The following is a 55,171-nucleotide window of genomic DNA, read 5'->3' as shown; positions in this document are numbered from 1 at the left end:
CCCGGCGGCGCGCTTCGGGGTCGCGCCGTCGACGCCCGCTCTCCGCCATCCCACACCTCCCGCACACCCGTACATGTACGTTTGTACATTCGCTCCGGTGTGAGGAGCCTGGGAGCCGCGGCTCCGCGTCGGCTCAGGCCGCGGCGGTCTCGACCTGTCCGCGCTCGAAGTAGGCCACGAGGTCGGGGTCGAGCGGCGGCACCGCGATCGCCGAGCCGTCTCCGCGCAGCGACGCGGTCGCGAGGATCCCGGCCGCCACGGCCTCGCGCGCTGCGACCGGCGAGGTCGCGGTGAGCCCGCCGTGTCGCACGAACCGGAGGAACTCGGCGACGAGCAGGGCGTCCGCCCCGTCGTGACCCGCGTCCGGCACCTCCGGCACGATGAAGGTCTCGTCGGCCGGGGCCGCTCCCGCGTGCCGCCGGTTCCACAGCCGCACCTCGCTGCCGGCCACGTCGCCGAGGTTCTCGATGCGGCCCTCGGTGCCGATCACCGTGTAGTTGCGCCAGTAGTCCGGCGTGAAGTGGCACTGCTGGTACGACGCGAGGATCCCGCCCTCGAGCTGCAGGTTCACCATCGAGATGTCCTCCACGTCGACCACGGGGTGCAGCCCGGTGAGCGCCGTGGGCGGCCAGTTGTCCATGCTGAACCAGTCGGGCATCCGCTCCCCCGTGCGGTCGCGGCGGTCGGTGATGTCGCCGTACACGCTCAGCCCGCCCATCGCCGCGACCCGCTCCGTGTAGGCGCCGGCGAGCCAGTGGATGATGTCGAGGTCGTGGGCGCCTTTCTGCAGCAGCAGCCCGGTGGTGCGGCTGCGGTCGGCGTGCCAGTCCTTGAAGTAGAAGTCGCCGCCGTGGCCGACGAAGTGCCGCACCCACACGGCCTTGACCTGGCCGATGCGCCCCTGCCGGATCAGGTCGCGCATCAGGGTGATCACGGGCATGTGACGCATGTTGTGCCCGATGTAGAGACGGGTGCCGGTGCGCCGCGCGGTGGCGAGCATGCGGTCGGCGTCGGCGAGGTCGATCGCGAGCGGCTTCTCGCAGAACACGGGCACCCCGGCCTCCAGCGCCCGGATCGTCAGGGCGGCGTGGGTGTCGTCCGGCGTGAGCACCATGACCGCGTCGACGCCCGAGGCGAGCAGGTCGTCGAGCGAGTCGGTGATGAGGGCGTCGGGCACGAGCGCGCGGGCGTCGTCCCTGGCGCGGGGCGAGAGGTCGCACACCGCCGTGATGCGGGAGCCGTGACCCGGGCGGTGCACCTCCTCGTGGAGGGTGGAGCGCGCGCCGAAGCCGATGATGCCGATGTGGAGGTCCAACAGAAGTCCTTCGTGAAAGTCGATGCAGAGAGGGGTCGCGGCTCAGCGGGCGCGCGGGGCGGGGGCGTCGAGGTCGGTCGAGCCGCCGGGGACGAGCGACCACGGGAACTCGTGCAGGGTTCCCGGCGACGGATCGCTCTCGAGGGCGCGGTCGACGATGATGCGCGCCTGCCGCTCGTAGAAGTCGGTGGGGCCGACCGTGGTCAGCGTCGGGGCGATGAGCCGGGCGTCGGGGGTGTTGCCGACGCCGATCACCGCGACGTCGTGCGGCACCCGCAGCCCGAGCATGTGGGCGGCGTTGATGGCGGCGATCGCGGCGAAGTCGGTCGTGGCGTAGACGGCGTCAGGGCGATCGTCCCGCGACAGCAGCTCGATGGCCGCGGTGAACGCGCTCGCCTGGGTCTCCGCGTAGGTCACGGTCCACTCCGGCGTGCGCTCGATCCCGGCCGCCGCGAGCTTCTCGACGTAGGGCGTGTACCGCGTCACCTGCGTCCCCGCGAGGCGCACGGCCCCCTCCGCGGCGATGCAGCCGATGGCGGTGTGCCGTTCCAGGAGGTGGTCCATCGCGAGCTCGCACCCGGGGATCGCGTCGGAGCGGATCACGTCGAAGCCGTCCGGCTCCAGGTGCTCCGAGAACACGACGAGCCGCTGTCCGCGCTTGACGAGGTCGCCCAGCCGCCGGGCGTCCTCCTCGTCCAGGCCCACCCCGTCGAGGTAGGCCACGTCGCTCTCCACGCGGTCGAGCGCGGCGTGCCAGTCGCCGTCCGCGAGGATCAGCGTCGTCAGGCCGTGCTTGTTGGCCTCGGCGTTCACGGCGTCGGCCACCGCGAGCGACCACGGGTCGCTGAGCATGTGCAGGGAGAGCTGCACCATGCCGCTGCGCCCGGTGCGGATGGCCCGCGCCGCGGTGTTCGGGCGGTAGTTCAGCTCCTCCGCCGCGGCGAGCACCCGGGCGGCCGTGGCCTCGGCGACCCCGGCGCCGCTGGCACCCGCGCGTCCGGAGAACACGTACGACACGGTCGCGGTCGACACCCCGGCGCGCTCGGCGACCATCCGCAGGGTCGGGCGGCGGGCCGGGACGTGTTCACGCTGTGCCATGACTCAGCCCTTCGTCCCGCTGAACGCGATGCCCTGGATGAACTGCCGCTGCAGGATCATGAAGGTCACCAGCATGGGCAGCGTCGCGAGCAGGGCGCCCGCCATCAGCACCGGGTAGTCGGTGCCGTGGATGCCGACGAGCTGGGAGAGCCCCACCGACAGCGGCATCTTCGCGGGGTCGGTGGTCACGATCAGCGGCCACAGCAGATCGTTCCAGGACCACAGCACGGTGAACACCACAAGTGCGATGATGCCAGGCTTCGCGAGCGGAACCATGATCCGCCAGAAGGTCTGCCACGGATTCGCGCCGTCGATGCGCGCCGCCTCCTCCAGCTCGGCGGGCATCGACAGGAAGAACTGCCGCATCAGGAAGGTGCCGAAGGCGCTGAAGATGCCGGGCACGATGAGCGCCTGGAGCGTGTTGAGCCAGCCGAGCGACTGGATGATCTCGTACTGCGGCAGCAGGTAGAGCTGCGACGGCACCATCAGCACCGACAGGAACACGACGAACAGCGCATTGCGGCCGGGGAACGGGATACGCGCGAAGGCGTAGCCGGCCATGGTGCACAGCGCGACCTGCCCCACGGTGCGGCCGACCGTCAGCAGCACCGAGTTGAGGAACATCTGGCCGAACGGCATCGAGTCGAACACCTCGGCGAAGTTCGTGAAGACCCACTCGCGCGGCAGGAACGAGGGCGGCACCTGCACCGAGTCGGACAGCGTCTTGAACGAGGTCAGCAGCTGCCAGACGAACGGGAACACCATGAGCACGGCGCCGAGGATCAGCACCACGTGCACGATCCACAGCCCGCGGTTGCGGGGGCGTCCGGCGACGCGCGAGCGCGTGGACGCGGCGCCGACCACGGCCCGGGTGTCGAGGGAGACGTCACTCATAGTGCACCCACTTCTTCTGGAGCCGGAACTGCACGATGGTCAGCACGAGGATGATGAGCAGCAGCAGGAACGCGACGGCGGCCGCGTAGCCGCGGTCGTTGTCGAGGAATCCCGCTTCGTAGAACAGGTAGACGACCGTGCGGGTGTTCGGCATCGCGGGGTTGCTGCGGCCGAGCATCATGTAGACGAGGTCGAACACCTGGAGCGCGCCGATCACGCTGATCACGCTCACGAAGAAGATCGACGGCGACAGCAGCGGGATGGTGATCGAGAAGAACTTCCGCACGGGTCCGGCGCCGTCGAGATCGGCCGCCTCCATGATCGTGTCGGGGATGCCCTGCAGCCCGGCGAGGAAGATGACGATGTTGGTTCCGAGTCCGGCCCAGATGCCGACCACGGCGATCGCGACGAGCGCGGTGTTCGGGTCGGTCAGCCAGCTGCGTCCCTCGATGCCCACCGCGGCGAGCGCGGCGTTGAGCACGCCGTAGTCGCCGTTGTAGATCATGCGCCACACCAGCGCGATGGCGGCGGGCATGGTCACGACGGGGATGAAGTAGAGCGTGCGGTAGGCGCTGCGCCCCTTCAGGCCGGTGGTGTTGAGCAGGGCGGCGATGCCGACGGCGATCGGGATGCCGATCAGGGCGATCACGGTGTAGACGGCGGTGTTGCGCAGCGCGCCGAGCAGCTCGGGGTCCTGGAGGAGTCGCGCGTAGTTGTCGAAGCCGATCCACTCGGAGCCGCCGAACGGGCCCGATTTGGTGAACGAGATGATGAGCGTGCGCACGGTCGGCCACAGGTAGAACACGGCCAGGCCGAGGGCGGTGGGGCCGAGGAACACCAGGGCCCACCAGGGCGAGGCGCCGGGGGTGCGGCGCCGGCGGCGGACACCGGAGGGGCGGGCCTCCGGTGTCCGCTCGGCCGTCGGCGCGACCGCGCGGGGCGCGATGACGGTCATGCGCTCACTCCTCCTCGGCGTCCAGCGCGGTCTGCATCTGGGCGGCGAGGTCCTTCAGGCCGTCCTTCGGGGTGACGGCACCCGACCACACCTGCGACAGCACCTCGCTCTCGATGCTGGTCCACGCCGAGGTGTTCTTCGACACGGGGTAGGGCACGGCGGTGTCGAGCGCGTCGATGTACACCTGGAGGTCGTACTGCGGGAGGGCGTCGACCCAGGCCTGCTGGGTGCCGTTGAACGCGGGGATCACGGTGCCGGTCTCGGCCTGGATCTTCGCGGCCTGCTCCCCGCTGGCGAAGGCGGCGAAGTCCTGGGCGGCGTCGAGGTGCGGGCTCTTGGCGTTGGCGACGTTGCCGACGCCGTGGATCACGCTCTGGTTGCCCTCGGGCCCGGCCGGCAGCGGGGCGACGTCGACCGTGCCGCCGATGTCGGCGTTGTCGGCGTAGGCGATGGCGGCCCAGGAGCCGTTCTGGAACATCGCGACCTTGCCGGAGAGGAAGAAGTCCTCCGGGTTGGTGTCGGTCATCTGCTGCGCGGTGGGTGAGGACCCGTCCGCGATGAGGTTCGTCCACAGCTCGATGCCCTCCAGCGCCTCGGGCGAGCCGTAGCCGCTCTCTGTCCCGTCGGCGGAGATGACCTCGCCGCCGGCCTGGGCGATCGAGTTGTAGAAGTTCTCCTGGCCGTACTGGCTGGCGGCGATGCCGTACTGGCCCGTGGCGGGGTCGGTGAGCTTCGCGGCCGCGGCGGTGAAGTCGTCCCACGTCCAGCCGGCGCTCGGGTACTCCACGCCCGCGGCGTCGAACAGCGCCTTGTTGTACCAGAGGGCGACGGTGTCGAAGTCCTTCGGGGCGCCGTAGAGCTTTCCGTCGTAGGTGTACAGGTCGACGAGACCCTGCGGGTAGTCGGAGGCGTCGACCCCGTCGAGCGGGGCGAGCTGGCCGTTGGAGGCGTAGAGCTGGAAGTTGGGGCCGTTCATCCAGAAGACGTCGGCGGCGGATCCTCCGGTGACGGCGGTCTGGAGCTTGGTGAAGTATTCCTTGTAGGGCGTGACCTGGATCTCGATCGTGACGTTCGGGTGCTCCTCGGTGTAGGCGGCGGCGATGTCCTCCATGGCCGGCTTCTGGTTCTCGTCCCAGATGGCGTAACTGAGGGTGATGTCGCCGTCGGACGACTCCCCGGTGGCGGAGGAGGAGCAGGCCGACAGCGCGAGGACGGCGGCCGCCGAGGCGGCGATGGCGCCGAGGGCGCGACGGGTGGTGCGGGGCATCGAGGTCTCCTTTGACGGGTGCACGAGCGGGTGGAAAGCAGTGTTAACCGTTTAGCGTTAAACGATTAGCATGAGAGTAGCGGCGCCCACCGGCACTGCGCAAGGGCGGATCAGAGAAGCGCGCCGAGGCCCAGGCCGAGCACGGCCGCGAGCAGCCCGAGCAGCAGCATGCCGACCGCGTCGAACACCGCCGCGGGCTTCGCGCCGTCGCGCCACAGGGCCACCGCGTCGAGCATGGCCGTGCTGAACGTGGTGTAGCCGCCCAGCAGCCCCGCCCCCAGCACGAACGCCTGCTCGGGCAGCGCGGACGTCACGAGGCCGAGCGCGAACGACCCGCTCAGGTTCACCGCCAGGATGCCCCACGGGAAGCGGCGCCCCGCGAGCCGTGCCACCCCGAGGTCGAGCAGGTAGCGCAGCACCGCACCGACGCCGCCCGCGAGCGCCGCCGCGAGGAACAGCAGCGGGCTCACGACGCCCCTCCCCGCCGGGGTCGTCCGAGCCGCAGGCCGAGCGCGGCGGCAGCGAGCCCGAGCACCAGGCTCCCGGCGGCGTAGGCGGCCGCGAGCAGCGGGGCCGTGTCCCACAGCGCGACCGTCCCGGTCATGAAGGCACTGTAGGTCGTGAAGCCGCCCAGCACCCCGGTGCCGAGCAGCAGCCGCAGGTCGGCCGAGGCGGGGAGCCGTGCCGCCACCACCCCGATCAGCAGCGCCCCGAGGAGGTTGGCGAGCAGCACCGCGAGCGGGAATCCCCCGGGGTCGGGCAGCGCGAGGCCGAGCGCCAGCCGCGCCGCCGTGCCGACCGTGCCGCCCAGGGCGACGAGCAGCACGCGGCGGAGGTTCACGTTGGCCACTGTACTGCCGCATGACAGCGCGACCGTCCGTTGTCAAGCCGCTGGGAGCCCGGCCGCCGCCGTCGTTCACTGGTCGCATGATGCCTCTCTGGAAGGTCGACCAGGCCGCGCCCCTCGGCACCCCCTTCGACCCGGGTGCACGGCACGACGTGATCATCGTCGGCGCGGGACTCACCGGGCTCTCCACCGCGGTCATGCTCACGCGCGCCGGTCTCGATGTCGCGGTGCTCGAGTCGGGCGCGATCGCCGAGCTGGCGTCCGGCGGGAACACCGGCAAGCTGTCGCTGCTGCAGGGGAAACAGCTCGCCACGATCCGGCAGCACCACGGCGCCTCGCTCGTGCAGGCCTACGTCGACGCGAACCGCGCCGGCATGGACTGGCTCACGGGCTTCGCCGACAGCGCCGGGGTGTCGTACACGCAGCGCACCGACCACACGTACGCGCAGAGCGCCGAGGGCATGGAGTCGGTACGCGACCAGCACGCCGCAGCGCGCGAGGCCGGACTGCCGACGCGGCTGCTCACACCGCACGAGCTGTCGACGCCGTTCCCGGTCGCGGGCGCGGTCGCTCTCGATCACCAGGTCACGATCGACCCGGTCGCCGTGGCCGACGCCCTGGCGAAGGAGTTCGTGGCGAACGGCGGCACCCTCCACACGGGCGTCCGGGTCACCGGGGCGCATGCCCTCCCCGACCCGCGGGTCGAGACCGCCGCCGGGCCGATGTTCGCGGAGCACATCGTCCTCGCCACCGGAACCCCGATCCTGGACCGCGGTCTGTACTTCTCCAAGGTGGCCGGGATGCGCTCCTACTGCGTATCGTTCCGGGTGTCCGGGGGCGTGCCGGAGGGCACGTTCATCTCGGCGGACAGTCCCACGCGGTCGATCCGGCCGGTGTCGCACGCCGACGGCCCCGGGGGCACGGCGCAGCTCGTCGTGGGCGGCAACGGCCACCCGGTGGGGCGCTCGGACGGCGAGACCGCGGCCATCGACGACCTCGTGTCGTGGACGCGGCTGCACTTCCCCGACGCGGAGGAGACGCATCGCTGGTCGGCGCAGGACTACCAGTCGCACAACCTCATCCCGTTCGTGGGGGCGCTGCCCCGCGGACTCGGCCGCATCCGGTTCGCGACGGGGTACGCCAAGTGGGGGCTGTCGAACGCCCCGGCCGCGGCGCTGCGGCTCACCGAGGAGGTCATCGGCACGAAGCGCAGCGAGCGCCCGTCGTGGATGATCCGCATCGGCACGCGGCTGACCGTTCCCGCCGATCTGGCCCGGGGCGCGGTCGAGGGTGTCAAGGTGGCCGCGGCGGCGACCAAGGGCTGGGTGGATGCGGAGGCCACGCCCGTGCCGGTGCCGCAGCCGGCGGAGGGCGAGGGCGTCGTGGCGAACCGGGGCGGGCGACCCGTGGCGATCTCGACGGTCGACGGCGTCACCCGTGCAGTGAGCGCCGTGTGCACGCACCTCGGCGGGGTGCTCGACTGGAACGACGCGGAGTGCACGTGGGACTGCCCGCTGCACGCCTCCCGCTTCGCCGCGGACGGCACGCGCATCGAGGGGCCGGCGCTGGAGGACCTGCGGTCGTTCCCGCGCACGACCGAGCCCTGAGCCTCAGCGGGTAGAACCTCACGAGGTCTCTCCCGCGGTGCTACCCGGCCCCGTCCAGGGTGCGGCATTCGCGGCCCGGGGTGGTATCGTCTCGCCTCGTAAGGTGCAGCGGCTTCCAGCCGTGTCGGGACTTCCGGCCAGCACGGCGCTCCACCCCGGAGCGTCTGAACCTCTCATCAGAGAGCTGTTTGCTGTGCGTGAAAACACTTACCCTTCCCCTCTCGCTCGTTGGCTGATCTTCGCCGTCGTGCTCGTTGCAGACGTCATCGACCTTCTGAGCTCAACCGTCACGAACATCGCCACGCCTTCGATCCTGGAAGCGTTCGGCGCTCCGGACTGGCTGGCTCCCTGGCTGGGCGCGTCCTATGCGCTCGCCCTCGGCTCCATGCTGGTTCTCGGCGCCCGTCTGGGCGACCGGCACGGAGCTCGTCGGGTGTTCCTGATCGGCCTGTGCGGCTTCGGGGCGGCATCCGCCCTGTGCGCGTTCGCCCCCACCGCCGGCACGCTCGTGTTGTTCCGCGTCATCCAAGGCGCGTTCGGTGCACTGATGATCCCGCAGGGCTTCACGCTCCTGCTGCGCTCCTTCCCGCGAGACAAACTCGGTCCCGTCTTCGGACTGTTCGGCCCGCTCATGGCTGTCAGCTCGATCAGTGGTCCCGTCCTCGCCGGACTCGTCATCTCAGCCGACCCCCTCGGCCTTGGCTGGCGTGCCGTGTTCGTCGTGAACGTTCTCGTCGCGGCCGCCCTGCTCGTGCTTGCCATCCGCACGTTGCCCCGAATCGAGGCCGATGCGGCGGTCACGCTCGATCCTCTGGCGGTGATCCTCCTCAGCGTCGGGCTGCTCGGCGTCCTCGGCGCGCTGACCCTGCTCCAGGCGCCGCTCACGCCGTGGTGGCCTGTTCTCCTGGGCGCGCTCGGGATCGCCGCACTGGCCGCGTTCGTGGCCCAACAGCGTCGAGCACGGCACCCGCTGCTCGCGCCGTCACTCTTCCGCAAGCGATCCTTCACCGCGGGGGTCGTCGTGGGCGTCGGGTTCTTCGCCGTCACCGCGGGAGTGCTGTTCGCCACGACGCTCTATCTGCAAATCGGACTCGGCCTGGCCGTGCTTCCCGCAGCAGCTATCGTCGCGGCCGCGTCAGTCGGGATCATCGCCGCGTCCTTCTCCACGCGTGCGCTCATCCCCAAGCTCGGTCGACGTCTCCTGCTCATCGGCCTGGTGCTGCTCCTCGTCGGAGTCAGCGGCTACCTCGCGGTCATCGCCCTCGCCAGCGGCTCGCCGTGGCTGGTGGCGATCCCGCTGTTCATCTGCGGTCTGGGGATGGGATGCGGGTTCGGAACCGTGTTCGCCGTCGCACTGGGCGACGTCGACGACTCCGAAACCGGGAGTGCCAGCGGAGCGCTGAATGCCGCGCAGCAGATCGCGACCGCGATCGGTGCTGCCGTCATCTCGATCAGCTACCTCGGCGCAGCCGGGGGCACCTCACCACAAGCCGGGCTCTTGGTCTGCTTGTTCATCGTGCTCGTCTGCACCGCGCTTTCGCTGCTCACCCTCCCCCTGCTGCCACGCCGTGCAGCTGGCACCCACTGAAAGCACCAGCTGGCCGGCCGCGGCGAACAGCGCGGCCGGCCAGCGTCCCGAAACCATCACGCACCGAGACAGGCCCGAAAGCACTCCCCGACTTTCGCCGCCACCCGATCCGGCCCGCGCGAACGCGTCAGCGCAGCGGCTCGTCCCACCCCTGCTGCGGGGTGTCGCAGCTCTCGCGGAACACGTACTGCGACGCGAGCTTGCGCTGGCTGCTCGACCAGTCGATCGCCGGGCGCCGCTGCTCGGGCGGCAGGTACCCCAGCCGGTACACGGCCATGAGCTCCAGGTCGTCGGGCACGCGCAGCAGTGACACGATCTCGTCCCAGCGCCCCGGCACCTCCATCGGGAAGGAGATGAACTGGATGCCCATCCCGAGCTCGACCGTGGTGAGCCACACGTTCTCCATCGCGGCCCCCATGCTGAACACGGAGTAGAACGACGACAGCTGTCCCGGCCGGTATTCGCTGCGGTCGAGCATCACCCCGAGAAGCAGCGGCGACCCTGCCACGAGCTTGCGGTTCTCCGAGCCCAGCGTCTTCGGCACCCCGAACGTGTTCATGAGCGTCTGGCCCCGCTTCGTGAACACCTGCGAGGTGAACGGCCGCAGCGGAGCGGGGAGCTTGTCGAACAGCATCCCGCTGCGCTTCTGCTCCATCTCCTCCTCGCTGAACCGGAAGTACGGCTTGTAGCGCTCGAAGAAGGTGCCGTTCGACATCGCCTCGGTCATGCTCTCGCCCGAGATGCGCGCGATCTGCTCGATGGTGTCGCGGTTCTCGATCACCACGAAGCGCCACGGCTGGCTGTTCAGCTGCGACGGCGCCCGCCCTGCCGCCTCCAGCAGGATGCGCTGGTGCTCCTCCGACACGGGGTCGGGCAGGAACGGGCCGTTGGTGGTCTTGCGGCGGCGGATGGCGTCGAGGAGTTCCATGCGTTCACTTCCGGTCGGCGGAGCGGGAGAGCAGCAGTCCCGCGAGGACGAAGGGCGCGGCGGCCAGCGCCACGAGCGGGTGGCGGCGCGTGTGCGTGCCGAGGTACGGGATCGCGGCGAGCGGCGCGGCCGCGGGGAGCAGGGCGAGGGCGGCGCGGCGGCTGGGGCGACGCGGCTCGCCCCACAGCCCGGCGCTGGCGGCGAGCGCCGCGGTCGCGCAGGTGGCGATGTAGAGCGCGTGGTGCAGCCACCGGAAGTTCCGGGTGTCGACCAGGCGGAGGGCGACCGAGGCGCCGAGGGCGCAGTTCGCCGTGTAAGCGGCGGCCGCGGCGACGAACAGCGGCGCGGCGTTCGAGCGCCGACGTCGGTGGACCATGACCCGACCCTACGCCCGGGCGTCGCCGCGGAGCGCCCCCTTGCGCGCCGCCGTCCGGATTCGGTACGGCGTCCGCCCTCGACCGCGCGGTAGCCTGGGAGCCCGTGCCCGAGGCGAGGAGGTGGTGTCGGCCGAAAGGTACGACCATGACCATGCACTTCACCTCGGCGCCGCGTCTCAGCGACGGCGTCATCGAACGCGAGTTCGTCCTCGGGGGCGTCCCCGGCGTGCTCTGGACCCCCGTCACCGCCTCCCCCGACACCCCCGTTCCGCTCGTCCTGCTGGGGCAGCCCGGCGGCTTCGGCCTGCAGCGCATGCGCGCTCGTCTCGCCGGCCGGGCGCGGGCGTGTGCGGCCCAGGGGTTCGCCGCCGTCGCGATCGAGCTTCCCGGCGCCGGCGAGCGTCCCCCGCTGCCCGGCGCCGCCGAGGCCCGCACCGACCTGGTCCGCGCTCTCGCGGCGGGTGAGAAGCCCGGGGAGGACGTGATCGATCGGCTGATCCTGCCGCTCGTCGACGCGGCGGTGCCCGAGTGGCAGCGGACCATGGACGCGGTGCTCGCACTGCCGGAGATCGGCGAGCGCGTCGGGATCTCGGGCGGGGTGATCGCGGTCGCGACGCGCCTGGCCGCTGTCGACCCGCGGATCGTCGCCGCGGGCCTGTTCGCCGGGAGCTACGTGCCGCGCGCGACCTTCGCCGAGGCCCGACGGATCACGATCCCCGTGCACGTGCTCCTGCAATGGGACGACGAGGGCAACGACCGCGCGATGGCGCTCGAGCTGTTCGATGCGTTCGCCTCGGCGGAGAAGACTCTCCAGGCGAACCTCGGCGGCCACACCGGTGTTCCGGCCTTCGCCGCGGAGGACGCCGCTCGCTTCTTCGCCCGTCACCTCGGCTCGGCGTCCGGCTGAGCCTGTGCCTGTCGCCCCGCTCCCGGTGACAGGAGCGGGGCGACGGGCCGGACCCGTTAGAGGTTGCCGTCCGCGTAGATGCGGAGGGCGTCGCGCACGAACTCGGCGCCGCGGGTACCGCCGTCCGAGGTCGCGTAGTTCGCGCCGAAGCGCGGGTCGGCGACGTACATCTCGCCGAGCCCGGTCACGTACGCCTTCACGTCGCCGCCGGGCGCCGCGGCGGGTGTGCCGGGGATGCCCGTGAGCCACTCGACGTGACGTCGCGCGAGCTCCTGCGCCTCGGGGGACGCGGGGTCGGCACCGCTCTCGGCCGTGGCGACCCAGTCGCGTCCGAGGTCGGACACGCGCTGCTGCCAGTCGGCGCGCTCGGCGTCGGTCATCCCGCGCCACCAGCGGTCGCTGTCGGCGTAGGCCTGACGACCCCAGCGCTCCTCGACCTCCTCCTTGTATTGGGTGTGGTCGAAGCCGTCGAACATGTTCTCTGCCATGAGGTTCTCACCTCCTCTCAATGCCGTGATGGTGGATTCGACCGACGCGATCTGCCGCGCCAGCCGGTTCTGCTCCGCGCGCAGCAGCGCGAGGTGGGTCTCGAGGGCTGCGGCCCCGGTCGGTGCGGCGTCGGCGCGCAGCACGTCGGCGATCTGCGGCAGTCCGAGTCCGAGCTCGCGCAGCAGCAGGATGCGCTGCAGTCGCACGAGCGCCTCGCCGTCGTAGTGCCGGTAGCCGTTCGCGGCGATGCGCGAGGGCGGGAGCAGGCCGATGTCGTCGTAGTGACGCAGCGTCCTGCTCGTGGTGCCCGCGAGCCGTGCGATCTCCTGGATCGACCAGTCCGCCTTCGTCATGTCTCCTCCTCTCGGTGTGATGTCTCCACGGTAGAAGTTGACGCAACGTCAATGTCAAGCGGTCTTGGCGGTCACCCTTGACACATCGAGATATATCGTGTTCACTGAGGAACACACGATATATCGTGATTCCGAGTCAAGGAGAAGCACATGACCGAGAAGTGGCTCATCGACCCCGGCGAGGAACGCATCATCGACATCGAGTCGGCCACCCGGCTCAAGATCGGCCTGGTCGGCGGACAGGTCGACGTCATCGCCCACGACGAACCGGGCATCCGCATCGAGGTGCACGGCGTCACCACGAAGGACCTCCGCATCGAGTCCCACGACGGCGAGGTCGAGATCGACCACCCGCAGCTCGGCTGGGACAACTTCCTCGAGGTGTTCCGCAACTTCGGCTCGGGCGGCCCGCGCGCCGAGGTCAGCGTCGCCGTCCCCCGGTCGATCGCCCTCACCCTCGGCGTCGTCAGCGCCGGCGCCCTCGTCTCCGGCATCCGCAACGACGCCCGCCTCAACACCGTCTCGGGCGACATCATCGTCGACACCCTCATCGGCGACCTCAGCGTCAACTCCGTCTCCGGCGACGTGCAGGTGCGCGGCCTCACCGGCTCCATCAACGCCAATAGCGTCTCGGGCGACGTCGCGGTGACCGGCACCGTGCGCAAGGCGGTCGTCGACATCGTCTCCGGCTCCACGACGATCGACGCCGCGGGCGACGTGAACACCATCACCGTCAACTCGGTGTCGGGCGGCACCACCGTGCGCCTCGACGAGTCGCTCGCCGCGAACTACGTGATCCGCTCGCTCAGCGGCCGCCTCCTGATCGACGGCGTCGAGCGCAGCTCGTCCGGTCCGAGCAACTACACCGGCACCACGGGCGAGCTCGCCGGGCGCTTCGTCGACCTGCGCGCCAACTCCGTCTCCGGCGGGGTCACGGTGCTGCGCCGCACTCCGGCCTCGATCGCCGACGACCCCGAATGGGAGGAAGCATGACTCCCGCGGTCTTCTCGCACGGCGACCTGCGGCTGTATCTGCTGTCGCTGCTGGCCGAGTCGCCGCAGCACGGCTACGGCATCATCCAGTCGCTCACCGATCGCACGGGCGGCACCTACACGCCCAGCGCCGGGACCATCTACCCGCGCCTCGCGAAGCTGGAAGAGGAGGGCCTCGTGACCAAGACCGTCGACGGCCGCACCACGATCTACGCGATCACCGAGGCCGGACGCGCCGAGCTCGCCTCGCGCGAGGCCGACCTCGCGGGTATCGAGGCGGGCATCACCGACTCGGTGCGCCTGATCGCGAACGAGGTGCGCCAGAGCGTGCAGGAGGCGATGAAGAGCCTGCGGGCCGACCTCGCGACCGCGGCGAAGGACGACAGGGCCGCGGCGAAGAGCCGCCCCCGGACGGAGACCGACGACGCGCGCCTCACGAGCCGCGACGAGCTCCACCGCGCGGACGCGATCATCAACGCGTTCCGGGCACGCGTCCGCACCGACCTGCGCACGCACGTGGCGAAGGGCGGGCTGCTCCCCGCGACGATCGTCACCGAGCTCGAGAACGCCCTCGACGAGGCCGCGCGCGGCGTCACCGCGGGCCTGAGCCGGTCGGGATCGTGAACACCCCGCCGCCGGTGGACCCGCCCGCGCGTCCGACACCGGCGGCGGATCGGTCCGCTCCGCAGCTCCCGGCGCCCACGACCGCGGCAACGGCATCCCCGCCGGAGCGCCCCCTCGCACCGGCACGCGGCATCGTCATCCACACGGGCTGACGCGAGAGGGCCCCGTCGACAACGGTCGACGGGGCCCTCTCGCGTCTGTCCGGCTACTCGGGCCAGATCTCCTTCTGGTCGTCGGGCACGAGCTCGCCCAGCGGCACCACGAGCACCGAGCGATGCTGGCGATGCGTGAGACGTGCCGCCACCGAGCCGGTGAAGAACTCCCGGATGGACTCGCCGAGGCCGCGCTTGCGCGTGCCGACCACGATCAACTGCGCATCGAGCTTGTTCGCGAGCTGCTTGATCGCCAGCGCCGGATCGCCGACGAGCTGACGGGCGGTCCAGGTGATGCCGCGGTCGCGCAGCTGGGTGGCAGCGGCGGCCTCGACCGCTTCGAACTCCGCCGCTCCCGCGTCGAAGTTGATGTCGATCGGCGCCGAGTGCACGTAGCCGTCGGGGTCCTCGTAGGTCACGAAGCGGGTGACGTCGACGTGCGCGACCACCAGCGGCGCGTTCAGCAGGCGGGCGAAGCGGACGGCCTCGTCGAGCACGCGCGGATCCTGATCCACCTGGATGCCGACGATCACCGCCTTCTGCAGCGCTGCGTTCTGCGTGGCCTCATCGGAGGGGTTCGAGGTGCTGTCGGTCATGAAGATCGCTCCCTTCGGCGGCCCGGCATCGGCCAGGGCGTGTTCCCCGCATGCTATTCTGAATGCTACTCTTACCGGCCGCGAGCCGGTGTCGTGAATGACTCGGGCGCCCGTCTGCCCGCAGCTTAACTCGTGAGGGGGTCTCAGGCATGGGCCGTGGCCGTCAGAAGGCGAAACACACAAAGATCGCCCGCGAACTCAAGGCGTACAGTCCGTCGGTGAACTACTCGGCGCTGGAGCGCGAGCTCGGGCATTCGAGCGACTCCGACGAAGACGCCTACGTCGACAAGTGGGCCGATGAGTACGCGGACGAAGACGAAGACGAACTAGAGAAGGCCTAGCCTCCCGGTTCGAAACACCCGCACCTCGTGCGGGTGTTTCGTCGTGTCCGGGCCGTTACGGATGCAGAAGCGCGGTCAGGGTGCCGGTGAGCACGAGCACCGCCAGCAGCACCACCCAGCCGAGCAGGACCACGAGGTTGAGCGCGATGCCCCACGCCGCGATCGCATGTCCGCGCGGCTCGCGCTGCCGACCGAGGAGCCCGGCGATCACCCCGACCAGCGGCGGGAACAGGGCGAAGCCGCACACGAGGGAGACGACCGCGATGACGACGCTGGAGATGCTGAGGAAGCGCTCACCGGGTTCGTCCGGCTGCGGGGTCGCCGCACCGGTCCTGACTCGGGATGGTGATGTCATGTCCATCGGGCACACCGCTTTCCGGCGGTGCAGACCGCCACGCAAAGAGAGGTAACACGTTAGATTACCGCCTCGCGGCCCTCGTCACCAGCGGCCGTGCCGGCGCTCCCACTCGTCTTCGATCGTGCGGCGGCGACCGGCGACGATACCCGCGGGGATCGACACCACGAGCACCGCGGCGACGACCAGCAGCGGCACCTGCCACCCGCCGGTCGTCTCATGCAGCAACCCCACCAGCAGCGGGAAGACAGCCGCGATCGCATAGCCGATGCTCTGCACGAAGCCGCTCAGCGCGACGGCGCTCTCGGGCGTGCGGGCACGGATGCTCAGCAGCACCAGGCTCAGCGGGAACATGATGGCCGTGAGGCCGAAGATCGCCACCCACAGCGGCAGCGCCACGGTCGGCAGGAGCAGCAGCCCGAGCAGCCCCACCAGTCCGGCCGCGACCGCCACCAGGAACAGCGGCCGCGTCGCCTGGAACCGCACCACGAGCACGGGCACCAGCATCGAGCAGGGCAGCCCGACCAGAGCGAACAGCGACAGCAGGAAGCCCCCGGTCGCCGGGCTGACGCCACCCAGGTCGACCAGGATCGTCGGCAGCCACGCGAACGCCACGTACGCCATGGTCGACGAGGTGCCGAACACGAGCGCGAGGGCCCACGCCAGCGGCAGCCGCCAGAGCCGCCCGAACACGCGCGGGCTCGCCGACTGGGTCGTGATCGGTCCGGTCGAGGCGGCGACCGCGTCGCGCACATCGTCCACGCCGTCGGTCGGGTCGGGCGTCAGGAGCTCGGTGGGCATCGGACGATCGCGCTCCCCGCGCGTGCGCACCAGCAGCGTGACCCAGGGCACGAGCGCCAGCGCCGCCACCACGCCCCACATGCCGAGGGAGATGCGCCAGCCGAGCGAGTCGGCCACGGGCACCGCGACCAGCGGCGGCAGGAACGTGGAGACCGCGAGCGTGGTCGAGTACGCGGTCATCATGACGCCGAGACGGTCGGCGAAGTACTTCTTCACCAGCGGCGGCAGCAGCACGTTGCCCGAACCGACCCCCGCGAACACCACGGCCGTCGCCGCGAGCAGGCTCCACGAGTCCGGGGCCAGACCGCGCAGCAGCATCCCGGCCGCCATCAGCACGATCGCCACGACGGCCATCCGCTCCAGGCCGAACCGACGCTCGAACAGCGGCGTCAGCAGGCCGAACAGCGCGAAGCACACCGGCGGCGCCGCCCCGATCAGCCCCACGATCACGGACGAGACCGGGAAGTCCTCCGCGACGTGGTCGAGCACGGGAGACAGCGAGGCGACCGCGGACCGCAGCGAGAACGCGACCAGCACGATCCCGACCAGCGCGAGAGCCCGACCCTTCCAGAGCGGTCGCGCGCTCGGCGCCGTCATGAGGTCTGCGACCCCTCCACCCAGGCGAGGTATTCGTCGGTGACGGTGCCGGTGACGTACCGGCCGTCGAAGCAGCTCATGTCGAGATCCTCCAGCACGGAGCCCTCGGTGATCGCGGCCTTCAGGTCGTCGACCTCCTGGTACACCAGGTGGTCGCAGCCCAGCTCCTCCGCGATCTCGGGGATCGTGCGGCCGTGCGCGATCAGCTCGTGCCGCGACGGCATGTTGATGCCGTACACGTGCGGGTGCCGCACGGGCGGGGCCGCCGAGGCGAAGGTCACCGAGGAGGCGCCGGCGTCGCGGGCCATCTGGATGATCTCCTTCGACGTGGTGCCGCGCACGATCGAGTCGTCGATCAGCAGCACGTTCTTGCCCTGGAACTCGGCCGACATCGCGTTGAGCTTCTGGCGCACGCTCTTCTTGCGCACCGCCTGCCCCGGCATGATGAACGTGCGGCCCACATAGCGGTTCTTGTAGAAGCCCTCGCGGTACTCGATGCCGAGCTTGCGGGCCACCTCCATCGCGGCCGGGCGCGAGGAGTCGGGGATGGGCATGACCACGTCGATCTTGTCCATCGGCACGTGCTTGGCGATCGTGTCGGCCAGCTTGTCGCCCATGCGCAGGCGCGACTCGTAGACCGAGATGCCGTTCATGATCGAGTCGGGGCGGGCGAGGTACACGTACTCGAACGCGCACGGCGCGAGGTGCGTCTCCGTGGCGCACTGCCGCGTGAACAGCTCGCCGTCGTTCGTGATGAACACGGCCTCGCCGGGCTCGACCTCGCGCACGACCTCGTAGTCGCCGTTCTCCAGCACCAGCGACTCGCTCGCCACGACCCACTCGTCGCGTCCCTCGGCGCCGGGCACGGTCGACGGACGGCGGCCCAGGATCAGCGGCCGGATGCCGAACGGGTCGCGGAACGCCAGCAGACCGTAGCCCGCGATCACCGCGATCACCGCGTAGGCGCCCTCGATGCGCTCGTGGGTGCGGGCGACCGCCTCGAAGATGCGCTCCGGGTCGAGGTCGACCGTCGACGTGGTGGCCTGCAGCTCGCCCGCGAGCACATTGAGCAGCAGCTCGGTGTCGCTCGACGAGTTCAGGTGGCGGCGGTCGCGCTTCGCCATCTCGGCCGTGAGCTCGCGGGTGTTCGTGAGGTTGCCGTTGTGGATGAGGATGATGCCGTACGGCGCGTTCACGTAGAACGGCTGCATCTCCTCCTCGCTCGACGCGGTGCCCTTGGTGGCGTAGCGCACGTGGCCGAGGCCGACGTTGCCGAGCAGCGCGCGCATGTCGCGGGTGCGGAACGCCTCGCGCACCATGCCCTGCGCCTTCGCGTTGTGCATCACGCCGTTGGCCTCCGCCGTGGCGATGCCCGTCGCGTCCTGCCCGCGATGCTGCAGCAGCAGGAGCGCGTCGTAGATGTCCTGATTGACCGGGGCTGTCCCCACCATTCCGACGATGCCGCACATGGGGTGTTACTTCGCTCCGTCCGCGTAGGCGCCAACCAGGCGCACCGCTCCACCGTCGACGCCCTTGGCGCCCTGCTCGAACTCGCCGGTCGGCCGCGGGCCGAAGCCGACGGTGCCGACCTGCCACGCGGGCATGCCCTCGGCGTCCAGCGCCGCGATCGCCGCGTCTTTCTTGTCGCCGGCGACCACCGCGAGGAAGCCGACGCCCAGGTTCCAGGTGCCCTCGGCCGACTCCAGCGTCGACCCGGCGATGTCGCTCAGCACGCGGAACACCGGGCTGGGCGACCACGTGCCGCGGTCGACCTCGGCCCAGCTGCCCTGCGGGAGCACGCGCGCGAGGTTCGCCGCGATGCCGCCGCCGGTCACGTGGCTCAGGGCGTGCACGCCACCCGCGAGCTGCTCGATCAGGCGCAGCAGCGGCAGCGTGTACAGGCGGGTGGGCTCCAGCAGGGCCTCGCCCCACGTGGTGCCGAAGTCGGCGGCGGTGTCGGCGTACGAGATGCCGGCGCCCGTGATGATGTGACGCACGAGCGAGTAGCCGTTGGAGTGCAGGCCGCTGGAGGCGACCGCGATCACCGCATCACCGTCCTGCACGCGCTCGGCGCCGAGGATCGCATCCGCCTCGACCACGCCGGTCGCTGCTCCCGCCACGTCGTAGTCGCGCGGTCCGAGCAGTCCGGGGTGCTCGGCCGTCTCGCCACCGACCAGCGCGGTGCCGGTGGCCGCGCACGCCCCGGCGATGCCGCGGACGATGTCGGCGATGCGCTCGGGCACGACCTTGCCGCACGCGATGTAGTCGGTCATGAAGAGGGGCTTCGCACCCACCACGACGATGTCGTCGACGACCATCCCGACCAGGTCCTGCCCGATCGTGTCGTGCTTGTCGATGGCCTGCGCGATCGCGACCTTGGTGCCGACGCCGTCGGTGCTGGTCGCCAGCAGCGGACGCCGGAAGTCGCGCAGCGCGCTCGCGTCGAAGAGGCCGGCGAAACCGCCGACGCCGCCGAGCACTTCGGGTCCGTGCGTCGCGCGCACGGACGACTTCATCAGCTCGACCGCGAGATCGCCGGCAGCGGTATCGACACCGGCTTCGGAATAGGGGTTGGTGGGGGAGGCAGCCACTCGAACAGCCTACCGCCCGCAGCCCTACCGGATCTCCAGAGCCTCGGCCCGCTGCGCGGCCTGCCGCACGCGGAACCACATCGTGAGCTCCATGAGCGCCCGGCCGATCATGTCGTGGTCGCCGACGCGCAGATCGTCGAACGAGTCGCGGTACCCCTCGGCCAGGCGCGGCTCGGCGGCCACCATCGGCTGATACCCCATCGTCCAGTCCGCGAACCGGCGCTCGTGCAGCGGTTCGCGCAGGAGCACCCGAACGTCGTGGTGACGCGGATCCTCGGAGATGCGGGTCATGAGCGCCTCGACCACGCCCTCCTCGCCCTCGAGGATCTGCACGAACTCGCCCTCGCGGTACAGGAGGAGACCGGTGATCTCCCGCGCCTGGTTCGCCGCGCGGCTCGAGGCGAGCAGGGCCTCGAGCTCGTCGTCGTCGAACGCGCGGGTGGCGGTGCTGCAGTAGACGAGCGAGAGCAGCGCGTGGTCGATCGTCATCCGAGGTGTCCCCCTGCAGCGGTGTCGTCCGTCATGGCCTCGGTCACCGCGGCGATGGCCGTGTGATGGTCGGTGAAGTCGCCGATGATCTGCGAGGCGGAGTCGAAGGCGCGCCACAGGCCCCCGGGCTGGCGGTCGACGTAGCCGAGGAAGGTTCCGGCGTGGCTGCCCACGTAGAACCCGTCCGCGACCGACGCCCACAGCGCCTTCGACGGTGTGTGCGCGGCGCCCTCCTCGGGCACGTCGAGCGTCTGCGGATGCGACACGTCAGACTCCGCGGTCCAGGTCGAGGTCGATCGCCGGCAGTCCGTCGTCGTCGACATCCCCGTCCTCGGCCGTCGGCTTCGGGTAGAAACGGTGCTCGCGCAGGGCTGCCGCGTCCGCGGAGAAGTCCGGGTCGTCGCCGTTCGACGACTGCGGACCGACCAGGAGGTCGTTCCCGACGCCGACGATCAGGTCGGCGCTGTCCTTCTCCCCGTCCACGTGGATCGGGATCTGCACGGCCGCGGACTCGCCCTCGCTGGCGAGGGAGGCGGCCAGGGTGACCAGGGCGTCCGCCACGTCGTCCGTCGTGACGACCTGCTGCCCGGCGTAGGAGACGAGTTTCATGATCATGACCCTGTCATGACGGAGCCGGTCGGAGAACGGGCTTGCGCCCGGAGCCCCCGACCGGCTAGAGAGCCGGGGAGCCCGGTGTCGTGGTCCGGCACCGGACCCGTGCGAGGACGCCGAGGCCGGCGCACCGCCCCCTACGATGGGCGCATGGCCGACAAGCCGCAGTGGCTCATCCGCGAGGACGCGAGCGTCCCCGTGCTGGTCGCGCTCGCCCTGCGGCAGCTGCTGGGCATCCGCGCGCCGGAGGACCTGCCCACCCTCCGGGAGCTCCCCGTGCGAGCGCCGGATGCCGTGGACGCCTCGCCCGCCATCGAGGCGCAGTGGCGCGACTACTGGGACATGACGGTCGAGCCGCGGGCGCATCACTCCGGGGTGCCGCTCGAGCTCATCGACGGGTTCGAGACGCTCGTCGCGCTGCCCGCGACCGGGGCCGACGAGCTCGCCGCGGCGATCCGGCCGCACGCCGCGACCGCCCTGCGCTTCGCCCACGCGGCGCACGACCGCTACGTCGGCGCCATGACCAGCCACACCGGCGGCGACGCCTACCGCGCCTATGCGAGCGCGATCGCGGAGTTCGAGCGGGAGATCGGTCGGCGCGCCCACTCGTTCGAGCTGAACGTGCAGGTGCTCCCGCTGTCACAGCGGGGCATCTGGTGGATCGGGGCACTGTCGGTCGCGGTGACCGACGGCCTGCGGCGTGACGTGGTGGCGTTCGACGCGGCCATCCGGCCCGTGATCGCCGAGCTGGCCTGAGCTCAGTCCTCGCCGTCGACGACGGTCTCGCGGTCGACCTTCACGACGCGGTCGTGGCGACGCGCGACCCGCTCCAGCACGAGGCCGGCGACCCCGCCGAGCGCGAGACCGATCGGCACGGTCCACAGCAGCAGGAACCCGAACACCTGACCGGGGGGATACACCACGTCGAGCGCCTGCGACTCGTCGTAGCTGCCCATCATGGTGAGGACGCCCGCGACGACGACCCCGAGCACGACCCCGATGCCCATGAGCACGCCGTACCGCGGCACACGGCGCACGGTCGCTTCGACGGTCTGGTGGGAATCCTGGGGGGCCATGTCTCCATTGTCCCACCGTCCGGGCGGGTCGGGCACCCGGCCCCTGCGCACCCGCCCTCCCCCGCTCGTCCGGGAGAGGGCGGGTGCGTCCGCGGCTCAGACCTCGGTGGTCTCCGGCTCGGCCTGTGCCGTGCGGCTGCGGCGGGCGATCAGCACGCCTCCTCCGGCGGCGAGCGCCACGACGACGAGGCCGCCGACGATCCACGGCCAGACCGGTGCACCCTCCGTGTCGGCCGGCTCCGTCACCGCGGTGACCGCCGCGCTCGCCTCCGCGTCCGCCTCCGGCTCCTCCGCCACGGCCGTGCCGCACGCGGTGTCGACGGTGATCACGGCGGTCACCGGGTCGAGCTGCTCCCCCGCCTGATACGTGCCGAAGGCCGCGGCCCCCGCCTCGGTGAGCGTCGTGGCCACCGCGTCCAGCCGGAGCGCGCCGTCGACGACCGCGGCGTCCGCGAGCGGGAACTCCGCGAGTCGCACGCCCTGCTGGTCGACGCTCTCCCCGGCTTGCGTGGTGCCGGTCACGTCGAACACCAGGTAGCCGGTGTCGCCCGCGAGCTCGACCCTGGCGTTCCCGAGCGTCGTGTTCAGCGCACCGTCGTGACCCGTGAACGCGATGCTGCCCCCGTAGGTGACGAGCCCGGTGAGCGCGGTGCCGTCGAGCGAGCCCGCACCGTTCTCCCACACGAAGTCGGGGTAACGGTAGGCCACGTCGGTCAGGGTCCAGCCACCCTTCGCAATGCCCTCGATGTAGGTGCGGAACGACTCCTTGTACCCCCAGTTCAGCGTCGCCCCCTCGACCGTGCACGTGCCGATCGCGGCGGTCGCGCGAGCGAGGGTGAACGCGAGACCGCGGTCGACCGACCCCTGGAACGTGAGCGTGTGCGCGCCGTCCTCGAGCGCGGCGGGCAGGGCGCCCGACCAGGTCGCAACACCCGAGGCATCGGCGGTCACGGTGTCGAGCAGCACGGGCGTGGAGTACACCACGACCTTGATGCCCTCCTCGTTGGGGCGGAACCCGGAGGCGGTGACGGTGGCCGGCTGCCCGGACACGAGCGCGGCGAGGTTCTGCTCGTCGACATCGATGCCCTCGCTCGCCGGCGGGGTCGCGGGGAGCGCTGCCCGCTTCACGACCGCGGCGGCGGCGACGGTGCCGGTCGACCCCGAGGGTGCCGCGGCGGCCGAGCCGATCGTGAACGTGACCGGGTCGAGCGTGGTGGAGTAGCCCGCCAGCACGCGGTCACGACCGGTAGCCGTCAGCGTGGCGGGGGCGCCCGAGTAGGTCACGGCTCCGTTCGCCGTGATCCGGGCCGCGCGCGTCAGGTCGAGCGTCGCGAACGGCACCTGGGCGCCGCCGCTGGTCACGTACACCGTCGCTGCTCCCGCCGAGGTCACCCGCACCACGGGGTCGGAGACCGTGACGTCGAGCACGCCGTGGTGACCGGTGAAGCGCACGGCGCCGCGGTAGACCACGCTGCCGAGGCCGGTGCTCGCGTCGTAGTCGCCGCCGACGGTCTGCCCGAACTGGAACTGTCCGCCGGAGCGCGTCGCGCCGCCGGACACCTGGATGGCGCCCTGCGCGATGGGACCGGCGACGTAATTCGCGAACGACGTGGAGATGGCCCAGCGCAGCGAGCCGCCCGGCACGCTCACCGGCGTCGTCGGCGTCACGGGCGGCTTCGGCTCCGTCGGCTCCTCCGGCTCGTCGCCGAGCAGCGCCGTCCACTGCGCGTCGGTGATCGTGACCGCGGCGCGCGCGTGGATCGTGGCGTCGTTCGGCATCGTGTGCTGCTTCCACACGATCACCTCGTAGGTCTGGGTGCGGTCGAGGTTCTTCGCGGCGGTGTTCAGGTCGACCGTGAACGCACCGGCGTCGATGTTCCGCACGTACTGCATCGCGAGGAAGCCGCCGCCGGCCGTGACGTCGGCCTCGGTCCCCGCCTCGATGAGCGCCACGTATGCGCCGGTGACCGCGCCGAGCTTCGCCGCGGCTGCCGTGACGGTCAGGCCGTCCTTCGCGGTGGCGGACTCCACCGACGCGGTGAGCGTGGGGGCGATGCGGTAGTCCAGGGCGACGCTGCGCTCCTGGTCGGCGTTGCGCACACCACCTGCCGCATAGGTGTAGACGCCGTAGGAGCCGGGGGTCGCGGGCGTGTCCTTCAGGGTGAGCGTCACCTGGAACGAGCCGTCGGCGGAGATGTCGACCCACTGCGCACGGATCGCGCCCTGATACTGCGCGGGCACCTGGTCCAGCACACCCTCGGCGAGCGCCCAGGCCTGGGCACCGACGGAGCGTGTCGACGACGCGGCGCCCGTGGACGGCTGCCAGTCCGCGCCGAAGTTGCCGAACACCACGTAGGTGCCCTGCGGCAGGTGTGCGGGGATGGGCACGCCGCGCCCGCCGACGTTCGCGGTCGGGTCGTAGCCGCTGCCCTTCACGACGATCCGGTCACCGGCCCTGAGCGCGACGCCGGTCGCGGGGGTCACGCCGTCGGCGAGGAACACCTCGATCGCCGCGGACGGCTCGCCCTCGCCGGGATCGGTACCCGGATCGGTACCCGGATCCGTCTCGCCCGGGTCGGTCTCGCCGGGGTCGGTCTCGCCGGGGTCGGTGCCCGGGTCGGTCTCACCGGGATCGGTGCCCGGGTCGGTCTCACCGGGGTCCGTCTCTCCCGGGTCGGTCTCACCGGGATCGGTGCCCGGGTCGGTCTCCCCGGGATCGGTGCCCGGGTCGGTCTCACCGGGATCGGTCGGCGTGGTGCCGAACAGCGCGTCCCACTGTGCCGCCGAGATCGCCACGTCGCCGCGGCCGTAGATGGTCGTCTCGTTCGGGTTGGAGTGCTGCTGCCACACGAGCACCTCGTACGCCTTCGTGCGGTCGAGCGATCCCACGGCGGCGGTGAGGGCGAAGCTGCTCGCGCCGCCCTCCACGCGCGGGAACGGCAGCGCGAACGCGGCGTAGCCGCCGGACCCGGTCAGACCGCTCTCGGTGCCCTTCACGATGAGCGCGGCGTAGGCGCCGGTCACGTCGGGCAGACCGCTCGCCTGCACCTGCACGGAGAGACCGGCGGTGTCTGCGGAGGTGACGGTGGGGGTCACGGTTCCGCCGGCGGCGTGCGCGGGTGGGACGATCACCGCCCCGGCGGCGATGAGGAGGACGGAGATCAGGGCGGCGAGCAGGGCGCGCAGGCGCGGGCTCCCGGGGGATGCGATGGCTGTGTCGTTCACGATTCTCCACGGCCGCCGGGCGCGCTCGGGAGCGCTCCGGCGAGGCCGCACGGGCAGTCGGGCGAGGATGGAATATTGGTTAGGCTCAGCTAAGTAAGCCGTCGATCCCGAGCGTAGGGCGCTCGCCACGACAGCGTCAAGTTTTAGGATAGCCTTGCCTAATGCGACGCCTCTCCGCCCTCGTCCTGGCTGCCGCTCTCGCCGTCGGACTCGCCGCCTGCGCCGACCCCGACGCCACCGCCGCGGCCCCGCCGGCCGTCGACGACACCTGCCCTCAGGCCTCGGTCCCCCTCACCGAGCTCGACCTCGTGGACGACGTCCGCACCGCCACGGGTCCCGCGACCGCCTGCCTCGCCAGCCACGCGATCACCCCGGTCGACGACCGCACCGCGCCCCAGCTGCCCGTGACGGTGACCGACAGCGAGGGTCGGACGGTCGAGGTGACCGACGTCGACCGCATCCTCCCGATCGACATCTCCGGCACCATCGCGTCCACGGTGTTCGCGCTCGGCCTGGGCGACCAGGTGGTCGGCCGCGACTCCTCGACGCTGTTCCCCGGCACCGAGGAGCTGCCCGTGGTCACGAAGACCGGCCACACGCTCAACCCCGAGGCGATCCTCGGGCTCGCTCCCACCGTCATCCTCACCGACACCACGATCGGCCCGAAGGAAGTCCGCCAGCAGCTCCGGGACGCCGGGATCGCGGTCGTCGTCATCTCGGGCGACCGCCGCCTCGATACCACCGATGCGCTCGTCACCGAGATCGCCGCCGCGCTCGGGGTGCCCAGCCGCGGCGCCGAGCTGATCGAGCGCCTCGATGCGCGGGTGGCGTCCGTGCTCGGCGAGATCGCGCAGGTGACCCCGGCCGCACCAGAGGACCGCGCCCGCATGCTGTTCCTCTACGTGCGCGGCAGCGCCAACGTCTACTACATCTTCGGCGCGGACTCGGGGGCGGACTCGCTCATCGATGCGGTCGGCGGTGTCGACGTCGCCTCCGAGATCGGCTGGGAGGGCATGAAGCCGATGACCGCGGAGGCCCTGGTCGCCGCGCAGCCGGACGTGCTCGTCATGATGACCGACGGCCTGGAGTCCGTGGGAGGCATCGACGGGCTGATCGAACGGATCCCCGCCGTGGCACAGACCCCCGCCGGGGCGAACCGCCGGGTGATCGACATGGCCGACGCGGAGATCCTGAGCTTCGGTCCCCGGTCGGCCGACGTGATCGGCGCCCTCGCCCGCGCGCTGTACACCGCCGAGCCGCCCCAGTGAGCGGCGAGGTCGTCACCCCCACGCCGGCGCGGCACCGCGGACTGCGCTTCGGGCTGGTCGTCACGGGGCTCCTCGTCGCCCTCGCCGTCACGTGCGTCGTCTCGATCACCAGCGGTCAGTACGACCTGTCGCCCACGGCGTTGCTGGGCGTGCTGCTGCGGGGCCTCGGCATCGACACCGCCTGGGCGCCGGACGCCGCCACGGACTACGGCGTGATCTACACCCTGCGACTGCCGCGCCTGGTGCTCGGCCTGCTCGTGGGCGCCGCGCTCGCGGTGTCCGGCGTGCTCATGCAGGCGATCTTCGGAAACCCCCTCGCCGACGCGGGCGTGGTGGGCGTCTCGTCGGGCGCGGCGCTCGGTGCGGCGGCCAGCATCACGTTCGGCCTCGCCACGTTCGGCATGTGGACCACCCCCGCGTTCGCGTTCCTGGGCGGGCTGGTCGCGGTCTTCTCCGTGTACCTCCTCAGCCGCTCGGGCGGCCGCACCGAGGTCGTGACCCTGCTGCTCACCGGCATCGCCATCAACGCGATCGCCGGGGCGGGCATGGCGTTCTTCACCTTCCTCGGCACCACGCCGACGCGCGAGCAGATCGTGTTCTGGCAGCTCGGGTCGCTCAACGGGGCCCTCTGGTCGAACATCCAGCTCGTGGCGCCGCTCGTCGCGATCGGCGTCGTGGTCGCCCTGATCGTCGCGCCGAGCCTCGACCTCTTCGCCCTCGGCGAGCGCACCGCCCGGCACCTCGGCGTGCGCGTGGAGCTGCTGCGCCTCGTGGTCATCGTGACCGTCGCACTGCTGGTGTGCGCCGCGGTCGCATTCGCCGGGATCATCGGTTTCGCCGGCCTCGTCGTGCCGCACCTCATGCGCATGATGATCGGACCCGCACACCTGCCCCTCGTGATCGCCTCGGCCCTCGGCGGCGCGCTGCTCATCGCGGTCGCCGACCTCGTCGCCCGCACGGCCGTTCCCCTGGCCGACCTTCCGATCGGCATGATCACCTCCCTCGTGGGCGGGCCGTTCTTCCTCTGGCTGCTGGTGCGCACGCGCCGTCGCTCGGGAGGGTGGGCATGATGCCGCGGCTGCGGGGCACCGGACTCACGGTGCGCGTGGGCGAGGGACGCACCATCCTCCACGACGCCTCGATCGACGTGCACGCGGGCGAGGTGCACGCGCTCGTCGGACCGAACGGCGCGGGCAAGTCCACCCTGTTCGGCGTGCTGGCGGGCGACGTCGCCCCCGCCTCCGGGGAGGTGCTCCTCGACGGCCGCCCGCTGCGAGACCTGCGGCCGCGTGCCCTCGCGCAGCAGCGGGCCGTGCTGCTGCAGGAGAACACGGTCACCTTCCCGTTCACCGCGGAACAGGTCGTGCGCATGGGCCGCACCCCGTGGGCGCGCACCCCCGCGGCCGACGACGACGACCGGATCGTCGCGGACGCCATGACGCAGACCGAGGTCACGGCGCTCGGGCCTCGCGCGGTGCCCTCCCTCTCCGGCGGCGAGCGCGCCCGCGTGGCCCTGGCCCGGGTGATCGCCCAGAGCACCGGCGTGCTGCTGCTGGACGAGCCCACCGCGGCCCTCGACCTCAAGCACCACGAAGACGTCATGCGGCTCCTCCGCGCCCGCGCCGCCGAGGGGGCCGCGGTGGCCATCGTGCTGCACGACCTGAATGCCGCGCTCGCGCACGCCGACCGCGTGACCCTGCTCGCGGACGGCCGCGTCACCGCCAGCGGAGCCCCGGCCGAGGTGCTCACGGCCTCCCGGATCGGGCAGGTCTACGGGCAACCCGTCGACGTGTTCCCCCACCCGGCCACGGGCGTACCCCTCGTGGTCGCGCGACGCTAGGGCCGCAGCGGCAGCACCCCGGCGAGGTCGGCCCTGGTGCCGGAGGCGTGCACCCGACCAGACTCGGCCGCGGCGGTCCAGGCCTCGGCCCCCGTGGCGACCGCGATCCAGGTCGCCGCGTCCATCTCCACGACGTTCGGCGGGGTGCCCCGGGTGTGCCGCGGGCCCTGGATCACCTGCACGGCCCCGAACGGCGGCACCCGCACCTCGACGCTGTTGCCCGGTGCCTTCTCGTCGAGCAGCTGCAGCAGATACCGCACCGCGGTCGCGAGCGACGTGCGCGGAGGCCTCTCGCCCGCCGCCTCCGCCGCCCGGACGGCGTCGAGCGCCGCACGACCGTCGATGATGTCGATCTTCCTCGCCATGGCTCCACCCTAGAACCGCGGCCCCCGCACCCGGCCGCGGCCTAAGCTCGGGGTATGAGCATGCACCCCCAGGGCGCGCGCGCCGAGCTGCTCGCCGCCGCCACGGATCACTCCTGGGGCGTGCCGATCCCCCCGCTCGCCGACCCGCGCACCGCGCACGACGCCGCCGTGCTCATCCTGTTCGGCGTGCTCGACCGCACCCCGGCCCCCGCCGCCGACGCCGCCGTCTCGCGCGACCTCGATGTGCTGCTGCAGCGCCGCGCCCCCACGCTGTCGTCCCACCCCGGGCAGGTATCGTTCCCCGGTGGTCGCGTCGAGCCGACCGACGCGGATGCCGTGGCCACCGCCCTGCGCGAGGCCGAGGAGGAGACAGGGCTCGACCCCGCGGGGGTCGAGGTGCTGTCGACCCTCCCGGTCATCCCGCTCGCCGCGAGCAACCACCTCGTCACGCCCGTGCTCGCCTGGTGGCAGTCGCCGTCGCGGGTCGTCGCCGTCGATCATGCGGAGACCGTCGAGGTGTTCCGCGTGCCGGTGGCCCAGCTGCTCGACCCCGCGACCCGGTTCACCTCGACGCTGTCGCGGATGGGCCGCACGTTCCGCGGCCCGGCGTTCGACGTGGACGGCACCATCGTGTGGGGGTTCACGGCCATGGTGCTCGATGCCCTGTTCGACGCCACCGGCTGGACGGTGCCGTGGGATGCGACCGTGGAGCGGCCCATCGAGCTGTGACGCGCGGGCGGCCGAAACCCGCCGTACCGGCCTCGGTAGGCTGGACGGGTGAAGATCCTCGTCCTCGGTTCCGGTGCCCGTGAGCACGCGATCATCCTCGCCCTCCGCGCAGAGGAGGTGGAGCACGAGATCGTCGTCGCCCCGGGCAACGCCGGCATCGCGCACGACGCGACGCCCGTGTCGGTCGACCCGCTCGACGCGGCCGCGGTCACGGCGTTCGCGAACGAGCACGCGGTCGACCTCGTCGTGATCGGGCCGGAGGCGCCGCTGGTCGCCGGTGTCGCCGACGAGCTCCGAGAGCGCGGCATCCCCGTGTTCGGACCGGGCAGGGCCGCGGCGCAGCTGGAGGGGTCGAAGTCGTTCGCCAAGCGGGTCATGGACGCCGCGGGCGTGCCGACCGGGCGGGCCGTGCGTGCCGCGACGACCGCTGAGGTCGAGGCCGCGTTCGACGACCTGGGCGCCCCGTACGTGGTCAAGGCCGACGGGCTCGCCGCGGGCAAGGGCGTGATCGTGACGGACGACCGCGCCGAGGCGCTCGCGCACGCCGCGCAGTACCTTCCCGCCGGGCCCGTGCTCGTGGAGGAGTTCCTGTCCGGTCCCGAGGTGTCGCTGTTCTTCCTGAGCGACGGCGACACCGTGCGGGCGCTCAGCCCCGCGCAGGACTTCAAGCGCGCGTTCGACGGCGACGCCGGTCCCAACACGGGCGGCATGGGCGCGTACTCCCCGCTGCCGTGGCTCGCGGAGCAGTTCGGCAGCGAGCAGGCCTTCGTCGAGGAGGTCACGCGCGACGTGGCGCTCCCCGTGGTCCGGCAGCTCGACGCGGAGGGCACGCCGTTCATCGGGCTGCTGTACGCCGGGCTCATCCTCACCCCGAACGGCGTGCGGGTGATCGAGTTCAACGCGCGCTTCGGCGACCCCGAGACGCAGGTCGTGCTGCCGCGGCTGCAGACCCCGCTGTCGCAGTTGCTGTTCGCCGCGGCCTCGGGCACGCTCGAGGATCAGCCGGAGCCGGAGTTCCGTGACGACGCCGCCATCACCGTGGTCCTCGCGAGCGAGGGCTACCCGGAGTCGCCGCAGACCGGCCGTCCGATCGAGGGCCTGGACGCGGCGGCCGAGGTCGAGGGTGTGCGCCTGGTGCACGCCGCGACCGCGAGCCCCGACGCGCCCGGAGGCTCCCTCATCGCCACGGGCGGCCGCGTGCTGAACGTGGTCGCCGTCGCCCCGGACTTCCGCACGGCGCGCGACCGCGCGTACGACGCGATCGCGCGCATCCGACTCGAGGGCGCGCACTTCCGCAGCGACATCGCCGCCCGCGTCGCCGAGTAGCGCGCGGCCCGGCGGGAGGGAGCGGTTGCGACAGGGGTCGCGCGAATCCTGCCGTTCTGCGGGGATCGGCTTGACACCGCCGACTTTCTTCAAGAAAGTGACGGCATGCCCCTCCGTTCCGACTGGTCGTCCGCGACGTGCCCGATCGCCCGCTCGGCCGACGTGCTCGCCGACCCCTGGGTCCTGCTCCTGCTGCGCGAACTGTTCTCCGGCCGCACCCGCTTCGACGAGCTGCGCGCGGCCACCGGTGCCGCCGACTCCGTGCTGTCGCGCCGGCTCACCGCCATGCACGACGCCGGGCTCCTGACCCGCGAAGACCCGAGCGAGGCTCGCAGCGGCTACCGCCTGACCGACGCCGGACTGGCGACGCTGCCGATCCTCCACGCGTACGCCCGCTTCAGCCGCACGACCGACCCGGACGGCCCCTGGGGGCTCGAGGTCTCGTGCGCGCGCTGCGGTGACACCGCCGTCTCCGTGGACTGGTGCGCGCACTGCGACGCCCCGCTCGACGCGCACAGCACCCGGTGGGCCCGGCGCAGCATGGGCGGCGAGCCGTTCGCGCTGCACACCGGAGCGAACGCATGACCGCCGAGTCCGTCGACGAGCCCGTACAGGACCCACCCGCACGCCGTCGCCGCCTCCACCCCGCCTGGACGGTCGCCCTCGTCGCCCTCATCGCCCTGATCGGCGCCGCGGGGTTCCGGGCGGCGCCGGGCGTGCTCATGGTGCCGCTGGAGGAGGAGTTCGGCTGGACGACGGCCGAGCTGTCGCTCGCGGTCTCCGTCAACCTGCTGCTGTACGGGCTGATCGCCCCCTTCGCGGCCGCGCTCATGCAACGCTTCGGCATCCGCGCGGTCACCGTCACCGCCCTGTTCGTGATCGGTGCGGGCGCCGCCCTGAGCGTGCTCGTCGCCACCCCCGCCCAGCTCATCCTCACGTGGGGCGTGCTGATCGGACTCGGCACCGGATCGATGGCGCTCGTGTTCGCCGCGACCATCACCGACACCTGGTTCGCGACGCGCCGCGGTCTCGTGTCCGGCGTGCTCACCGCGGGCAGCGCCACCGGGCAGCTGATCTTCCTGCCGGTCATCGCGGCCGCGGCGGAGGACATCGGCTGGCGCGGGGCGTCGTTCATCATCGCGGGCGGCGCGCTCGCGGTCGCACCCCTGGTGTGGATCTTCGTGCGCAACCGCCCGAGCGACCTCGGCGTCGGACGCTACGGCGAGCCCGCGCCCGCCTCCCCACCGGCACCCCTGCCCCGCGGCAACGCCTGGGGTGCCGCTGCCCTCGCCATCCGCACGCTCCGCGAGGCCGCCCGCACCAAGACGTTCTGGGCACTCGCGATCGGCTTCGCGATCTGCGGCGCGACCACGAACGGCCTGATCGGCACGCACTTCATCCCCAGCGCACACGACCACGGCATGCCGACCACGACAGCCGCCGGACTCCTGGCCGTGGTCGGGATCTTCGACATCGCGGGCACCGTGTTCTCCGGCTGGCTGACCGACCGCGTCAACCCGCGCATCCTGCTCGCCGCGTACTACGCCCTGCGCGGGGTGAGCCTGCTGTTCCTGCCCAGCCTGCTGTCGGCCGAGGTGCAGCCCAGCATCATCGTGTTCATCGTGATCTACGGCCTCGACTGGGTCGCCACGGTGCCGCCGACGATCGCGCTGTGCCGCGAGGTGTTCGGCGACCGCGGCCCGCTGGTGTTCGGCTGGGTGTTCGCGGCTCACCAGATCGGTGCGGGCATCGCCTCGATCCTCGCCGGGCTCGTGCGCGACCACACCGGCCAGTACACGGTCGCGTGGTTCGCCGCCGCCGGCCTCTGCGCTGTCGCGGCACTGGTCAGCGCGACCATCCGCCGCCACCCCGCACCCGTCCGCGAGTAACGCGCCCCGCCGCGGAACGGATCGGTCAGAGCACCTTCGACAGGAAGTCCTGCAGGCGCTCGTTCTTCGGGGAGCCGAACAGCTCGGCGGGCGCAGCCTCCTCGACCACGACACCGCCGTCCATGAACACCGTGCGGTCGGACACCTCGCGCGCGAAGCCCATCTCGTGCGTCACGAGCACCATGGTCATGCCGCCCTCGGCCAGGTCGCGGATCACCTGCAGCACCTCGCCGACCATCTCCGGGTCGAGCGCACTGGTGGCCTCGTCGAACAGCATGATCTCGGGGTCCATCGCGAGTGCACGGGCGATGGCCACCCGCTGCTTCTGGCCTCCGGAGAGCGACGCGGGCTTGGCGTCCGCCTTCTCCGACAGTCCCACGCGCTCCAGCAGCGACAGCGCCCGCTCGCGCGCCTGGGCCTTGGTCATGCGGCCGAGCTCGACCGGCGCGAGGGTGATGTTCTCCAGCACGGTCATGTGCGGGAACAGGTTGAAGTGCTGGAAGACCATGCCGATGCGCTGGCGCACCTCGTCGAGCTTGACGCTCTTGTCGGTGAGGTCGACCCCGTCGATGACGACGTGCCCCGAGGTCGGCTCCTCGAGCTTGTTGAGGCACCGCAGCAGCGTGGACTTGCCAGAGCCGGAGGGCCCGATCACCGCGACGACCTCGCCGTCGTCGACCGTGAGGTCGATGCCCTTCAGGACCTCGTTGTCGCCGAACGACTTGTGCAGGTTCCTGACGTCGATCTTGCTCATGCGTTGAGCGTCCTCTCCAGGCGGTTCGCGAGCAGCGTCAGCAGCGTGATCACGACGAAGTAGATGATGGCGACGATGGTGAGCACCTGCGCCGACAGGTAGGTGGAGGCGATGATCTGGCGCGACACGAAGGTCAGCTCCGCGAGGCCGATCACGCTGATGAGCGAGGTGTCCTTGAGGGTGATGATGCCCTGGTTCACGAACGAGGGGATCATGATGCGGAACGCCTGCGGCAGCACGACCTTGCGCATCGTCTTCCAGTGGCTCAGGCCCAGCGAACGCGAGGCCTCGGCCTGACCGGGGTCGACCGCCTGGATACCGCCGCGGATGATCTCGGTCATGTAGGCACCGGTGTTGAGCGACAGCGTGATCGCACCGGCGACGAACGGGTCGAACTTCAGGTCGGGGATCAGCTGCGGGATCGCGAAGAACACGAAGAACGCCTGGATCAGGATCGGGGTGCCGCGGAACACGTACACGTACGCCGTGGCGACCCAGCGGAACGGCGCGAACTTCGAGATGCGCCCGAAGCCGAAGATGATGCCGAGGATGAAGGCCGCGACCACCGCGACGATCGTGGCGAGGATCGTGAGCCACAGACCCTGCATGAGCGCGGGCCAGTACTTCACCGCGACGGAGATGATGTCGGTGGGCTGCGCGCTCTGCTCGCCCTCACCCGAGGCGAGGTACGTGTCGACGATCTCGTCGTACTCGCCCGAGTCCTGGAGGTTCGCGAGCCCCGCGTTGAACATCTCCAGCAGCTCGGCGTTCTGCCCCTTGTTGACCGCGAAGCCGTACTCGCCGCCGAGCTCCGGATCGCCGATCAGCCGGAAGCCCGACCCCTGCTGGATGCCGTACGCGAGCACCGGGAAGTCCTCGAAGTAGCCGACCGCCTGCCCGGCCTTCACGGCATCGACCATGTCGGTCGTGTCCTGGTACGGCGTGATGCGGAAGCCGTACTTCTCCTGGTTCTCCTCGGCGAAGGTCTGGCCCTGCGTGCCGGTCTTGACCGCGACCGCCTTGCCGTCGAGGTCGTCGAGCGACTCGATGTCGCTGGACTCCAGCACCCCCAGCTGCACGCCGCTGGTGAAGTAGGGGTCGCTGAAGTCGAACGTCTGCTGGCGCTCCTCGGTGATTGACATGCCGGCCATCACCGCGTCGACCTGGTTGGACTGGAGGGCCTGCACGGCGGCGTCGAAGCCCAGCTGGCGGATCTCGACCTCGAAGCCCTGGTCCTTCGCGATCGCGCGCAGCAGGTCCATGTCGATGCCGACGAGCTCGCCGTTCGCGTCCGTGAACTCGAACGGGGCGAACGTGGTGTCGGTGCCGATCACGTAGGTCTCGCCCTCGGCCGCGGCGGGCGCGGCTCCGGCGAGGAGCGCCCCGGCGGCGACGAGCGCGGCGAGCGCGGACGCGGTCGCCGTCCGGGCGAAGCGGCGCAGGCGGCGCGCCGTGGAGGATGGATTTCGGCTCACGTCGAGTGCTCCTCGGAGGTTCGGATGGGGCGACCCGGCGGCCGCCGACCATCCACCCTAACCCTGTGAACCCGCTGAACCGGAACGCGGGAGTCCGCGGAACCCGCGTAATGAACCGGCTCACGACACGGCGAGGCGCCTCCCGGTCTCGGGGTCGAAGCAGTGCAGGCGCGCGCGGGTCAGGTCGACCACCACCGCGTCGCCGACGCCGTAGGAGCCGAACCCGGGGACGCGCACGAGGAACTCGACGTCGCCCATCGTGAGGTGCACGTCGGAGACGTTGCCGAGCGGCTCCACCGCGACGACGGTGCCGTGCGGCTGCTCACCGGCCAGCGGTCGCCGCAGGTCGCACTCCTCCGGGCGCAGTCCGACGCGGATCTCCTCGGGCAGCGCACCCGACTCCACACCGAACGCGGTCCCCGGGAGCACGTGCCTGCCACGCTCGCCCCGCTTCGCCGTGAACAGGTTCATGCGCGGCTTGCCCACGAACGACGCCACGAACTCGGTCGCCGGCTCGTGGTACACCTCGTACGGGCTGCCGTACTGCTCCAGCCGCCCGCGGCTCATCACGGCGATCCGGTCGGAGAGCGTCATGGCCTCCTCCTGGTCGTGCGTGACGTAGACGCTGGTCGCGCCGAGCTCGCGGTGCAGCACCTTGAGCTCGCTGCGGGTCTGGTCGCGCAGCAGCGCGTCGAGGTTCGACAGCGGCTCGTCGAACAGGAACACCGCGGGGCGCCGGGCGATGGCGCGGGCGAGGGCGACGCGCTGCCGCTGTCCACCCGACAGGCTCTTGGGCTTCACGTCGAGCACGTGGGCGATGTCGAGCCGTCGGGCGGCGTCGCGCACCCGGCGGTCGATCTCGTCCTTGGCGACCTTGCGCATGCGCAGCCCGAACGCGATGTTCTCGTAGACGCTCATGTGCGGATACAGCGCGTAGTCCTGGAACACGAACGCCAGGTCGCGCTTGTCGGGGTCGAGGTCGTCGACCCGCCGCCCGTCGATGAGGATCTCCCCGCCCGAGATGTCCTCCAGTCCGGCGATCATGTTGAGCGTGGTGGTCTTGCCGCAGCCGGAGGGACCGAGCAGCGACACGAAGTGCCCGTCCTCGATCACGTAGCTGAGGTCGGAGACCGCCTTGCGGGCCTCGTGCCCGCGCTTCGGGCGTCCGTACGACTTCTCGACGCCCACCAGTTCGATCTGTGCCATGATCAGCCTTTCACCGCACCCTCGGTCATGCCGCGGATGATCCATTTCTGTGCCACGAGGGTGAGGATCAGGACCGGGATGGCCGTGATCACTCCCGCCGTCGCCGCGGACGTGTAGTCCATCGCGAACAGCCCCTGGAACGCCGCGGTCTTCACCGGCAGGGTCACGGCGTTGTTCGACGTCAGCACCTTCGCCAGGAAGAAGTCGCTCCAGCTGGTGATGAACGCCAGGATCGCGGTCGCCGCCATGCCGGGCGCTGCGAGCGGGAAGGCGATCCGGTACATGATCTGGAACCGGTTGCACCCGTCGATGCGGGCGGCGCGTTCCAGGCTCGGCGGGATGTCCTCGAAGAACCCGACCAGCATCCAGATCACGAGCGGCAGGATGAACGCCGTGTACGTCGCGATCAGCCCGAGCAGCTGGTCGTAGAGGCCGACCGAGCGCAGCAGGATGAACAGGGGCACCGCGAGCACGATCACGGGGATCGCCTGCACGGTCATCATGCTCAGCAGCAGGGGCTGGCGACCGCGGAACTTGAACCGGGCGATCGCGTAGGCGCAGGCCGCGCCCACGGTCATGCAGATGATCGTGGTGGAGATGCCGACGATCGCGGAGTTCGCCATCGGGGTGAGGAAGCTGCCGTCCGACAGCAGGCGCACGTAGGACTCCACGGTCAGCAGGGACGGCGACAGGTCGGGGGTGCGGCCCTGCAGCGCGCTCGACGGATACACGCTGAACACGAACATCCACAGGAACGGCGCCAGGAAGAACGCCATCACGAGCACGAGCAGCACCGCGCACACGACGGCCGTGAGGCGGCGGCGTCCGCGTCGCGACACCCGGCGCCCGCGCGGGCGGGCGGTGGTGACGAGGGCGGTGGTGGTCAGGTCAGGCATGCGCCTCTCCCCTCTTGCGACGGAACCCGCCGAACAGCAGGATCCAGAACACGGCCACCACGAGCACGAGGATCATGATCCCGACCGCCATCGCCGAGCCGTAGCCGCGGTCCAGGTTGCTGAAGTTCACCAGGTACGCCAGGAAGTTGATGGTGGTGGTGCCCTCGGCCGGGCCGCCGGAGCCGCCCGTGAGCACGTAGATGGTGTCGAACACCTTGAGCGACCACATCGACTGCACGATCAGCGCGAACATCAGGGCGCCGCGCATGTTGGGCAGGGTGATGCGCCAGAAGGCCCGCCACGGTCCCGCGCCGTCGATCGCCGCCGCCCGGTACAGGTTCGACGGGATGCCCTGCAGCGCCGCGAGCATCAGCAGGCACAGGAACGGCAGCAGCTTCCACATCTCCGCGAACACCAGGATGTTCATCGCGAGCGCGGGGTCGGACAGCCACTGCACGTTCTCCTCCGTGAGACCGAGTCCGCGCAGGATCGTGTTGGCGATGCCGGTGCTGCCGTCGAAGATCAGCTTCCACATGATGCCGTTCACGACGGGCGGCACGGCCCACGGCACGAGCAGCAGCACCCGGGCGAACGTGCGTCCGCGGAACTCCCGGTTCAGCAGCACCGCGATCGCCACGGCCAGCGCGACCCCGCCGATCACGGTGATCACCGAGAAGTACGCCGTGCGCTCCATCGCCCGGTGCACCGCGGGGTCGGTCAGCAGCTGCCCGTAGTTCTCCAGCCCGATGAAGGGGTGCTCCATGCCCAGCTTGTCGTTCCACTGGTGGAACGACATGAACACGGCGTAGCCCATCGGGTAGCCGAGCAGCATCGCGATGATCAGCACCGCCGGCGCGATCAGCAGGAGGCCGAAACGCAGATCCCGCCGGCGGCTCCTCTCCAGGAGGTTGACGCCCATTCCCCGAGCCCTACTTCAGGTACTTCTTCACGAGGTCCTCCGCCGTCTTCTGCGCCGACTCCAGCGCCTCCTTGGGGGAGGTCTTGCCGTTCATGGCGTTGATGAGCTGCACGGAGAGCGCCTGGTCGAGCTCGTTCGACCAGGGCGTGCCGTAGCGCTTGGTGACGTACTCGGTGGACTGCTCGTAGGTGGACAGGATGGGCAGCGCCTCCCGCGCGGCGGGCTCGGCCAGCACCGTCTGCGAGACGGGGAACCAGCCCTCCTTCTCGACGATGTCGGTCTGCACCTTCCCGGTGGTGACGAACTGCAGCCATGCCAGGGCCGCTTCCTTGTTCTTCGAGAACTTGCTGATCGCGAAGCCCTCGGAGCCGTCGATCGACGCCGACCGCACCGACATGCCGGGGAGCAGGCCGTTACCCACCGTCGCGGCCGAGGTCGCGGCGCCGGCGGCCGTGGCGACCGCGTACTGGAACGGCCAGTTGAACACCATGCCGGTGCTGCCGCGGGCGAAGAGGTCGGCGAGGTCGGACGCGTTGGTGATCTGCAGCGAGGAGGGGTCCATCACCTTGTGCACCTGCAGCAGCTCGACCATCTTCGACAGCGCCTCGACGCCCGCGTCACTCGCGAAGGTGGGCTTGTAGTCGGCGTCGTAGAACTCCCCGCCGTTGAGCAGCAGCGCGCGCAGGAAGTTCTGGTACGCGCCGGCGGGGTTGCCCATGTCGCACGCATAGCCGTACTGCCCGCCGCCGGTGAGGGCCTTGGCCGCCGCGACGAACTCGTCCCAGTTCGCCGGGCCCGTCTCGGGGTCGAGCCCGGCCCCCGCGAACAGGTCCTTGTTCCAGAACATGGTCTGCGCGCTGACGAACTTCGGCAGGCCGTACACCTTGCCCCGCCACGACACCGCGTCGAGCGCCGGCTGGATGAGGTCGTCCGGCACGGCGGAGGGGTCGAGCTCCTCCAGCCATCCGGCCTGCCCGAACTCGGCCGACCAGCCGGCCCACGTCATCACGACGTCGAACGACGAGTCCTGCGCCGCGAACATCGTGGCCATCTTGTCGTGCAGGTCGTTGAAGTTGCCCTGCTGGTAGGTGACGACCTTGATGCCGGTCTGCTTCTCGAACTCGGCGATGGCCCAGTCCTTGAAGATGCTGTTGGTGTTGTCGTCGAGGATGCTGATCTGGCCGGAGGGCTTCCCGGAGCCGGCCGTGAGCGGTCCGGTGCTCTGCTGCCCTCCGCCTCCGGGGGTGCAGCTCGCCAGGGCCATGGCCCCGACGGCGAGGCCACCGAGCTGGAAGATCTGACGCCGGGAGAAGCCCCGGCTCATCGACGGTGATGCGTTCATTTCCTTGCTCCTTCGTGCAGTTCCGGACGGATGTCGCGTGGTTTCGGGTCTCGCGGTGGTGCAGGTGAAGCGGGGTCAGACGGAGATGGAGACGACGTCGCCGGTCTCGAGGGCGGTGTGCACCGCCTCGATCGCGGCGGTGATGAGGAGGCCGTCGCGGGCGTCCGGCACGTCGACGGGCTCCCCGCGGAGGAGGCGGACGAAGTCGCCGACCATGTCGATGGGCACCCCGTGGATGCGGCCGGCGCGCTCATGCACGGCCGACTGCACGAGCTGCCCGCGCTGCGCGTCGTAGACGATCACACCGTCGTCGGCGCCGTCGATGTGCACGACCTGACCGGCGGACTGGATCTCGTAGCGGAAGTCGAACACCGACGGCATCGACTCGGGCAGCACCCACGACGAGTTGAGCGCGACGTGCGAGCCGTCGGCCATCGTGAACACGGCGTTGACGCGGTCCCACGTGTCGATGCCGGCCTCGGTGAGGCGGTCGCGCGCGCCGACCGCATACACCGATACCGGGTGCGTGCGGCCGATCCAGCACGCGAGGTCGAGCGAGTGCGGCATGAGGAACCACGCGGGCGAGCTCTTCGAGGACCACGACAGCATCTCGGTCGGCACGAAGATCGTGTCGTTGAGGTTGATGATCTGGGCGCTGATCCTCGGGTCTCCGTCGGCGCCGAGACGGGTGCGCACCGCCGAGTACCGCACGTTCCAGCGGTTCTCGAAGCCGACCATGACGCGCACCCCGGCGGCGTCGGCGGCTTCGAGGATCGCCCGCGCGTCGTCGACCTCGGTGGCCAGCGGCTTCTCGATCATCAGGTCGAGACCGGCCTGGGCGCAGAGCACCGCCGCCTCGCGGTGGGCGAAGTCGGGGGTCGCGATCACGACGCCGTCGAGGTCGGGGTGGGCGGCGAGCAGCTCCTCGGTGCTCGCATAGCCCGGAACGCCCAGCTGCGCGACCATCGCGGACAGCACGCCGGGGCTGCGGTCGCAGATCGCGACGAGCTCGGACTGGGGGTTCTCCTGCAGCGCTCTGGCGAACATGCCGCCGCGGATCCCGCCGCCGATGACTCCGACTCGTGCCGACCTGCTGTGGTTCACTGCCTACCCCACTTCGTCATGGATGCCCGCGCGCCGCGAGGTATGTATGACACTAAACCATACATTCTTCCTTGTAAACTGATCCGCAGACGGAGCCATCGCCGCCACCCGTCGCGACCGGAAAGGCAGGTGCCATGGCACCGTCAGGCAAACCGCAGGCCGACCTGGTGTTCTCCGACCAGAGCTCGCGCCGTCCGCTCATCACCACGAGCGCGATCGGAGCCGCGAACCGCCGCCGCGTGCTGGAGACCCTGCACCGCCTCGGCCCCTCCAGCCGCGCGCAACTGGCCCGCTCGCTCGGCGTGAACCGAGCCACGATCGCCACGATCCTGCAGCCCCTGCTCGACTCCGCCACCCTCGTCGAAGGCGACCCCGTCGCGCCGTCCGAGGCCGGAGGCAAGCCGGCCCGACCGCTCTGGTTCCGCGGCGACGGCCCGTGGCTCGGCGCCGTGCACCTCTCCCCCGACTTCGTCGTGGCCGCCCGCATCGCCTTCGACGGCACGATCCACGAGATGCACCACGCGGCGTATAGCCGCGACGCGTCGACCGACGAGATCACCGCGTGCCTGCACCAGGTGACCGACGGCTGCTTCGCGGGAGAAGCCCTCGTCGGCATCGGCGTCGCCGCGGCGGGCATGGTCGACACCAGCACGGGCAGCGTCATCTCGATGCACCTCACCCCTGGGCTCAACGGGCTCCCGGTCGTCGCGCTGCTGGAGAAGCGCTTCGGCGCCACCACCCTCGTCGACCACCACCCGCGCGTCCAGGCACTGGGCGACCGGTGGTTCGGGCTGGGGCGGGAGATCCAGGACTTCGCATCCGTGTACACCGGTGAGGCGCTGGGCTTCGGGATCGTGCACGGCGGCGAGGTGCTCCGCGGCGAGAACGGTGCCGGGGGCGAGTCCGGCCACACCATCGTGCAGCTCGACGGCGACGAGTGCCGGTGCGGACGGCGCGGCTGCTGGGAGACGGTCGCCACGCTGGGCTGGCTGCGCGACCGGGCCGCGGCCGACGGCCTCCCGCACGCCGACACCCTCGACTCCCGCAGCCTCGCCGCCCTCGTGGCGGACGGCTCGGACGACGCCGCGGCGCTGCTCGACCTGTACGCCCGCAACCTCGCGATCGGCATCGCGAACAACGAGCAGATCCTCGCGCCAGGGCACTACATCATGCACGGCGACGCCTGCACGGGCGGCGAGGCGCTGCGCACGGCCCTGCAGACCTGGGTCACCCGGCTGGCACCCGAGCGCGGACAGCCGCCGACGGTGTTCTTCGCGGAGGACCCGGATCAGATCACGCTGCTCGGGGGCGCCGGGCTCGTGCTGTCCTCGGTCTTCAGCACCCAGGCCTGACCCCGGGGCGCAGCCGGAACGGGGGAGGGCTGGACCCTCCCCCGGCTCACGCGGGAGGGGCGGGGGCCGCGGTGGCCGGAGCCGCCGCGTCGTCACGGTCGTAGCGACCGAGGAACAGCGCGGCCACGAGCGCGACGACGATCACGGCCGCGGGCAGCAGCAGCGCCTGCGCCATACCCGCCGCGAAGCCCTCCGCCACCTGCGGCGGCAGTGACCCGCCCCCGCTGATGCCCGCCGGCGCGTCCGACAGTCCGGGCAGGTTCGCCTCCAGCCGCGACTGCATGAACGCGGCGATCGACGCCGAACCGATCACCGAGCCGATCGTCCTGGTCGTGTTGTAGATGCCCGCGCCGGCACCGGCCTGCCGCGGCGGCAGCTTGCGCGTGGCCGTGGTCGCGAGCGGACCCCACATGCCCGCGTTGCCGATGCCCATCAGGGCCGACGGCAGCAGGAACATCAGGATCGGGGTGTCCATGGTCGTCAGCGCCGAGTACCAGAGCAGCGCCCCACCCACGCAGAGCAGTCCGGGGATGAGGATCACCCGCGGGTCGACGCGGTCGAGGATCTTGCCGGCCACGGGAGCCAGCACTCCCGACAGCACCGCCATCGGGATGAGCAGCATGGCCGCCTCTGTCGGGGTGAGCCCGCGGGCCGTCTGCAGGAAGAACATCATCGGCAGCGACATGCTGGTGACCGTGAAGCCGACCGCGGCGATCGCGACGTTCGCGCCCGAGAAATTGCGGTCGCGGAACAGCCCGAGCGGCACGAGCGGCTCACTCCGGGTGCGGGCCTGCTGCACGATGAACAGCGCCAGCACCACGACGCCCGCGATGATCAGGCTCCACACCGAGATCGGACCCCAGATCACACCCCAGTCGAACTTCTCGCCCTCCTGCAGCCCGAACACGATCAGGAACAGGGCCACGGCGCTCAGCACGACACCGACGAGGTCGAAGCGGTGCGGGTGCGTCTTCAGCCTCGGCACCAGGATCCACGCGAGCACGAACGCCACGACACCCACGGGCAGGTTCACGAAGAAGATCCACTCCCAGCCGAGGCCGTCCACCAGCAGGCCGCCCGCGAGCGGACCGACGAGCGTGGCCACGCCGGCGGTCGCCCCCCACAGCCCCATCGCCGCACCGCGCCGCTCCGGCGGGAAGGTGCGCGTGATGACGGCCATGGTCTGCGGCGTCATGAAAGCGGCGCCGAGGCCCTGCACGGCACGCGCCGCGATCAGGCCCTCGAGGGTGGTGGACAGCCCGCACCACAGCGACGCGAGCGTGAACACCGCGAGCCCGATCAGGTAGATGTTCTTCGGGCCGAAGCGGTCACCGAGGCGTCCGGTGATCAGCAGCGGCACCGCGTAGGCCAGCAGGTAGGCGCTGGTGACCCACACGACGTTGTCGAGGTTGTTGGTCTGCGGGTCGAGCGCGGCCTTGATGGCCGGGTTCGCGACCGACACGATCGTGGTGTCGACGAGGATCATGAAGAAGCCGATGACGAGCGCCCACAGGGCGGGCCACGGGCTCTTCGGCGCGTGACCGGCCGCGAACGGGCCGGTCTGAGGCCCTGCGGCCTGGCGGGATTCGGTCATTGCTGTGCAGCCTTTCGCTGAGCGCGGTAGCGGTCGGAGTCGTCGAAGGCGTCCGGCCCCCAGGGGAGATCGTCGCCGTCGAGGCGGGTGAGCAGGGAGTCGAGCCAGCGCAGCTCCGCGTCGAGCAGCGCCTCCTGTCGCTCGATCTCGACGAGGACCTGGGCGGGGACGCCCTTGGTGCGGGCGCCGCGGAGCCCGTCATGGTGCAGCGCGTGCGAGTCCCGGAGGGCGGCGCGGCGGTCGTGGAGCAGCGCGACGACATCGGTGCGTTCGAGGTTGTGGGCCTCGGCGAGCGCGACCCGGGCGTCGACCTCGCGATCGATGCGGGGCAGGGCGCGACGCACCCAGGAGACCACCGTCTCGCGCCCCGCGTCGGTGAGCGTGTAGGTCGTGCGCTCCGGCCGCTTTCCGTCGCGGTCGGTCCCGACCTCGGCGAGCAGCCCCGCCCGCTGCAGCCGGGCGACCGTGTGGTACAGCGTGCCGTTGGTGACGGTGATGAGCCGATCGTCGTGCCGAGCGCGCAGCAGTCGGACCATCTCGTAGGGGTGCATGTCGCTCTCGCGCAGCAGCGCGAGCACCATCACGCCGAGCGGCGTGAGCGCGTCCACCGGGTCCTTCGCCATGTCCCCACCTCGATTAGTCCATGTGGACTATACGCCCGATCAGGCTCCCGCGCCACGTCGCGCGCGGCGATACCGGTTCCGGGCGTCTCACCCCAGCCGACGCAGAGCGGAGCCCTTGTGCGCCGCACGATCGCCGCTCTTCTCCGACTCCACGAGATACGCCGGCTCCTCGTCCGAGGCGGTGAAGTGCTGCCCCGCGAACGTGAAGTCCTTCGTCCGCTTCTCGACCACCGTGCCGCGCGTGCGCCCCTGCGACGTGTTCCAGCTCACCCGATCGCCTTTCGCGAGATCCTTCGTCATACCCGCTCCCTTCGATGCGGCGATCCTCGCCCCGGGAGCACGCGGCCCGCGCTCCCCTTGACTTCTGTGCGGGCGCCGCCACGGGAGACCGGGATAATGGGCGGGTGAGCACACCCACGGCAGGCACCGCGCAGAGCATCCCCGGTTGGCGACACCTCTACTCCGGCAAGGTCCGCGACCTCTACGCCTCGGAGGACCCGGCCGACACCCGCATCCTCGTCGTCGCCTCCGACCGGGTGAGCGCCTTCGACGTGGTGCTGTCGCCCGGCATCACCGACAAGGGGGCCCTGCTCACCCGCCTCAGCCGCTGGTGGTTCGCCCAGCTCGACGTGCCGAACCACCTGGCCCCGGGCGAGCTGCCCGAGGAGGTCGCCGACCGCGCGATGCTCGCCCAGTCGCTGGAGATGCTCCCGATCGAGTGCGTCGTGCGCGGCTACATCACCGGCTCCGGCTGGGCCGAGTATCAGGAGCACGGCACGGTGTGCGGCATCACGCTCCCGGACGGCCTGCACAACGGCGACCGGCTGCCCGAACCGCTGTTCACCCCCGCGTACAAGGCGCCGATGGGCGAGCACGACGAGAACATCACGTTCGACCGCGTCGTCGAGCTGGTCGGTGCCGAGCGAGCGGCCGAGCTGCGCGACACCTCCCTGGCCGTGTACGCGAAGGCGGCGGCGATCGCCGAGGAGCGGGGCCTGATCCTGGCCGACACCAAGTTCGAGTTCGGCACCGATGCCGACGGCACCCTGCGCCTCGCCGACGAGGTGCTCACCAGCGACTCCTCGCGGTACTGGGACGCCGAGGCCTGGCGCACCGGCACCACCCCGGCCGAGCGGATGGCGAGCTTCGACAAGCAGATCGTGCGCGACTGGCTCGCCGCGAACTGGGACAAGCAGGGCGAGCCGCCCGCGCTGCCCGACGAGGTCGTCGCCCGGACGACCGCGCGCTACCGCGAACTCATCGACCGCCTGGGCGCCTGAGCCGGACTACTCCACACGCCGCACGTCGGTGTGGCTGACGTCGTCACCCGCGTAGAGGAGCGGCTGGCCGATCGGCGCTCAGGCAACACTCAGGAATCGGTAGTGTTTCTTCAGCACTCCCGCCACCCCCGAACCCTGAGGAGCCCGCATGCCCCTGTGGAAGCTGCACGGAAACGGACGCACGATCGAGGCCGGCGCGGTCGTCCGTCCCGACGAGCGCCTGAGCTGGTCCGCCACCGTCGCGATCGGACTCCAGCACGTCGTCGCGATGTTCGGCGCCACCTTCCTCGTGCCGACGCTGACGGGCTTCCCGGTCTCGACGACCCTGCTGTTCAGCGGCCTCGGCACCCTCATCTTCCTGCTCATCACGAAGAACCAGCTGCCCAGCTACCTCGGCTCCTCGTTCGCGTTCATCGCCCCGATCACGGCCGCCGTCGCCGCGGGTGGCACCGGCTCGGCGCTCGCGGGCGTCGTCGCGGTCGGCGTGCTCCTCGCCGTCGTCGGGCTCGTCGTGCAGTTCGCCGGGCTGCGATGGGTCGACGCACTCATGCCCCCGGTGGTCGCAGGGGCCATCGTCGCCCTGATCGGATTCAACCTCGCCCCCACCGCGTGGAGCAACTTCCAGCTCGACCCGGTGACCGCGACCATCACCCTCGTCGCGATCATCCTGTTCGCGGTGCTGTTCCGCGGCTTCCTCGGCCGCATCTCGATCTTCCTCGGCGTCGCGGTCGGCTTCATCTGGGCCGCGTTCACCGGCTCGTTCGACGTGCCCAACGCCCTCCGCGGCGGCAAGACACCGGCCGAGCTCATCGCCGAGGCACCCTGGGTCGGCCTGCCGCACTTCCAGCTCCCCGACTTCGTCGAGCCGGGCACGTGGTCGACCATCGCGATGTTCCTGCCGGTCGTGCTCGTGCTCATCGCCGAGAACGTCGGCCACGTGCGCGGCGTCGCGACCATGACCGAGGACCCGTCGATCAACAAGCACACCGGCCGCGCACTGATCGCCGACGGCGTCGCGACCACGATCGCGGGCGGCTTCGGCGGCTCGGGCACCACGACCTACGGCGAGAACATCGGCGTGATGGCCGCGACCCGCGTGTACTCGACCGCCGTCTACTGGGTGGCGGGCCTGTTCGCGATCCTGCTCGCGTTCTCCCCCAAGGTCGGCGAGGTGTTCAACTCGATCCCCGCCGGCGTGCTGGGCGGCGCGACCACGGCCCTGTACGGCCTGATCGGCATCATCGGCATCAAGATCTGGGTCGACAGCCGCGTGGACTTCTCGCGCCCGGTCAACCAGTACACGGCCGCGGTGTCGCTCGTGATCGGCATCGCCGGGTTCTCGATGCAGCTCGGCGACTTCGCGTTCGGCGGCATCGTCCTCGGCACCGTCGCGGCGCTGCTCATCTACCACCTGGGCAACCTGATCGCCCGCGCCCGCAAGACCGGCGCCGACGACCCGAAGCCCCTCGAGCCCGTCGGCCCCCTGGGCGGCGACCCCGCGTAACGCCCGGGGTCCCGTCCCGTCCCGTCCACTGTCGGGATCGAAAACGCACCTCCCACGCACGTCGGAGGTGCGTTTTCGCACTCCCACGCGCCGGTCGGGCGGGGGCGGGGCGGGCGGGGGCGGGAGGACGGGGGCGGGGCGGGACGGCCGGGCCGGACGGGGGTCAGGCGATCGTGGCGAGGACGGCGTCGGGCGCGACGGTCGCGCCGGTCTCCGCGCGGCGGGTGAGAGTGCCGGGGCGGTGCGCGGTGACCGTCGTCTCCATCTTCATCGCGTCGAGCACGGCCACCGGGTCGCCCGCCGCGACCTCCGCGCCGTCGTCGAGCAGCCACCGCACGAGCGTGCCCGGCGCGGGAGTCCGGAGCTCGGACGCGTCCGCCGCAGGCTCCGGTGCCGCCTCCGTCGCCGGACGGCCGATCCCCGCCAGCAGCTCCGCGGGCAGCCCGAGCACGACCCGGCGGCCATCGACCTCCACGGGGAACCGCTGCAGCCCGGACACCGGTGCGACCGCCGGTCGCGGCTGCGCGTCGAGCGCGGGCAGCAGCACCGTCTCGATCCACTGCGTGTGCACCCCGAAGGTGTCGGTCGCGAACGCGGGGTCGTCGATCGCGCGGAGGTCGAACGGGATCACGGTCGCCGGGCCGTCGACGGCGAGCTCGCGCAGCGCCCGGCGTGCTCGCACGAGGGCGGCCTCCCGGGTGTCCGCGTGCACGATGAGCTTGGCGATCAGGGAGTCGAACGCGGGCTGCACCACGTCGCCCGCCTCGATGCCGCTGTCCCATCGCACGCCGGGGCCGCCGGGGATGCGCAGCGCCTCGACCCGCCCCGGGCTGGGAAGGAACCCGCGACCGGGGTCTTCCGCGTTGATGCGGAACTCGAACGCGTGACCCGACGGCCGCGGGGTCTCGGTGAACGACGGCCCCTCGCCGAACGCGATGCGGAACTGCTCGCGCACGAGGTCGGTGCCCGTGACCTCCTCCGTCACCGGATGCTCGACCTGGAGGCGCGTGTTGACCTCGAGGAACGAGATCGTGCCGTCGGCCGCGAGCAGGAACTCCACGGTGCCCGCCCCGCGGTACTGCACCTCGGCGCAGATCGCCCGCGCCGCCTCGTGGATCGCCGACCGCTGCTCCGGAGCGAGTGCGGGTGCCGGTGCCTCCTCGATCAGCTTCTGGTTGCGCCGCTGCATCGAGCAGTCGCGGTCGCCCACCACGACCACGCCGCCGCGGCCGTCTCCCAGCACCTGCACCTCGATGTGCCGGGGGCGCTCCAGGAACCGCTCCACGAAGCACTCGCCGCGACCGAACGCGGCCACGGCCTCCCGCGTCGCCGCCTCGAACGCCGCCGCCACCTCGGACAGCTCCCGCACGACCTTGAGGCCGCGGCCGCCCCCGCCGAACGCGGCCTTGATGGCGATCGGCAGCCCGTGCTCCTCGGCGAAGGCCACGGCCTCCTCCGGGCCGGAGAGCGGCTCGTCGGTGCCGGCCGCGAGGGGTGCGCCGACCCGCTGGGCGATGCGCCGCGCGGTCATCTTGTCGCCGAGGGCGTCGATGCTCTCCGGCGACGGGCCGATCCACACCAGGCCCGCGCCCTCGACAGCCCGCGCGAACGCCGCGCTCTCGGAGAGGAAGCCGTAGCCGGGGTGCACCGCGTCGGCCCCGCTGCGGCGCGCGGCGTCGATCAGCGCCTCGACCGACAGGTAGGTGCTCGCCGCCGTGTCACCGCCCAGGCCGACGGCCTCGTCGGCGAGCCGCACGTGCAGCGCATCCGCATCCTGATCGGCGTACACGGCGACCGACGTGTATCCGGCCTCGGCGCAGGCGCGGATCACGCGCACCGCGATCTCGCCGCGGTTGGCGATGAGCACACGGGTCATGGGGTCTCCTTCACGATGAAGCGCACGTGCACCCCCGGCGGGAGCTGCGCGGCGAGGTCGAGGCTGCGATCGGTGAGTGCGCCGATGATGGGGTAGCCGCCCGTGAGCGGATGATCGGGGAGGAACAGCACGGGCTGACCGTCCGGCGGCACCTGGATCGCGCCGGTCACCGCGCCCTCGCTGGGCAGCTCCCCGCCCACGGCACGCTCCAGCGGCACCTCGCCGTGCAGCCGGATGCCGACGCGGTCGGAGCGCGGCGTCACCGTCCACTCCTGACCCGTGAGCGCGGCGACCCCGGCCGCGGTAAACCAGTCGTCGCGCGGGCCGAGCGTGATCTCGAGCGCCACGGTGTCGCCCGGGGCGGGAAGGTCGCGCGGCAGGACGACCGGATCCACCGAGGTCACCGGGGCCGTGCCGATCGGCACGACATCGCCCGCCGCGAGGGGCCGCGGGCCGAGCCCGGCGAGGGTGTCGCTGGCGCGGCTGCCGAGCGCCGGGGCGACGTCGATCCCCCCGCGCACGGCGATCACGAAGCGCAGCCCGCGCTCGGGGTGACCGAGGGTGAGCTCGTCGCCGTCGACCGTGGCGAACGGTGCCCCGGGGGCGATGTCGCGCGGCACGCCGGCGGCGTCCGTGAGGGTGAGGACCCCGGTCGCTCCGGCCACCGCGGCCACCCCGGCTCCGTGGAACCGCAGCACCGCACCGCCCACGCACTCCAGGACGGCAGCGGCGGAGGGGTTGCCGACCGCGCGGTTGGCGTCGCGCAGGGCCACCCGGTCCGCGATGCCGGAGGCCGAGACGCCCAGGGCGGCATAGCCCGCGCGACCCTCGTCCTGCACGAGCAGCTGCAGCGACGAGCGCACGACCTCTACGGCGGGGGCTCCGGGAGCGCGCGGCCCCTGGGTCGCGGAGGCTTCTCCGCCGCGCGGATCCGCGCCGCCGGCGCTCTCGGCCGACGCGACGACCGCGGCCCGCTCGGCCCGCACGAACCGCACCCGCCGCCCGGGTGCGAACAGTGCGGGAGGGTCGCGGTCGATGTCCCACATGGCCAGGTCGGTGCGGCCGATCAGCTGCCAACCGCCGGGGCTCTCGCGGGGGTACACGCCGCTGAAGGCTCCGGCGAGCGCGACCGAGCCCGCGGGCACGCGCGTGCGCGGCGACGAGCGGCGCGGCACGTCGAACAGCGCGTCGTCGCTCACCGCATAGCCGAAGCCGGGCGCGAAGCCCGAGAACGCGACCCGCCAGTCGGCCGCGAGGTGACGCGCGACGAGCTCTTCCGCCGACACCCCGAGCAGCGTCGCCGTCTCGTCGAGGTCTTCCCCGTCGTAGCGCACCGGCACCTCGACCTCGCCCGCATCGGGGAGCTCGGCGGCGTCGACCTCGGTCGCGGCGAGCACCCCGGCGAGCGCGGCGGCCGTGGTGCGCAGCGGGTCGTAGCGCACCAGCACCGTGCGCGCGCCGGGGATGCGCTCGACCACGCCGGGCACGCCGTCCCACGCGAGGTTGAGCCGCATGGCCTGTTCGAGGTCGTCCGCCTCGACCAGGAGCGCGCCGTCGGAGGCCGTGAGGATGCGCATCAGACCCGGTACTCCGCATCGGGCACGTCGGTCACGAACATGTACCCGGGGGCGTGCGTCACGGCGAACGGCGGCTTCGACGCCATGATCGCCGCCTGCGGGGTCACGCCGCAGGCCCAGAACACGGGGATCTCGCCGTCGCGCAGCTCGGGGGCGTCGCCGAAGTCCGGGGTCGACAGGTCGGTGATGCCCAGCGAGGCCGGGTCGCCGATGTGCACGGGTGCGCCGTGCACGGCCGGCGTGCGGGCGGAGATCTGCACGGCGTCGGCCACGCGGTCCGCGGGGATCGGGCGCATCGACACGACCATCTCGCCGCGCAGCCGTCCGGCCGGCGCGCAGTCCACGGCCGTGCGGTACATCGGCACGTTGCGCCCGAGCTCCTGGTGACGGATGGGGATGCCCGCCTCGACGAGACCGGTCTCGAACGTGAAGCTGCAGCCGATGAGGAACGCGACGAGGTCGGGCTGCTCGGCCCACGCGGCCGTCGCGTCGGTCACCTCCTCCGCGAGCTCGCCGTCGCGCCAGATGCGGTAACGGCCGATGTCGGTGCGGATGTCGCTGCCCGGCGCCAGCCGTGACTCCACCTGGCCCTGCTCGATCACCTCGAGCACGGGGCAGGGCTTCGGGTTGCGCTGCGCGTACAGCAGCGTCTCGAACGCCCAGTCGGCAGGCACGGCGATGAGGTTCGCCTGCGTCAGTCCCGGCGCGACGCCGCTGGTGGGCGCGGAGTGTCCCGCCCGGTGCGCGGCGCGGGCGGCGCGCGCAGCGGTGAGCTGGTCGGTGGTGGCGAGCACGGACATGTCACACTCCGGCGAACGGGGCGATCGTGATGCCCTCGGCCTGCAGCAGGCGCTTCGTCTCGGCGGCCATCGCGACCGAGCCGGGGCTGTCGCCGTGCACGCAGATGGACTGGGCGGACACCGCGACGTCGGTGCCGTCGATCGCCCGGATCACGCCCTCGGCGGCGAGGCGCACCATGCGCTCGGCGACCGCGGTCGGGTCGTGCAGCACGGCGCCCTCCTCGGTGCGCGACACGAGCTGTCCGTCCGGCTGGTAGGCGCGGTCGGCGAAGGCCTCGGCGGCCACCGCGAGCCCCGCCCGCTGCGCGACGTCGAGCACCACGCCTCCCGCGAGCCCGAGCAGCACGAGCGAGGGGTCGACCGCACGGATCGCCGCCACCACGTCTTTCGACTGCCGCTCGTCGCGGGCGATGGTGTTGTAGAGCGCGCCGTGGGGTTTGACGTACGAGACCCGACCGCCCACCGCGGCCGCGAGCCCCAGGAGTGCGCCGAGCTGGTACTCGACGTGCGCCTGGAGCGTCGCGGAGTCGATGTCGACCTTCGTGCGCCCGAAGTTCTCGTAGTCGCGGTAGCCGGGGTGCGCGCCGATCACGACGCCTCCCGCCACGGCCGCAGCGAGCGTCTCGCGGATGCCCTCGGGGCTGCCGGCGTGGAAACCGCACGACACGTTCGCACTCGTGACGATGCGCAGCATGCTGGCGTCGTCGCTGACGATCCGGTCGGGGACGTTCTCGCCGAGGTCCGAGTTCAGGTCGATGGTCGCCATGTCGTCACGCTCCGATTCCGAGGAAGGCGAAGATGGGGCCGATCGAGACGGCACCCATGTACCAGGTGAGGGCGGTCACGACGGTACCCGCGATCAGCAGCCACATCGGGTACTTCCGGTCGCCGAGCAGGTCGCGCCGGAACCAGCCGATGTACATGAACACCGTGAGGCCGATCGGCAGGATCAGGCCGTTGAAGCCGCCGACGAACACGAGGATCGCCGCGGGGGCCGTGCCGATCGCGAGGTAGACCCCGAGCGAGACGACGATGAAGGCGACGGTCGCGAGCTGCAGGGGCCAGCCGCCGTGCAGCTTCGCGGTGAACGTCGACAGGAACGTGGCCGAGGTGTAGGCGGCGCCGATCACGGAGCTGATCGCGGCGGCCCAGAAGATCGCGCCGAAGATGCGCAGACCCGCGTCGCCCAGCACGGCGCCGAACGCCTGCCCGGCCGGGTTCGCGGCCTGCGACGAGAGGTCGAGTGCCACACCGGAGGCGACGACCCCGAGGATGGCGAGGAACAGCACGTACCGCATGATGCCGGTGACGAGGATGCCGTTGGCCGCGGCGCGCATGACGGGCTTCGCGTACTGCGGGCCGACGTGGCCGGAGTCGAGGTAGCGGTGCGCGCCGGAGTAGGTGATGTAGCCGCCGACGGTGCCGCCGACGATGGTGGTGATGGTGGCGAAGTTGAGCTGGTCGGGCACGAACGTCTGCCGCAGCGCGTCGCCGATGGGCGGCTGGGCGATCAGGGCGACGACCACGGTCATCACGATCATGCCGATGCCGAGGACGATGAGCACGACGTCCATCACCCTGCCGGCCTTCTTCACCAGGAAGATGATGATCGCGAGCGCCGCGGTGAGTGCGCCGCCGATCTTCGCGTCGATGCCGAGCAGGGCGTTGAGACCGAGGCCACCCCCGGCGATGTTGCCGATGTTGAACGCGAGGCCGCCGATCACCACGAGCACGGCGATGACGTGCCCGGAGAACGGGATGGCGCTGTTGGCGAGCTCGCCGGCGCGCTTGCCCGAGGAGGTGATCATGCGCCAGATGTTCAGCTGCACCGCGATGTCGACCAGGATCGACACCAGGATCGCGAACGCGAACGCGGCCCCCATCTGCGCCGTGAAGGTGGCGGTCTGCGTGATGAAGCCGGGCCCGATGGCGCTCGTGGCCATGAGGAAGATGGCGCCGATGACGGCACTGCGTCCCGCGCGCTTCTTCGCGTGGGCGGCGCGGGCCTCGTCCTCCGGGGAGAGGGCGGCGGTGGACTGCTCGGACATAGGGGGGTCCCATCGTCGTTGGTGGGTGTCGGATCGAAACCCAGTGTAGAACGGACAGACACCGATTGTTCAACAATCATGTTTCCGTCGTGCTACAGCGCGATTGCCGTCGTATGATTCCCGCCGAGACCCGATCCCGGCCCGCCGCCCGCCCCCCACCTACGATGAAGGCATGAACCAGCAGGGCCCGCTCGCCGACGTGCTCCGTCAGCTCATCATCGACGGCGACGTCGCCCCCGGCTCCCGCCTGTCGGAGTCCGCCCTCGCCGAGCGCTTCGACGTGTCGCGCAACACGCTCCGCGAGGCGTTCCGGGTGCTCGCGGAGCAGGGCCTGGTCGAGCACGTCCCGCACCGTGGGGTCTCCGTGGCTTCCCCGTCGATCGCCGACGTGATCGACATCTACCGCGCCCGCCGCATCATCGAGTGCACGGCCCTGCGCCAGTCCGAGCCGGAGCACCCCGCCGTGCAGCGCATGAGGGAGGCGGTCGCGGCCGCCGAGGCCGCCGTGGCCGGCGTCTCCCGCGACGACGCCGCCGCGTGGCGCACGGTCGGCAGCGCGAACATGGCGTTCCACGTGGCGCTGGTCGACCTCGCCGACAGTCCGCGCCTGGCTCGCACGTACCGCAACGTCGCGGCCGAGCTGCGTCTGGCCTTCTTGAAGATCGACGACCCGCGGGCGCTGCACGAGCCGTTCGTGCGCAAGAACCGCGCCGTGCTCGACACCTTCCTCAGCAGGGGCGCCGAGGCGGGCGCCGCCGAGCTCGAGCGCTACCTGGTGCAGTCCGAACGGGTGGTGCTCGGCGCGTTCGCGCGCATGCACCTGGACTGACGCACCGGGCACCGAGGTCAGGCGTTCGGGTCGGGCCGGAGCGCCCAGGTGGCCCGGGGCCGGGGCTCGCCGGTCCGCGGCGGCACGTCGAGGGGCATCGGGGCCGCCGGTTCCGGCAGTCCGTAGCGCCGGTGCAGCCAGCGCCGCGCCTCCTCCAGCGGATACGTGTCTCCGAAGACGCAGTACTTCACGAACACGCCCTCGAGGGTGCTGCGGAGCATGACCTCCTCCAGCGCGGGGTCGTCGGCTCCGCGCGCGCGGAACACCTCGCGCACAGCGTCCTCCGCCGCGGTCGCCGCCTCGGCGTGACGCTGCTCCGATTCCGCGAAGAGCCGGTGCGTGGAGGGCTGCTGCTGCATCGCGAGCACGGCGCGCTGGAGCGGCATCGCGAAGGCCGTGGCCATGAGGGCGCCGTCGATGATCGCGGCCAGTATCTCGTCGGGGGTGCCGTCCACCCGCGCGAGCCCGAGCACGGTCTCGAACCAGCGGTCGATCACCGCGGCGACCAGCTGCTCCTTGCCGCCGAAGTGGTAGTTGACCAGACCCTGGGCGACGCCGGCTCGCGAGGTGATCTGGGCGATGCTGGCGCCGGCGACTCCGCGCTCGCTGAAGACCGCGATCGCCGCCTGCAGGATGTTCTCGCGGGCGCGCTCGCGCGCCTGGCGGTTCTGCTCGTCGGTTCGGGCCATGCGGCGACCACCTCCCGGGGTCACAAGAATATCGCCGCTCCGTGTAGCGTGTACGTTGAACGTCTGTTCAGTTCATGCGTTCGCGGGGTTCGCCCCCACCCGACGCACGGGTGCATCCCTGGCCATGAGGGGGCGTCAGGGCCGCACCCGTGCGCGCGTCAGGCCGAGCCGCGCACCACGAGCTCGGTGGGCAGGATCGTCGTCTGCGGCGGGTCCTCCCCCGCCAGCCGCGACAGCAGCACGCGGGCCATGGTCTCGCCCTGCGCATACATCGGCTGGCGCACCGTGGTGAGGGCCGGATCGGTGCTGACCGCCACCGAGGAGTCGTCGAAGCCGACCAGGGCGATGTCCTCCGGCACCCGCACCCCCGCCGCGCGCAGCGCCGTGAGCGCTCCGCGTGCCATCAGGTCGCTCGCCACGAAGATCGCGTCGGGACGACCGGACGCGAGCAGCCGACGAGCCGCCTCCGCACCACTCGCCTCGCTGTAGTCGCCCTCCTCCTCGGCGCACGGCGCGAGACCCGCATCCGCGAGCGCATCCCGGAAGCCCTGCACGCGGTCGGTCGAGGAGATCATCGACAGCGGACCGGAGATCGTGGCGATCCTGGAGCGCCCGATGTCGATGAGCCGCTGCGTGGCCACGCGCGCCCCGGCCACGTTGTCGACATCGACCACGTAGTCGCCCGCGCTGCGGCGCACCGGCCGCCCGCCGAACACGACCGGGACCGCATCGGCGATCCGGTCAACGAAGCCGTCGCTCGCATGGTGCGACACGATGAGGGCGCCGTCGACGCCACCGTTGCGCACGAAG

Annotated in this window: 57 protein-coding genes (2 of these 57 running past the window's edge); 18 read left to right on the top strand and 39 right to left on the bottom strand. The window is 71.5% G+C overall.

The window, feature by feature from the left end:
* The 8 genes from KV394_RS07520 to KV394_RS07485 form a co-directional block, all read right to left on the bottom strand.
* Positions 1 to 49, bottom strand: the beginning of a protein-coding gene (locus tag KV394_RS07520; protein ID WP_136031399.1) for a TetR/AcrR family transcriptional regulator. The gene continues 539 nt to the left of window position 1, outside the view; 49 of the gene's 588 nt are visible here — the first part of the coding sequence; the start codon lies at positions 47 to 49; the stop codon falls past the left edge of the window.
* A gap of 84 nt (positions 50 to 133) precedes the next feature.
* Positions 134 to 1,315: a Gfo/Idh/MocA family protein gene (locus KV394_RS07515; RefSeq protein WP_205812839.1), complete on the bottom strand. Its 1,182-nt coding sequence runs from the start codon at positions 1,313 to 1,315 to the stop codon at positions 134 to 136.
* A 42-nt stretch (positions 1,316 to 1,357) separates the two neighbouring features.
* Entirely contained in the window at positions 1,358 to 2,413 is a 1,056-nt protein-coding gene (locus KV394_RS07510; RefSeq protein ID WP_136031394.1) for a LacI family DNA-binding transcriptional regulator, read from the bottom strand.
* Positions 2,414 to 2,416: 3 nt separating this feature from the next.
* Positions 2,417 to 3,307, bottom strand: a complete 891-nt coding sequence (locus KV394_RS07505; RefSeq protein WP_247982705.1) for a carbohydrate ABC transporter permease — start codon at positions 3,305 to 3,307, stop codon at positions 2,417 to 2,419.
* Positions 3,300 to 4,262: a carbohydrate ABC transporter permease gene (locus KV394_RS07500; protein ID WP_136031392.1), complete on the bottom strand. Its 963-nt coding sequence runs from the start codon at positions 4,260 to 4,262 to the stop codon at positions 3,300 to 3,302. Before KV394_RS07500 ends, KV394_RS07505 begins: the two co-directional genes overlap by 8 nt.
* A 4-nt stretch (positions 4,263 to 4,266) precedes the next feature.
* A complete protein-coding gene (locus KV394_RS07495; protein WP_247982704.1) occupies positions 4,267 to 5,529 on the bottom strand; it encodes an ABC transporter substrate-binding protein in 1,263 nt (420 codons plus the stop codon).
* Positions 5,530 to 5,639: 110 nt separating this feature from the next.
* Positions 5,640 to 5,999, bottom strand: a complete 360-nt coding sequence (locus tag KV394_RS07490; protein ID WP_136031388.1) for a fluoride efflux transporter FluC — start codon at positions 5,997 to 5,999, stop codon at positions 5,640 to 5,642.
* A complete protein-coding gene (locus KV394_RS07485) occupies positions 5,996 to 6,370 on the bottom strand; it encodes a CrcB family protein (RefSeq protein ID WP_247638266.1) in 375 nt (124 codons plus the stop codon). The genes KV394_RS07490 and KV394_RS07485 overlap by 4 nt, the downstream gene beginning before the upstream one ends.
* An 86-nt stretch (positions 6,371 to 6,456) precedes the next feature.
* Here KV394_RS07485 and KV394_RS07480 point away from each other — a divergent pair, with 86 nt between their 5' ends.
* Together KV394_RS07480 and KV394_RS07475 are read left to right on the top strand one after the other, a co-directional pair.
* Positions 6,457 to 7,983, top strand: a complete 1,527-nt coding sequence (locus KV394_RS07480) for an FAD-dependent oxidoreductase (RefSeq protein ID WP_247982703.1) — start codon at positions 6,457 to 6,459, stop codon at positions 7,981 to 7,983.
* 247 nt (positions 7,984 to 8,230) lie between these two features.
* Complete coding sequence (locus tag KV394_RS07475) at positions 8,231 to 9,571, top strand: MFS transporter (RefSeq protein WP_247982702.1); 1,341 nt, start codon at positions 8,231 to 8,233, stop codon at positions 9,569 to 9,571.
* Positions 9,572 to 9,698: 127 nt separating this feature from the next.
* On the opposite strand, the gene KV394_RS07470 is transcribed toward KV394_RS07475, so the two are convergent.
* Positions 9,699 to 10,499: a nitroreductase family protein gene (locus KV394_RS07470; RefSeq protein WP_136031382.1), complete on the bottom strand. Its 801-nt coding sequence runs from the start codon at positions 10,497 to 10,499 to the stop codon at positions 9,699 to 9,701.
* A gap of 4 nt (positions 10,500 to 10,503) precedes the next feature.
* Positions 10,504 to 10,875, bottom strand: coding sequence for a hypothetical protein (locus KV394_RS07465; protein WP_247638255.1), 372 nt, complete (start codon positions 10,873 to 10,875; stop codon positions 10,504 to 10,506).
* Between the two features lie 146 nt (positions 10,876 to 11,021).
* Between KV394_RS07465 and KV394_RS07460 the strand changes: the two genes are divergently transcribed.
* On the top strand, positions 11,022 to 11,783 hold the full coding sequence (locus KV394_RS07460; RefSeq protein WP_247982701.1) for a dienelactone hydrolase family protein: 762 nt from the start codon (positions 11,022 to 11,024) through the stop codon (positions 11,781 to 11,783).
* A 56-nt stretch (positions 11,784 to 11,839) separates the two neighbouring features.
* Here KV394_RS07460 and KV394_RS07455 read toward each other — a convergent pair whose 3' ends face one another.
* Positions 11,840 to 12,625: a MerR family transcriptional regulator gene (locus KV394_RS07455; protein WP_247982700.1), complete on the bottom strand. Its 786-nt coding sequence runs from the start codon at positions 12,623 to 12,625 to the stop codon at positions 11,840 to 11,842.
* Between the two features lie 150 nt (positions 12,626 to 12,775).
* Between KV394_RS07455 and KV394_RS07450 the strand changes: the two genes are divergently transcribed.
* Positions 12,776 to 13,618 (top strand): DUF4097 family beta strand repeat-containing protein, encoded by an 843-nt coding sequence (locus tag KV394_RS07450; RefSeq protein WP_247982699.1) that lies wholly within the window; start codon positions 12,776 to 12,778, stop codon positions 13,616 to 13,618.
* The gene (locus KV394_RS07445) at positions 13,615 to 14,241 is read left to right on the top strand and encodes a PadR family transcriptional regulator (protein ID WP_136029187.1); all 627 of its coding nucleotides are present in this window, start codon (positions 13,615 to 13,617) and stop codon (positions 14,239 to 14,241) included. The genes KV394_RS07450 and KV394_RS07445 overlap by 4 nt, the downstream gene beginning before the upstream one ends.
* 205 nt (positions 14,242 to 14,446) lie before the next feature.
* Here the strand turns inward: KV394_RS07445 and KV394_RS07440 are convergent, their stop codons facing one another.
* Positions 14,447 to 14,989, bottom strand: coding sequence for a universal stress protein (locus KV394_RS07440; RefSeq protein WP_136029185.1), 543 nt, complete (start codon positions 14,987 to 14,989; stop codon positions 14,447 to 14,449).
* 149 nt (positions 14,990 to 15,138) lie between these two features.
* Between KV394_RS07440 and KV394_RS07435 the strand changes: the two genes are divergently transcribed.
* The gene (locus tag KV394_RS07435; RefSeq protein ID WP_136029183.1) at positions 15,139 to 15,330 is read left to right on the top strand and encodes a DUF3073 domain-containing protein; all 192 of its coding nucleotides are present in this window, start codon (positions 15,139 to 15,141) and stop codon (positions 15,328 to 15,330) included.
* Between the two features lie 55 nt (positions 15,331 to 15,385).
* On the opposite strand, the gene KV394_RS07430 is transcribed toward KV394_RS07435, so the two are convergent.
* The 7 genes from KV394_RS07430 to KV394_RS07400 form a co-directional block, all read right to left on the bottom strand.
* Entirely contained in the window at positions 15,386 to 15,685 is a 300-nt protein-coding gene (locus tag KV394_RS07430; RefSeq protein WP_247982698.1) for a hypothetical protein, read from the bottom strand.
* A gap of 84 nt (positions 15,686 to 15,769) precedes the next feature.
* Positions 15,770 to 17,083, bottom strand: coding sequence for an MFS transporter (locus tag KV394_RS07425; protein WP_247982697.1), 1,314 nt, complete (start codon positions 17,081 to 17,083; stop codon positions 15,770 to 15,772).
* On the bottom strand, positions 17,080 to 18,552 hold the full coding sequence (gene purF, locus KV394_RS07420; RefSeq protein WP_136036062.1) for an amidophosphoribosyltransferase: 1,473 nt from the start codon (positions 18,550 to 18,552) through the stop codon (positions 17,080 to 17,082). Before purF ends, KV394_RS07425 begins: the two co-directional genes overlap by 4 nt.
* 6 nt (positions 18,553 to 18,558) lie before the next feature.
* Positions 18,559 to 19,674, bottom strand: a complete 1,116-nt coding sequence (gene purM, locus KV394_RS07415) for a phosphoribosylformylglycinamidine cyclo-ligase (protein ID WP_136036061.1) — start codon at positions 19,672 to 19,674, stop codon at positions 18,559 to 18,561.
* A gap of 24 nt (positions 19,675 to 19,698) precedes the next feature.
* Positions 19,699 to 20,163, bottom strand: coding sequence for a BLUF domain-containing protein (locus tag KV394_RS07410; RefSeq protein ID WP_205812864.1), 465 nt, complete (start codon positions 20,161 to 20,163; stop codon positions 19,699 to 19,701).
* Positions 20,160 to 20,429 carry a hypothetical protein gene (locus KV394_RS07405; RefSeq protein WP_136036060.1) on the bottom strand — a complete coding sequence of 90 codons (270 nt, stop codon included), beginning with the start codon at positions 20,427 to 20,429 and terminating at the stop codon, positions 20,160 to 20,162. The genes KV394_RS07410 and KV394_RS07405 overlap by 4 nt, the downstream gene beginning before the upstream one ends.
* Before the next feature lies 1 nt (position 20,430).
* Positions 20,431 to 20,772 carry a hypothetical protein gene (locus KV394_RS07400; protein WP_136029170.1) on the bottom strand — a complete coding sequence of 114 codons (342 nt, stop codon included), beginning with the start codon at positions 20,770 to 20,772 and terminating at the stop codon, positions 20,431 to 20,433.
* Between the two features lie 153 nt (positions 20,773 to 20,925).
* Here KV394_RS07400 and KV394_RS07395 point away from each other — a divergent pair, with 153 nt between their 5' ends.
* A complete protein-coding gene (locus tag KV394_RS07395) occupies positions 20,926 to 21,531 on the top strand; it encodes a zinc-binding alcohol dehydrogenase (RefSeq protein ID WP_136045920.1) in 606 nt (201 codons plus the stop codon).
* 2 nt (positions 21,532 to 21,533) lie between these two features.
* Here KV394_RS07395 and KV394_RS07390 read toward each other — a convergent pair whose 3' ends face one another.
* Both KV394_RS07390 and KV394_RS07385 read right to left on the bottom strand, forming a co-directional pair.
* A complete protein-coding gene (locus tag KV394_RS07390; RefSeq protein ID WP_136036057.1) occupies positions 21,534 to 21,851 on the bottom strand; it encodes a potassium transporter Trk in 318 nt (105 codons plus the stop codon).
* Positions 21,852 to 21,947: 96 nt separating this feature from the next.
* The gene (locus KV394_RS07385) at positions 21,948 to 25,076 is read right to left on the bottom strand and encodes an HtaA domain-containing protein (protein WP_247982696.1); all 3,129 of its coding nucleotides are present in this window, start codon (positions 25,074 to 25,076) and stop codon (positions 21,948 to 21,950) included.
* 161 nt (positions 25,077 to 25,237) lie between these two features.
* On the opposite strand from KV394_RS07385, the gene KV394_RS07380 reads away from it, so the two are divergent.
* Genes KV394_RS07380 through KV394_RS07370 form a run of 3 tightly spaced genes read left to right on the top strand, consistent with a single transcriptional unit; the run spans position 25,238 to position 28,184 of the window.
* Positions 25,238 to 26,344, top strand: coding sequence for a heme/hemin ABC transporter substrate-binding protein (locus KV394_RS07380; protein WP_136045918.1), 1,107 nt, complete (start codon positions 25,238 to 25,240; stop codon positions 26,342 to 26,344).
* On the top strand, positions 26,341 to 27,414 hold the full coding sequence (locus KV394_RS07375; RefSeq protein WP_247982695.1) for a FecCD family ABC transporter permease: 1,074 nt from the start codon (positions 26,341 to 26,343) through the stop codon (positions 27,412 to 27,414). The genes KV394_RS07380 and KV394_RS07375 overlap by 4 nt, the downstream gene beginning before the upstream one ends.
* Positions 27,411 to 28,184 carry a heme ABC transporter ATP-binding protein gene (locus tag KV394_RS07370; protein WP_247982694.1) on the top strand — a complete coding sequence of 258 codons (774 nt, stop codon included), beginning with the start codon at positions 27,411 to 27,413 and terminating at the stop codon, positions 28,182 to 28,184. The genes KV394_RS07375 and KV394_RS07370 overlap by 4 nt, the downstream gene beginning before the upstream one ends.
* Here KV394_RS07370 and KV394_RS07365 read toward each other — a convergent pair.
* Positions 28,181 to 28,549, bottom strand: coding sequence for a sterol carrier family protein (locus KV394_RS07365; RefSeq protein WP_136032839.1), 369 nt, complete (start codon positions 28,547 to 28,549; stop codon positions 28,181 to 28,183). The genes KV394_RS07370 and KV394_RS07365 overlap by 4 nt on opposite strands.
* A 54-nt stretch (positions 28,550 to 28,603) precedes the next feature.
* Between KV394_RS07365 and KV394_RS07360 the strand changes: the two genes are divergently transcribed.
* The 4 genes from KV394_RS07360 to KV394_RS07345 all read left to right on the top strand — a co-directional run bounded on the left by KV394_RS07360 (position 28,604) and on the right by KV394_RS07345 (position 32,493).
* Positions 28,604 to 29,278 (top strand): NUDIX hydrolase, encoded by a 675-nt coding sequence (locus KV394_RS07360; protein ID WP_136032837.1) that lies wholly within the window; start codon positions 28,604 to 28,606, stop codon positions 29,276 to 29,278.
* 48 nt (positions 29,279 to 29,326) lie between these two features.
* Positions 29,327 to 30,604: a phosphoribosylamine--glycine ligase gene (gene purD, locus KV394_RS07355; RefSeq protein WP_247982693.1), complete on the top strand. Its 1,278-nt coding sequence runs from the start codon at positions 29,327 to 29,329 to the stop codon at positions 30,602 to 30,604.
* A 105-nt stretch (positions 30,605 to 30,709) separates the two neighbouring features.
* The gene (locus KV394_RS07350; RefSeq protein WP_136032833.1) at positions 30,710 to 31,189 is read left to right on the top strand and encodes a winged helix-turn-helix transcriptional regulator; all 480 of its coding nucleotides are present in this window, start codon (positions 30,710 to 30,712) and stop codon (positions 31,187 to 31,189) included.
* Positions 31,186 to 32,493, top strand: coding sequence for an MFS transporter (locus KV394_RS07345; protein ID WP_136037308.1), 1,308 nt, complete (start codon positions 31,186 to 31,188; stop codon positions 32,491 to 32,493). The genes KV394_RS07350 and KV394_RS07345 overlap by 4 nt, the downstream gene beginning before the upstream one ends.
* Before the next feature lie 25 nt (positions 32,494 to 32,518).
* On the opposite strand, the gene KV394_RS07340 is transcribed toward KV394_RS07345, so the two are convergent.
* From KV394_RS07340 to KV394_RS07310, 7 genes are all read right to left on the bottom strand, one after another.
* A complete protein-coding gene (locus KV394_RS07340; RefSeq protein WP_136032829.1) occupies positions 32,519 to 33,247 on the bottom strand; it encodes an amino acid ABC transporter ATP-binding protein in 729 nt (242 codons plus the stop codon).
* Positions 33,244 to 34,722, bottom strand: coding sequence for an amino acid ABC transporter substrate-binding protein/permease (locus tag KV394_RS07335; protein WP_247982692.1), 1,479 nt, complete (start codon positions 34,720 to 34,722; stop codon positions 33,244 to 33,246). Before KV394_RS07335 ends, KV394_RS07340 begins: the two co-directional genes overlap by 4 nt.
* Positions 34,723 to 34,842: 120 nt before the next feature.
* On the bottom strand, positions 34,843 to 35,928 hold the full coding sequence (locus KV394_RS07330; RefSeq protein ID WP_136045573.1) for an ABC transporter ATP-binding protein: 1,086 nt from the start codon (positions 35,926 to 35,928) through the stop codon (positions 34,843 to 34,845).
* Positions 35,929 to 35,930: 2 nt separating this feature from the next.
* Positions 35,931 to 36,824 carry a carbohydrate ABC transporter permease gene (locus KV394_RS07325; RefSeq protein ID WP_136037310.1) on the bottom strand — a complete coding sequence of 298 codons (894 nt, stop codon included), beginning with the start codon at positions 36,822 to 36,824 and terminating at the stop codon, positions 35,931 to 35,933.
* Positions 36,817 to 37,743, bottom strand: coding sequence for a carbohydrate ABC transporter permease (locus tag KV394_RS07320; protein ID WP_247982691.1), 927 nt, complete (start codon positions 37,741 to 37,743; stop codon positions 36,817 to 36,819). The genes KV394_RS07325 and KV394_RS07320 overlap by 8 nt, the downstream gene beginning before the upstream one ends.
* Positions 37,744 to 37,753: 10 nt before the next feature.
* The gene (locus KV394_RS07315; protein ID WP_206251909.1) at positions 37,754 to 39,085 is read right to left on the bottom strand and encodes an ABC transporter substrate-binding protein; all 1,332 of its coding nucleotides are present in this window, start codon (positions 39,083 to 39,085) and stop codon (positions 37,754 to 37,756) included.
* A gap of 75 nt (positions 39,086 to 39,160) precedes the next feature.
* Positions 39,161 to 40,189 carry a Gfo/Idh/MocA family protein gene (locus KV394_RS07310; protein WP_247638236.1) on the bottom strand — a complete coding sequence of 343 codons (1,029 nt, stop codon included), beginning with the start codon at positions 40,187 to 40,189 and terminating at the stop codon, positions 39,161 to 39,163.
* A gap of 134 nt (positions 40,190 to 40,323) precedes the next feature.
* On the opposite strand from KV394_RS07310, the gene KV394_RS07305 reads away from it, so the two are divergent.
* Entirely contained in the window at positions 40,324 to 41,541 is a 1,218-nt protein-coding gene (locus KV394_RS07305) for an ROK family protein (protein WP_136045569.1), read from the top strand.
* A gap of 46 nt (positions 41,542 to 41,587) precedes the next feature.
* Here the strand turns inward: KV394_RS07305 and KV394_RS07300 are convergent, their stop codons facing one another.
* The 3 genes from KV394_RS07300 to KV394_RS07290 form a co-directional block, all read right to left on the bottom strand.
* Entirely contained in the window at positions 41,588 to 43,135 is a 1,548-nt protein-coding gene (locus KV394_RS07300) for a DHA2 family efflux MFS transporter permease subunit (protein WP_136032822.1), read from the bottom strand.
* The gene (locus tag KV394_RS07295; protein ID WP_136036709.1) at positions 43,132 to 43,758 is read right to left on the bottom strand and encodes a PadR family transcriptional regulator; all 627 of its coding nucleotides are present in this window, start codon (positions 43,756 to 43,758) and stop codon (positions 43,132 to 43,134) included. Before KV394_RS07295 ends, KV394_RS07300 begins: the two co-directional genes overlap by 4 nt.
* An 87-nt stretch (positions 43,759 to 43,845) precedes the next feature.
* Positions 43,846 to 44,058, bottom strand: a complete 213-nt coding sequence (locus tag KV394_RS07290) for a hypervirulence associated TUDOR domain-containing protein (RefSeq protein ID WP_136032818.1) — start codon at positions 44,056 to 44,058, stop codon at positions 43,846 to 43,848.
* 104 nt (positions 44,059 to 44,162) lie between these two features.
* Between KV394_RS07290 and KV394_RS07285 the strand changes: the two genes are divergently transcribed.
* Positions 44,163 to 45,038 carry a phosphoribosylaminoimidazolesuccinocarboxamide synthase gene (locus KV394_RS07285; protein WP_247638235.1) on the top strand — a complete coding sequence of 292 codons (876 nt, stop codon included), beginning with the start codon at positions 44,163 to 44,165 and terminating at the stop codon, positions 45,036 to 45,038.
* Between the two features lie 148 nt (positions 45,039 to 45,186).
* The gene (locus KV394_RS07280; RefSeq protein WP_136045567.1) at positions 45,187 to 46,542 is read left to right on the top strand and encodes a uracil-xanthine permease family protein; all 1,356 of its coding nucleotides are present in this window, start codon (positions 45,187 to 45,189) and stop codon (positions 46,540 to 46,542) included.
* 163 nt (positions 46,543 to 46,705) lie between these two features.
* On the opposite strand, the gene KV394_RS07275 is transcribed toward KV394_RS07280, so the two are convergent.
* From KV394_RS07275 to KV394_RS07255, 5 genes are read right to left on the bottom strand one after another with little or no spacing between them, the layout of a single operon-like run.
* Complete coding sequence (locus KV394_RS07275; protein WP_247638234.1) at positions 46,706 to 48,418, bottom strand: acetyl/propionyl/methylcrotonyl-CoA carboxylase subunit alpha; 1,713 nt, start codon at positions 48,416 to 48,418, stop codon at positions 46,706 to 46,708.
* Positions 48,415 to 49,995, bottom strand: coding sequence for a 5-oxoprolinase subunit B/C family protein (locus KV394_RS07270; RefSeq protein WP_247982690.1), 1,581 nt, complete (start codon positions 49,993 to 49,995; stop codon positions 48,415 to 48,417). The genes KV394_RS07275 and KV394_RS07270 overlap by 4 nt, the downstream gene beginning before the upstream one ends.
* Positions 49,995 to 50,795 (bottom strand): putative hydro-lyase, encoded by an 801-nt coding sequence (locus KV394_RS07265; RefSeq protein WP_136036120.1) that lies wholly within the window; start codon positions 50,793 to 50,795, stop codon positions 49,995 to 49,997. The genes KV394_RS07270 and KV394_RS07265 overlap by 1 nt, the downstream gene beginning before the upstream one ends.
* Position 50,796: 1 nt before the next feature.
* Positions 50,797 to 51,561 (bottom strand): LamB/YcsF family protein, encoded by a 765-nt coding sequence (locus KV394_RS07260; protein WP_136045683.1) that lies wholly within the window; start codon positions 51,559 to 51,561, stop codon positions 50,797 to 50,799.
* Between the two features lie 4 nt (positions 51,562 to 51,565).
* A complete protein-coding gene (locus KV394_RS07255; protein ID WP_136045684.1) occupies positions 51,566 to 52,843 on the bottom strand; it encodes an NRAMP family divalent metal transporter in 1,278 nt (425 codons plus the stop codon).
* A gap of 172 nt (positions 52,844 to 53,015) precedes the next feature.
* On the opposite strand from KV394_RS07255, the gene KV394_RS07250 reads away from it, so the two are divergent.
* Positions 53,016 to 53,672 carry a GntR family transcriptional regulator gene (locus KV394_RS07250; RefSeq protein ID WP_136032803.1) on the top strand — a complete coding sequence of 219 codons (657 nt, stop codon included), beginning with the start codon at positions 53,016 to 53,018 and terminating at the stop codon, positions 53,670 to 53,672.
* A gap of 17 nt (positions 53,673 to 53,689) precedes the next feature.
* Here KV394_RS07250 and KV394_RS07245 read toward each other — a convergent pair whose 3' ends face one another.
* Together KV394_RS07245 and KV394_RS07240 are read right to left on the bottom strand one after the other, a co-directional pair.
* A complete protein-coding gene (locus KV394_RS07245) occupies positions 53,690 to 54,361 on the bottom strand; it encodes a TetR/AcrR family transcriptional regulator (RefSeq protein ID WP_247982689.1) in 672 nt (223 codons plus the stop codon).
* A gap of 158 nt (positions 54,362 to 54,519) precedes the next feature.
* Positions 54,520 to 55,171 carry the 3' portion of a LacI family DNA-binding transcriptional regulator gene (locus KV394_RS07240; protein ID WP_275090546.1) on the bottom strand. Its footprint extends 347 nt past the window's final position, so the window shows 652 of its 999 coding nt (coding positions 348-999); the start codon falls outside the window, past its right edge; it ends in the stop codon at positions 54,520 to 54,522.

The sequence above is a fragment of the Microbacterium sufflavum genome, from assembly GCF_023101165.1.
In the GTDB taxonomy this organism is placed as follows: Bacteria; Actinomycetota; Actinomycetes; order Actinomycetales; family Microbacteriaceae; genus Microbacterium; species Microbacterium sufflavum.
This window is presented reverse-complemented; position numbering and strand designations above follow the sequence as displayed.

Bases quoted from the DNA above. Each gene is read 5' to 3' on its own strand.
- KV394_RS07320 (WP_247982691.1), bottom strand. From the start codon at position 37,743: ATGGGCGTCAACCTCCTGGAGAGGAGCCGCCGGCGGGATCTGCGTTTC.
- KV394_RS07430 (WP_247982698.1), bottom strand. From the start codon at position 15,685: ATGACATCACCATCCCGAGTCAGGACCGGTGCGGCGACCCCGCAGCCG.
- KV394_RS07390 (WP_136036057.1), bottom strand. From the start codon at position 21,851: ATGGCCCCCCAGGATTCCCACCAGACCGTCGAAGCGACCGTGCGCCGT.
- KV394_RS07250 (WP_136032803.1), top strand. From the start codon at position 53,016: ATGAACCAGCAGGGCCCGCTCGCCGACGTGCTCCGTCAGCTCATCATC.
- KV394_RS07300 (WP_136032822.1), bottom strand. From the start codon at position 43,135: ATGACCGAATCCCGCCAGGCCGCAGGGCCTCAGACCGGCCCGTTCGCG.
- KV394_RS07295 (WP_136036709.1), bottom strand. From the start codon at position 43,758: ATGGCGAAGGACCCGGTGGACGCGCTCACGCCGCTCGGCGTGATGGTG.
- KV394_RS07260 (WP_136045683.1), bottom strand. From the start codon at position 51,561: ATGGCGACCATCGACCTGAACTCGGACCTCGGCGAGAACGTCCCCGAC.
- KV394_RS07245 (WP_247982689.1), bottom strand. From the start codon at position 54,361: ATGGCCCGAACCGACGAGCAGAACCGCCAGGCGCGCGAGCGCGCCCGC.
- KV394_RS07305 (WP_136045569.1), top strand. From the start codon at position 40,324: ATGGCACCGTCAGGCAAACCGCAGGCCGACCTGGTGTTCTCCGACCAG.
- KV394_RS07410 (WP_205812864.1), bottom strand. From the start codon at position 20,163: ATGACGATCGACCACGCGCTGCTCTCGCTCGTCTACTGCAGCACCGCC.
- KV394_RS07495 (WP_247982704.1), bottom strand. From the start codon at position 5,529: ATGCCCCGCACCACCCGTCGCGCCCTCGGCGCCATCGCCGCCTCGGCG.
- KV394_RS07510 (WP_136031394.1), bottom strand. From the start codon at position 2,413: ATGGCACAGCGTGAACACGTCCCGGCCCGCCGCCCGACCCTGCGGATG.
- KV394_RS07315 (WP_206251909.1), bottom strand. From the start codon at position 39,085: ATGAACGCATCACCGTCGATGAGCCGGGGCTTCTCCCGGCGTCAGATC.
- KV394_RS07395 (WP_136045920.1), top strand. From the start codon at position 20,926: ATGGCCGACAAGCCGCAGTGGCTCATCCGCGAGGACGCGAGCGTCCCC.
- KV394_RS07345 (WP_136037308.1), top strand. From the start codon at position 31,186: ATGACCGCCGAGTCCGTCGACGAGCCCGTACAGGACCCACCCGCACGC.
- KV394_RS07350 (WP_136032833.1), top strand. From the start codon at position 30,710: ATGCCCCTCCGTTCCGACTGGTCGTCCGCGACGTGCCCGATCGCCCGC.
- KV394_RS07325 (WP_136037310.1), bottom strand. From the start codon at position 36,824: ATGCCTGACCTGACCACCACCGCCCTCGTCACCACCGCCCGCCCGCGC.
- KV394_RS07290 (WP_136032818.1), bottom strand. From the start codon at position 44,058: ATGACGAAGGATCTCGCGAAAGGCGATCGGGTGAGCTGGAACACGTCG.
- KV394_RS07370 (WP_247982694.1), top strand. From the start codon at position 27,411: ATGATGCCGCGGCTGCGGGGCACCGGACTCACGGTGCGCGTGGGCGAG.
- KV394_RS07460 (WP_247982701.1), top strand. From the start codon at position 11,022: ATGACCATGCACTTCACCTCGGCGCCGCGTCTCAGCGACGGCGTCATC.
- KV394_RS07450 (WP_247982699.1), top strand. From the start codon at position 12,776: ATGACCGAGAAGTGGCTCATCGACCCCGGCGAGGAACGCATCATCGAC.
- KV394_RS07270 (WP_247982690.1), bottom strand. From the start codon at position 49,995: ATGCGCATCCTCACGGCCTCCGACGGCGCGCTCCTGGTCGAGGCGGAC.
- KV394_RS07380 (WP_136045918.1), top strand. From the start codon at position 25,238: ATGCGACGCCTCTCCGCCCTCGTCCTGGCTGCCGCTCTCGCCGTCGGA.
- KV394_RS07480 (WP_247982703.1), top strand. From the start codon at position 6,457: ATGATGCCTCTCTGGAAGGTCGACCAGGCCGCGCCCCTCGGCACCCCC.
- KV394_RS07255 (WP_136045684.1), bottom strand. From the start codon at position 52,843: ATGTCCGAGCAGTCCACCGCCGCCCTCTCCCCGGAGGACGAGGCCCGC.
- KV394_RS07360 (WP_136032837.1), top strand. From the start codon at position 28,604: ATGAGCATGCACCCCCAGGGCGCGCGCGCCGAGCTGCTCGCCGCCGCC.
- KV394_RS07500 (WP_136031392.1), bottom strand. From the start codon at position 4,262: ATGACCGTCATCGCGCCCCGCGCGGTCGCGCCGACGGCCGAGCGGACA.
- KV394_RS07440 (WP_136029185.1), bottom strand. From the start codon at position 14,989: ATGACCGACAGCACCTCGAACCCCTCCGATGAGGCCACGCAGAACGCA.
- KV394_RS07340 (WP_136032829.1), bottom strand. From the start codon at position 33,247: ATGAGCAAGATCGACGTCAGGAACCTGCACAAGTCGTTCGGCGACAAC.
- KV394_RS07465 (WP_247638255.1), bottom strand. From the start codon at position 10,875: ATGGTCCACCGACGTCGGCGCTCGAACGCCGCGCCGCTGTTCGTCGCC.
- KV394_RS07455 (WP_247982700.1), bottom strand. From the start codon at position 12,625: ATGACGAAGGCGGACTGGTCGATCCAGGAGATCGCACGGCTCGCGGGC.
- KV394_RS07365 (WP_136032839.1), bottom strand. From the start codon at position 28,549: ATGGCGAGGAAGATCGACATCATCGACGGTCGTGCGGCGCTCGACGCC.
- KV394_RS07400 (WP_136029170.1), bottom strand. From the start codon at position 20,772: ATGAAACTCGTCTCCTACGCCGGGCAGCAGGTCGTCACGACGGACGAC.
- KV394_RS07435 (WP_136029183.1), top strand. From the start codon at position 15,139: ATGGGCCGTGGCCGTCAGAAGGCGAAACACACAAAGATCGCCCGCGAA.
- KV394_RS07445 (WP_136029187.1), top strand. From the start codon at position 13,615: ATGACTCCCGCGGTCTTCTCGCACGGCGACCTGCGGCTGTATCTGCTG.
- KV394_RS07505 (WP_247982705.1), bottom strand. From the start codon at position 3,307: ATGAGTGACGTCTCCCTCGACACCCGGGCCGTGGTCGGCGCCGCGTCC.
- KV394_RS07470 (WP_136031382.1), bottom strand. From the start codon at position 10,499: ATGGAACTCCTCGACGCCATCCGCCGCCGCAAGACCACCAACGGCCCG.
- KV394_RS07275 (WP_247638234.1), bottom strand. From the start codon at position 48,418: ATGACCCGTGTGCTCATCGCCAACCGCGGCGAGATCGCGGTGCGCGTG.
- purF (WP_136036062.1), bottom strand. From the start codon at position 18,552: ATGTGCGGCATCGTCGGAATGGTGGGGACAGCCCCGGTCAATCAGGAC.
- KV394_RS07330 (WP_136045573.1), bottom strand. From the start codon at position 35,928: ATGGCACAGATCGAACTGGTGGGCGTCGAGAAGTCGTACGGACGCCCG.
- KV394_RS07265 (WP_136036120.1), bottom strand. From the start codon at position 50,795: ATGTCCGTGCTCGCCACCACCGACCAGCTCACCGCTGCGCGCGCCGCC.
- KV394_RS07425 (WP_247982697.1), bottom strand. From the start codon at position 17,083: ATGACGGCGCCGAGCGCGCGACCGCTCTGGAAGGGTCGGGCTCTCGCG.
- KV394_RS07280 (WP_136045567.1), top strand. From the start codon at position 45,187: ATGCCCCTGTGGAAGCTGCACGGAAACGGACGCACGATCGAGGCCGGC.